Raw genomic sequence first — 56663 nt, forward strand, 5'->3', positions numbered from 1 at the left:
AGGGGATCGTCCTCACCTACGGCCAGGGCGCGGAGGAGCACGGCGGACGCGCGAACCAGCTCATGGCGTCGGTGACCGAGGCGCAAGCCGCGGTCGATACTGCCAACGCAGATCTGGCCGATGCCCAGACCGCACTGACCACGTGGGAGGGCAGCGACGACTACGAAGCGTGGAGCTCCGGGGAAGACACGACAATTCCGACTCGGACTCTTCACGCCAAGGACGAGCGCTTCCGCGATGCCGTCGAGACGGCTCAGACCGCGAGCACCACCGCCGCATCCGACCTCGAAGACGCGTGGAACGCCTGGGAGCGCGCATACGAGTCCTGGGATGACGCGTACGCCAGAGCTGTCGCGGCCCTCGCGAGCGTAGACGAGACCTACGTCTCCGCCGCCGATGCCACGACCCTCGCATCCCTCGCCGACGCGGACTCGCCAGCCGAGGTCGCGGCGATCTGGGACACGCTGACGGATAAGCAGAAGGAGCACTACATCGAGAGGTATCCGGGGTTCGTCGGGAACCTCGAGGGAGTGCCGTACGAGTACCGGATCGCCGCGAACGTGAAGACGCTCATGGATGCGGATGCCGTGGAGTGGGGCGATCCGCGCGACACGGAGATCGATGTGCTGCGGGAGGAACTGCGCCGAGGTGGCGTGCCCGTCTCCCTTAACCTCTTCGACAAGAACCAGGCAACGGCAGCGATGCTCTACGTCGACGGTTTCACCTATGACCCCGGCCGGATCGTCGACCCACTCACCGGCGTGACGAACATCACCGTCCTGCTCGGCGGAATGATGACCGAACTGAACCAACTAGGCGATTGGGGCGACACCGCGCAGAACCTCAACGATGCCGTCACCGGGATCACCGCCTCCATTGTGTGGTTCGGCTATGACACTCCCAACCTGGCGACCGTCGCGAGCACAGAGCAGGCTGTCGTCGGGGCGGAGACTCTGACCGGCTTCCTGCGCGGGCTCGATCAGGTCGCTCCTCGCGATGCCATCACCACAGTGATCGGCCATTCGTACGGCAGCACCACTGCCTTTCTCGCGGTCGGCAGCGCCGCCGACAATCTGGGCGTCGACAAACTGATCGCCATCGGTTCGGCGGGACTCACGGATCGCACTCTCGGCGATGATCCGAGCGCGCGCGTCGACTACACCGGAACGAACATCTACGCATCGACATCTCCCGAAGACGCCTGGGCTGAAATAGGACGGTGGGCTCCCGAGAACCCGTTCAGCTGGGGTACGCACCCCATCGATCCCGGCAGCCTCGACGGTGCCGTGTCGTTCGACAGCAACGGTGGCTACGGGCCGAACCAGGACGGAAGCACGCCGACAGAACAGCATCACGACGGCGATCCCTTGCTGCAGACTCCCGGGCACGGAACGCACGACGAGGGCGATTTCCCCATCGGCTCGACGGGCCACCCCGGCGGATACCTGCAAGACGGCTCGGAGTCGTTCGCGAACATCGTGCATATCCTGAAGACCGGCGACCCGCTGACGACACCGGGCGGATACGGAAGCGATGATTGGTGGCTTTGGTGATCCGAGATAGGCACGCACGCAAGCGAGCGCTCGCGGCGCTCGCTTTGGCATTGACAGGAGCGATGATCATGACCGGATGCGACAGCGCGGCCCCCGCGCCGACGGGAGATGCTCTGTATGCGGACGCGAAGCAAACGTATATGGACTATCGGGAGTTCGTGAACGGAGTTCAATCCGTCCTGTCCACTGGGCCCTGGGAGATCGGGCAGTTGGGCGTCTACGGGATGCAACCTGATCAGTGCGACAACGGTGCCGGCTACCGCTTCGACCTCAATCGCAGCCTGAATCTGGACCCCTCTACGCGTGAATCGAACGCCGACGCGGTCGAAGAGCATCTAAAGGATGCAGGTTTGTCCCCGAGCCGCCGCGTCCTCGGAGTTGGAGACGAGTCGCTGATCCAGGTCGCGGTGCGCGACCAGGGCGGCTTCTCCCAGCTCCTGATCGAGTTCGACGGCCAAGGCCGTGTCAGAGTCGCCGCCGACACTTCCTGCCGCCCCGGGGACGCCCATGAGCTCTCCGACATGCTGTTCGGTGACGAGGTCTTCCTCGCCGGATATCTTCCCACCGACGTGGAGTCCCCCACCGACCCGCTGTTCTTCGGCATCACACCGGGAGACCCCCAGTTCGTCCGCGAGACGCCCGCACCGTAGCGTCTCCCACCGACCCGCAGGTGCTCGACACCTCCGCGCAATAGGCTGTGCATATGGCACACCGCGACGACATCGAATGCTGGCTCACCGACATGGACGGCGTGCTCGTCCATGAGAACGACGCCATCCCCGGCGCGTCCGAGATGCTCGCCGGGTGGGAGCGCAACAGCATCCCCTACCTGGTGCTCACCAACAACTCGATCTTCACCGCGCGCGACCTCTCGGCCCGCCTGCGATCCAGCGGGCTGGTCGTGCCCGAGGAGCGCATCTGGACCTCGGCGCTCGCCACCGCCGACTTCCTCGCGCAGCAGTTGCCCGGCGGCTCCGCGTTCGTGATCGGCGAGGCCGGCATCCTCACCGCTCTGCACGAGGCCGGGTTCATCATGACCGAGACGAACCCGGACTTCGTGGTGGTCGGCGAGACGCGCAACTACTCGTTCGAGGCGATCACCAAGGCCATCCGCCACATCAACGCGGGCTCGCGCTTCATCGTGACGAACCCCGATGCCACCGGCCCCAGCGCCGAGGGCCCGATGCCGGCCACGGGCGCGATCGCCGCGCTCATCACCAAGGCCACCGGCAAGGAGCCCTATGTGGTCGGCAAGCCGAACCCGATGATGTTCCGTTCGGCGCTCAACAAGATCGGTGCGCACTCGAAGAAGACCGGCATGATCGGCGACCGTATGGACACCGACATCGTCGCCGGCATCGAGGCCGGTCTGCACACGATTCTGGTGCTCACCGGCATCAGCGACCAGACCGAGATCGAGAAGTACCCGTTCCGCCCCGACGAGATCGTGGACTCGGTCGCCGACCTGCTCCCCACCGTCACCGGCACGATTCCGACGCTCGACGAGGACTGACATGGGTGCACTCGACGAGGGCGAGCGGCTGACGGCAGCGGATGCCGCGGCCTGGCGCGCCTGGCTCGAGGAGCACCACGGGCGTACCCCCGGCGTCTGGCTGCTGAACGTACGCGGAGGCACGGTCGACGGGCTCGGTTACGAGGATGCCGTGCGCCAGGCACTCTGCTTCGGGTGGATCGACGGGCCGGTGCGGACGTTCGACGGCATCAACGCCCAGTGGTTCTCGCCTCGGCGGGCGAGCAGCGGCTGGGCGGCGACGAACAAGGTGCGGATCGCGGAGCTCGAGGCGGCAGGGTTGCTGGCGCCCGCCGGCATCCGCGCGCTCGACGTGGCCAAGGCCAACGGAGCGTGGGAGATGCTCGACGGCCCGGAGGCGGGGATCGAGCCGGACGAGTTCGCCGCAGCGCTCGATGCCTCCCCTGCCGCGCGCGCGAACTGGGACGCGTTCCCGAAGTCGGTCAAGAAGTTCGGCCTCACCCACATCGCGATGGCGAAGCGCCCCGAGACGCGCAGCGCCCGCATCGCCAAGATCGTCTCGGATGCCGCAGAGGGGAAGCGCCCATGAACCAGTCCGACGTGCTGTTCCTGGTGGTGTTCCTGATCCTGCTGAGCTCGCTCACGATCTTCATCGTGCAGTTCGTGCGCTCACGCCGCCGCGGTTCCGACGAGGGTGACGGCCGCGCCGGCTGGTGGGAAGGCCCCTGGGACGACGACCAGCGCCCTCCGCGCTGACCCCGGGCGCCGATCCAGCCGATCAGGACTGCAGGGTCAGGCTGCGCAGGACGGGTACGGGCTCCGGCAGCCGCAACGGACCGGTTCCCGGCGTGATCGTGCCGAGGATGCGCGGAGCGCTCGCGCCGGTTCCTCCCGGGATCACCGCGGGCACGCCGTGCATCGTGCACCAGCCGATCAGCGCGAACAGCACGGCTTCCTTGTTGTCTGCCGAGGCGCCGAGCTCATCCGCCAGCACCACCTCGACCTCGGGCAGCGCGGTGCGCAATCCCTCCATGATGAGCGGGTTGCGGCATCCGCCTCCTGAGACCGCGAGGTAGCCGATGCCCGCCGCCCGCACATCCCGCGCGACCGTCTGCACCGTGAGCTCGGTGAGCGTGCGCACGAGGTCGGGCGTCGAGATCTCGCGTCCGGACAGCAGCGCCCGCACGTAGTCGAGGTGGAAGTGCTCCTTGCCGGTGCTCTTCGGGGAGGGGAGCGTGTAGTACGGGTCCGCGAGCAGCGCGGTGAGCAGCGTCTCGTCGACAGCGCCGGTGCGGGCGATCGCGGCATCCTCGTCGTAGCCGAGGTCGTTCAGCCCCTCATCCACGACCACGGCGTCGACCAGGGCGTTGGCCGGGCCGACGTCGTAGGCCGAGATGCCGTCGCCGACGACCGTGATGTTCGCGATGCCGCCCAGGTTCAGCGCGGCCGAGGTGCCGGGGCGTCCGCGCAGCAGCAGTTCATCGAGGAACGACACCAGCGGGGCGCCGTGGCCTCCGACGGTGATGTCGCGGATGCGTACATCCGAGACCACCGGAGCGCCCACACGCTCGGCGATCCACGCGGGCTGCCCGATCTGCAGGGTGCCGAGAGCGTGTCCGGCATCGACCCAGTGATACACGGTCTGGCCATGCGTGCAGACGGCATCGACTCCCCCGACGGATGCCGCGGCGGTGGCGGCGACCTCGGCGAACGCCTGCCCGATCAGGGTGTCGAGCTCGCACACCTCCGCGAGGGTCGTCTGGGCAGGAGGGAGCGCGGCGACCAGTCGTGCGCGCAGTTCCGGGCCGTAGGGGATGCTGTCCTCGAGCAGCACGTCGCCATGGAGCGCACCGTCGGTCTCGTCGAATTCGACCACTGTGACGTCGATGCCGTCGTGTGAGGTGCCCGAGAGCAGGCCGAGTACGCGCATGCGCAGTCCTTCCGTCGTCTCACCCGAGCCTACGACGTATTTGTTAGGAGAGTGTACGGAATGGGACTCTCCTCTGCACCGCCCGACGAATCGAGCGAGTCTCCACAGCCTCCGGCGCCCGCGGTCTGCGCGGTCTGTCCCAGCCCCCACTTCGAGTAGTTTCGCTGGTGCCCGCCCCACACCCCTAACAGAATGGAGGCATGTTCGTGTCCGCAGAGATCCTGGCGATCGTGGTGAGTGCGGTCGGCATCGTGCTCACCCTCGGTACGACCATGCTCGCGGGCTTCGCCTGGTGCGTGCGGCGCATCGACGCCGTCGACCACAGGCTCGGCGCACGCATCGACGAACTCGATCACCGGCTGACCGCACGCATCGATGCCCTCGACCAGCGGCTCGGCGCACGCATCGACGAACTCGACCAGCGGCTCGGCGCACGCATCGACGAACTCGACCACCGACTGACCGCACGGGTCGATACCGTCATCGACGACACGACCGCACTCAAGATCGCCGTCGCACGGTGGGAGGGTCCGGTACGGCATCTCGTCCTGCCCGGCCACTGACAACGGACGGCGGACTCAGCGTCTGGACTCAGCGCCCGGACTCAGCGCCTGCACTCAGCGCCTGGATTCAGCGCCGGCACTCAGCGGATGACGAGCGCCGCGGCGCCGATCAGCGGCCCCTCGTCGCCGAGACCCGAGCGTACGACGCGGGCTCGCCGCGAGTACTCGTGTGCCGCACTCGCGGTGAGAGCCTGCTGCACCAGGTCGATGTAGTCCTCGGAGACGCGCGAGAATCCGCCGCCGATCGCGACCATGTCCAGGTCGACGAGCGTGGCGGCGTCCGCCAGCGCCTCGCCGACGGCCTTCGCGGAGCGCTCGATCGCGGCTCGAGCGATCGCGTCGCCGGCCGCTGCATCCCGCGCCAGGTCCTCGCCGGTCGCGCCGGTCCAGCCCTGCTGCTGCGCCCAGGCGGCGCTCGCCGGACCGGAGGCGATCTCCTCGAGCGTCAACCCGCCTTCGCGACGGACCTGGCCGAGGTGTCCGGCATTGCCCGTGGCACCGGGAATGTAAGCGCCGTTCGCGACGAAACCGCCGCCGACGCCCGTCGACACGACGATCGCGAGCGAAGAGCGGGCGTCTTTCGTCGCACCGAGCCAGGACTCGGCGAGTGCGAGAGCACCGCCGTCGTGACCGAAGACGGTCGGCAGCTCGCGACCGAGAAGCCCGGAGGCGGTCGTGCGCACGGCATCCGCGAGACCGTATCCACGGGCTGCGGGCATGTTCACGGGGAGGATCTGTCCGACGTTCCGGTCGATCGGTCCGGCACTGCCGATGCCGGCGCCGATGAGCTCGGCATCGGCGGGGAGACGGGCGAGTGCGTGGGCGATCACCGTCGCGATCGCCTCGTCGAGTGACGCGGGCGTCGCGTCCCGGCCCGTGGCCCTGCGGCTGCGGCTTCCTGGCACGAGGGTGCCGTCGTCGGCCACGAGCGCGGCCTCCAGCTTCGTGCCGCCCACATCGACGGCCAGTGCGTAGCGGTTCACTGCGGGTCGAGTCCGAGGTCGTCGAGGTCGAACGCGGCGCGCCATTCGAGCCCCTCGGCTTCGATCGCGGCCTGGGCCCCGGTCTTGCGGTCGACGATCACGGCGACGGCGACGACCTCGGCCCCTTCCCGGCGCAGGGCTTCGACGGCCTTGAGCGCGGACTGTCCGGTCGTGGAGGTGTCTTCCAGCACCACGACGCGCTTGCCCTTGACGTCGGCGCCCTCGATCTGGCGGCCGCGACCGTGGTCCTTCGGCTCCTTGCGCACGACGAACGCGTCGAGCGGGCGCTCGGTGGCGACCGAGGCGTGCAGCACCGAGTTCGCGATCGGGTCGGCGCCGAGCGTGAGTCCGCCGACCGCCACGACATCCAGGTCGCCGATCAGGTCGAGCATGATCCGGCCGATCGCCGGTGCGGCCCTGTGATCGAGGGTGAGCTTGCGCATGTCGACGTAGTACGTCGCCTTCTTGCCGCTGGAGAGGGTGAAGTCGCCGTGGAACACCGCCTCATCCGTGATGAGGTCGAGAAGTGTCTGGCGGTCTGCGTCGAGTGCGGTCACGGCATCCAGTGTAGAAGGCGCGGGCGTCGTGTTCCGCGGGAAGTCTGCGTGTCCGATGCCGCAACTAGGCTGGAGGCATGCGCTTGGCCACCTGGAACGTCAACTCCATCCGCACCCGCGTCACCCGCACCGTCGAATTCGCCGTGCGCGAAGACATCGACGTGCTGGCGATGCAGGAGATCAAGTGCAAACCCGAGCAGTTCCCCTACGGACCGTTCGAAGAGGCCGGGTACCACGTCGAGGTGCACGGGCTGAACCAGTGGAACGGCGTCGCGATCGCGAGCCGCCTGCCGATCACCGACGTGCGCACCGCGTTCGACGGGATGCCGGGTTTCGCCAAGGGCCACGAGGGTCCGGATGCTCCGCTCGAGGCCCGCGCGCTCGGGGTGATGGTCGAGGGCGTGCGGGTGTGGAGCCTGTACGTGCCGAACGGCCGCTCGCTCGACGACCCGCACTACGCCTACAAGCTGCACTGGCTCGAAGCTCTGAAGAACTCCACCGCGGCCGAGCTCGCCGCGAACCCCGACCTGCCGCTGGCGCTGGTCGGCGACTTCAACATCATCCCGTTCGACTCCGACAACAACGACCCCGACATCGTCGAGGGTGTCTCCACGCACGTCTCCCCCGCGGAGCGGCAGGCGTTCTTCGCGTTCCAGGACGCCGGAGTCACCGACGTCGTCCGCCCCCTGCTGCCAGAGGGCTTCACCTACTGGGACTACCAGCGCCTCAAGTTCCCGCGCAACGAGGGCATCCGCATCGACTTCATCCTCGGCTCCCGCACGCTGGCCGACGGGGTCAGCGGCGCATCCATCCACCGCGACGAGCGCAAGGGCGAGCAGCCCAGCGACCACGTGCCGGTGGTCGTCGAGTTCGATCTCGGCGGTGCCGACGAAGACGACGACGATCTGCCGATGATCTTCTCGTGACGCCCCGATCGATTTCAGCGCTGTGGCCATTCGGCTGATCGCGACGGACCTCGACGGCACGCTCCTCGACCCGTCGTCGGCCGTCACGCCGCGCACACGCGCCGCGCTCGATGCCTCCCGCAGTCGCGGCATCCACGTCGTGCCCGTCACAGCGCGTCAGCCGATCGGCCTGCGCGCGATCGCTGCCGACGCGGCGTTCGACGGGTGGGCGCTGTGCAGCAACGGCGCCTACGCGACCCACCTCACCGACGGCCGGATGCTGTTCGCCGAGGAGCTTCCGCCCGAGACCATCCGCACCCTCGCCGAGGCGCTGCGCGCCAGCATCCCTGGACTGCTGTTCGCGAGCGTGCGGGAAGGCGGCGAGACCTTCGTCGCCCAGCACGGCTACGCGGAGATCGCCGACCTCAGCGACCACAAGCGCGACCCCAAAACCATGGGCGGCGTGCCGCTGGAGCAGGTCCTGGCCGCTCCGAGCCTCAAGCTCGTGATCCGGCATCCGGAGCTCGCTCCCGCCGCGCTGTTCGACGCACTGCGCTCGCTGGGACTCACCGGCTTCGAGGCGACGCTGTCCGGTGCGCCGTTCGTCGAGGTGATGGCCGAGGGCGTGACGAAGGCCACCGGCCTCGCCCGCCTGTGCCTGCACCTCGGTATCGACCGCGCCGAGGTCGTGGCGTTCGGCGACGCCCTCAACGACGTCGAGATGCTGCGGTGGGCAGGACGCGGTGTGGCGATGGCGGATGCCGAGCCCCTCGTGCAGGATGCCGCCGACGAGACGACCGCGTCGAACGCCGACGACGGAGTGGCGCAGGTCATCGAGCGACTGCTCGGCTGACCTGTCCGGCTCGGCGAGCTATCCGAAGGTCAACGTCAGCGGGATGGGGCGCCTGCGTCGGTCTCCGTGAGCGTGCCCGTGATGACACAGGGCCCGAATCCGGTGCGCCGCTCAGCCGACGTGCTCCGGACCGTTCTCGACGGCCTCGGGGGTCATGTAGAGGAAGCCCAGCGAGTTGCCGTCCGGATCGTCGATGTCTCGCGAGTACATGAAGCCGTAGTCCTGCGCGGGCTTCGGCTCGGTGCCACCGGCGGCGAGGGCCTTGTCGACGATCTCATCGACATCCTCACGCGAGGTTCGACTGAACGAGACCGACACCTGGGCGACCTCGTGCGGGTCGGCGATGGGCTTGTCGGTGAATGTGGCGAAGAACTCGCGCTTCAGGATCATGAAGAAGATGTCATCCGACCACACCACGCACGCGGCGTTCTCATCGGTGAACAGCGGATTGATCTCGCATCCGATCGCGGTGTAGAACGCCTTGCTGCGGTCGAGATCGGTGGTGGGCAGGTTGACGAAGACCTGGGTCATGGTGACTCCTCTGTCGGTGCGGGGCCGTTCCCCGTCGGCTTCCGAAGTCGATGCTCGTCTCTCCGAGGGCGACGGTCAACCCTTGTCTGCGGGGGTTCGTCCGTCTCACGGGGGATGCCCCGGCATCCCCCTCCGCCCTACGGTGGGAGGATGCCGTTCACCCGCACGCCGACCGACCGCGACCGCCGCAACGACGTGCTGCTGGCGGCCGTGCTGTTCGTCGGAGCCGTCATCAGCGCCGCCCTGTCGTCGATCGCGCAGATCTACGGCGACGAGCAGGCGCCGCTGTGGACCGCGCTGATCTACGCCGTGGTCGTGACCACCCCCCTCGTGTACCGTCGCCGCTGGCCCGGCATCGTCGCCGCCGTGACCTCGACGGCCTACTTCGTCGCGGTGACCGTGAAGGTGCCGGAGCTCTACGTCGGCAACATCGCGATGTTCATCGGCCTGTACTCGGTCGGCGCCTGGATGAACGACCGCCGCCGCGCCATGATCGTGCGCACCGCGATCATCATCGGCATGTTCGCCTGGCTGCTGATCACCATGTACTACGAGGCCATCAATCAGGCCGAGGAGGCCGATGTCGTCGCCGGGGCGTTCTCGCCCTACATCGCGTTCATGATGCTCCAGATCCTGCTGAACGCGCTCTACTTCGGCGGGGCATACTACTTCGGCGAGCGCGCGTGGGCGTCGGCCGCCGAACGGACGGTGCTGGAACAGCGCACGATCGAGCTGGAGCGCGAGCGTGAGGTCACCGCCGCGCAGGCGGTCGCCCTGGACCGGGTGCGCATCGCGCGGGAGCTGCACGATGTGGTCGCCCACCACGTGTCTGTCATGGGGGTGCAGGCGGGGGCCGCGCGGCTGGTGATCGACCGGGATGCGGCCGAGTCGAAGCGCATCCTGACCGGGATCGAGTCCTCCGCGCGCGACGCGATCAGCGAACTGCGCCAGCTGCTGGAGACGCTGCGCACGCCCGGCGGCGACACCGCGGAGCCGGCATCCACCCTGACCCTCGACGACATCGCCGAGCTCACCGCGTCCTCCACGGAGGCCGGGCTGCCCACGGAGTACACGGTGATCGGCGAACCCGTGCCGGTGCCCTCGGTGGTGGCTGTGAACCTCTACCGGATCGCGCAGGAGTCGCTCACGAACGCCCGTCGTCACGCGGGCGTCGGAGCGACGGCGGATGTGCGGGTGCGCTATGACCACGACGGCGTCGAGGTCGAGATCGTCAACACCGGCCGCACGGTCGGTCAACTGCGCCCTGGCCTCGGGCAGCTCGGCATGCGCGAACGTGCGATCGCCTCCGGCGGCACGATCGAGGTATCGCCGCGGCCGCACGGCGGATTGCGGGTGCGGGCACGTGTACCGCTCTCCCCTGCGACCAAGGAGCTCGCATGACCACCACCCCCATCCGCGTGCTCATCGTCGATGACCACGCGATGCTCCGTGCGGGGTTCCGTACGATCCTCCAGACGCAGCCCGACATCACGGTGGTCGGCGAGGCGGCGACCGGCGCGGATGCGGTTGTTCAGGCATCCGCTCTGCACCCCGACGTCATCACGATGGACGTGCAGATGCCCGACATGGACGGCATCGAGGCGACCAGACTCATCGTGGCCGACCCCGAAGTGGCCGCCGCGATCGCGATCGTCACGACCTTCGACCGCGACGACTACCTGCACAGGGCGCTCGAGGCCGGAGCCAGCGGGTTCCTGCTCAAGAACGCCGACGCCGAGGACCTGATCGCCGCCGTGCGCGCTCTCGCCGCCGGCGACGGGATGCTCGCGCCGGAGGTCACGCGTCGCGTGCTCGCCCGGTTCGCCGCGACGCCGACCCCTCCCGTCACGGCATCGGTCTCGACGGCACCCGCACGACCCGCGACCGTGCTCGCCGAGCCGCTGACCGAGCGCGAGTCCGAGGTGCTGACGCTGCTCGCCGACGCCCGCAGCAACGCCGAGATCGCCGGAGCGCTGTACATCGGCGAGGCCACGGTGAAGACGCACGTGTCGCGCATCCTGCAGAAGCTCGGCGCGCGGGACCGCGTGCAGGCCGTCGTGCTGGCGCACCGCCTCGGGCTCGCCTAGAGCGACCGAGCGACGCGCACCGGGCGCTAGCCTCGGAGCATGCCAGACACCGCTGCGATCTCCCGCCCGAACGGGGTGTCCCGCCCGATCCTGGCCGGCGTCGTCACGGCGCTCGTGGGCTTCACGAGCTCCTTCGCCGTCGTGCTCACCGGGCTCCACGCCGTGGGCGCGACGCCCGCGCAGGCGGCCAGCGGGCTTCTCACCCTGAGCCTGACGATGGGCCTCGCGTGCATCGTGCTCGCCTGGCGATATCGGATGCCGATCACCGCAGCGTGGTCGACTCCCGGCGCCGCACTGCTCGCCGCGACCGGCGCGGTGGAGGGCGGGTGGCCGGCCGCGGTGGGCGCCTTCCTCGTGGCCTCCGCACTCATCCTGCTGACCGCGCTCTGGCCGGCGCTGGGCGCGCTGATCGCCCGCATCCCGCCGTCGATCGCCCAGGCGATGCTCGCCGGTGTGCTGCTGCCGCTCTGCCTCGCACCGATCACCGGCCTCGTGGCGAACCCCTGGGGCGTCGTGCCCGTCGTGGTGACCTGGCTGATCTTCGCCCGGTTCGCGCCGCGGTGGGCGGTTCCACTGGCCTTCGTCACGGCGGCCGTGGTCGTCGCGGTCACGCTCGTGCAGGCGGGGGCGCCCGTCGATCCCGCGCTGCTGCTGCCGCGATTCGAGCTCACGGCTCCGAGGTTCACGGTCGGCGCGCTGGTCGGCCTGGCGCTGCCGCTGTTCATCGTGACGATGGCCTCGCAGAACGTCCCCGGCGTCGCGATCATGCGCAGCTTCGGGTACGAGGTGCCCTGGCGCCCGGCGATGCTGGTCACCGGACTCGGCACCGCGCTCGGCGCACCGGCCGGCGGGCACGCGATCAACCTCGCCGCGATCAGCGCGGCCCTCGCCGCAGCGCCGGATGCCGACCCCGACCCGCGACGACGCTGGGTCGCCGGAGTCTCCACGGGTGCGTCGTACCTGGTGCTCGGCGGGTTCTCGGCCGCGTTCGCCGCCCTCGTCCTCCTCGCGCCCGAGGCCGTGATCCCCGCGGTCGCCGGTCTCGCCCTGTTCGCCGCGTTCGGGTCATCGGTGCAGCAGGCGATCGACGACCCCGGCGAACGGCTCCCCGCCGTGGTGACCTTCCTGGTCGCGGCATCCGGCGTCGCGGTGCTCGGCGTCAGCGCCGCGTTCTGGGCGCTCATCGCCGGCCTTCTGGTGCGCACGGTGCTGCACACCCGGCGCTGACGCCGGAGTCCTCTGCTCCGGCATCCGCCGGCATCCGCCGAGCGGACGGCTTCGCATCGACTGCACGACATCCGCGCGTGGATACGCCGTGCATTCGGCAGCATCCCGTGCACTCGGCGGCAGCATCCGCCGAGCGGATGACAGCAGAGGGGTCCGCCGCAGGGGGGATGCCGGGGGCAGGGGCAACTCCCTAGCGTGGGGGTATGACCACTGGACCCCTGGAACTGACGGGCATCACCAAGAGCTACGGCTCTCGGCGCGTGCTCGACGACGTCTCCTTCACCGTGACCCCTGGACGACTCACCGGCTTCGTCGGCGGCAACGGCGCCGGCAAGACCACGACCATGCGGATCGTGCTCGGGCTGCTGTCCGCCGACGGCGGGACCGTCGACCTGAACGGCGCGCCGCTGACCACGGCCGACCGTCGCCGCTTCGGCTACATGCCGGAGGAGCGCGGCCTCTACCCCAAGATGAAGGTGCTTGAGCAGATCGTCTACCTGGCACGGCTGCACGGCTTCGACAAGCCCGAGGCCACGGCGCGGGCGACCGAGCTGCTCACCGAGCTGGGCCTGGGTGAGCGCCTGAACGACACGATCGAGTCCCTCTCACTGGGCAACCAGCAGCGGGCGCAGATCGCGGCCGCCCTGGTGCACAACCCCGAGGTGCTCATCCTGGACGAGCCGTTCTCCGGCCTCGACCCCCTCGCGGTCGATGTGGTCGCCGGGGTGCTGCAGTCCAGCGCCGCGAAGGGTGCGGCCATCCTGTTCTCCTCGCACCAGCTCGACGTGGTCGAGCGCCTGTGCGATGACCTGGTGATCCTCGCCGGGGGCACGATCCGGGCATCCGGCTCGCGCGACGCGCTGCGCTCCGAGCACGCGGGCAACCGCTACGAGTTGATCTCGGCGGGCGACGCCGGCTGGCTGCGCACCGAACCAGGCATCACGGTCGTCGACTTCGAGGGCGGCTATGCGCTGTTCGACGCCGACGGCCCCGACACCGCGCAGCGCGTGCTGCGATCCGCCGTCGAACGGGGCGATGTCGCGAGCTTCTCCCCCAAGCATCCCTCTCTCGCCCAGATCTTCAAGGAGGTCATCCAGTGAGCACTCCGGCTCCCGTCCGCAACTCCAACGGCATCTGGCTCGTCGCCGAGCGCGAGATCGGGTCGAAGCTGCGCAGCAAGGCGTTCCTCATCTCGACCGGCATCCTGCTGCTGATCGCCCTGGTCGGCATCCTGCTCTCGGGATTCGCCAGCAAGGGGGCGGCGGCAGAGAAGATGCCGGTGGCGGCGACATCGCAGACCGAAGCCGCCGTCTCGGCACTGCCGAACGTCACCGTGACCGCGGCGGCCGATGAGGCGGCAGCCGAGGAGCTCGTGCGCTCCGAGAAGGTCGACGCGGCGGTGATTCGCGGCGACGGGCCCTCGGGCTACACGATCATCGCACTGAAGGACGCCCCCGGCTCGCTCGTCTCCGGGCTGTCGCAGTCACCCGACATCGTGATCCTCGACCCCGCGACCACCAACCCGCTGCTGCGCTACTTCATCGCGATCGGCTTCGGCCTCGTGTTCATGATGGCCGCGGCGACCTTCGGCGGCACGATCGCGCAGAGCGTCGTCGAGGAGAAGCAGACCCGCGTCGTGGAGGTGCTGCTGTCGGCGATCCCGGCCCGCACCCTGCTCGCCGGCAAGGTGATCGGCAACACGGTGCTCGCGATGGGACAGATCCTCGCGCTCGCAGCGATCGCCACGGTGGGGCTGATCATCACGGGTCAGAACGAGATCCTCGCCACCCTCGGGGCGCCGATCATCTGGTTCGCGGTCTTCTTCCTCTTCGGGTTCATCCTGCTGGCGTCGATGTTCGCGGCAGCGGCATCCATGGTCTCTCGCCAGGAGGACATCGGTTCCACGACCACCCCGATCACGATGCTGATCATGGCGCCGTACATCCTGGTGATCGTCTTCAACGACAACCCGCTGGTGCTGACGATCATGTCGTACGTGCCGTTCTCGGCACCGGTCGGCATGCCGATGCGCCTGTTCGTCGGCGAGGCGCAGTGGTGGGAGCCGCTGCTGAGCCTCGTGATCCTCCTGGCGAGCTGCGTGGCCGCGATCGTGATCGGCGCGAAGATCTACGAGAACTCGCTCCTGCGCATGGGGACGCGCGTGAAGCTGAAGGAGGCACTGCGCGGCTGACGCGCACGCCAGACACGAAACCCCCTGTCGCGATCTGCGGCAGGGGGTTTCGTCGTCATCGGACCGCGGTCAGATCACGCCGTCCGTCAGCCCGGTCGGGTTGCCGAAGCGGTGGTTCGTGATCGACACGGCCTGCTCGTGCAGGAACGGCAGCATCTCGACGCGTCCGGCGCCGGTCACGGCGTGCGACCAGACGGCCACGTCGGGGCTTCCGCCCAGCGCGGTGAACAGCGCCGAAGCGTCGCCGCCGACCAGACGCACCCGCTGCCAGCTGCTCTTGCCCTTCGACACCGCCTTGGCGAAGTGCTTCACCCAGGCGGCATCCTTCTCGTGCGTCACGGACACGCCCTGCGCACGCAGCGCCTTCTCGATACCGCTCGGCAGGCTCGCGGCCGAGACCGTGAACGGGCTGCCGCTGCGCAGAGCCGCAGCGAGCACGCGCACGCTCTCCACCAGCGGCGCGTCCTCCGACAGGCGCACGTCGACGGCGACAGGACGGTAGCGGAAGAGATTGCGCTCGACCCCCAGACCCGACTTGTCGGACACCGCGCCGAACTCGGAGGTCCAGGCGTGCTCATCGGATGCGGCGGCCCGTCGCAGCCAGTCGCTCTGCGCACCGTCGAGCTCGCCGGCGGCCGCACGCAGCAGCCCCTCGATCGCGGGCGCCATCGCTGCGCCCGGCACCGCGGCCGGCAGCTCGGAGGCCGCCCACTCGCCGAGGCCGAACAGGTAGTTCGGGCCACCGGCCTTCGCGCCGGCACCGACGGCCGAGCGCTTCCAGCCGCCGAACGGCTGACGCTGCACGATCGCTCCGGTGATGCCGCGGTTCACGTACAGGTTGCCCGCTTCGACGCGGTCGAGCCAGGTGGCGACCTCGGTGGAGTCGAGCGAGTGCAGGCCGGCCGTGAGGCCATAGTCCACCGCGTTCTGCAGGCGGATGGCCTCGTCGAGGTCCTTGGCGTGCATGATGCCGAGCACCGGGCCGAAGAACTCCGTCATGTGGAAGTACGAGCCCTCGGCGACGCCGGTCTTGACACCGGGGGTCCACTGCTTCCCCTCGGCGTCGAGCTTGCGCGGCTTCACGAGCCACTTCTCGCCCGTGCCGAGCTCGGTGAGGGCGGCGAGCAGCTTGCCGTCGGCCGGCTCGATGATCGGCCCCATTTGCGTGCTCGGGTCGTCGGGCAGACCGACGCGCATCGAGGCGACCGCATCGACGAGCTGACGCTCGAACCGCTTCGAGTCGGCGACCGAGCCGACGAGGATCGCCAGCGACGCCGCGGAGCACTTCTGCCCCGCGTGGCCGAAGGCGCTGCGGGCGACGTCGGCGGCGGCGAGGTCGAGGTCGGCCGACGGCGTCACGATGATCGCGTTCTTGCCGCTGGTCTCGGCGAGCAGCGGCAGGTCGGACCGGAACGAGCGGAACAGCTGCGCGGTCTCGTAGGCGCCGGTGAGGATCACGCGGTCCACCTCCGGGCTCGCGACCAGGCGGGTGCCCAGATCTCGCGAGGCGAGGTCGACCAGGGCGAGCAGATCGCGCGGCACGCCGGCGGCCCACAGCGCCTCGATCATGACGGCGCCGCAGCGCTGCGTGAGCTTGGCGGGCTTGATGATCACCCCGGAGCCCGAAGCGAGTCCGGCCAGCACACCGCCGGCGGGGATCGCGACCGGGAAGTTCCACGGCGGGGTCACGACCGTGACCTTCGAGGGGAGGAACTCGGCGCCGGAGATGGTCTCGAGGTCCTTCGCGCGCTCGGCGTAGTAGTGGGCGAAGTCGATCGCCTCACTGACCTCGGGGTCGGCCTCGGCAAGGGTCTTGCCCGCCTCGTGCGCCATGATCTCGAGCAGCTGGCCGCGGCGTGCGGCCAGCTCGTCGCCCGCGCGGTGCAGCACGGCGGCACGCTCGGCGGCCGGAAGAGCAGCCCACTTCTCGGCGGCGGCGGTGGCGGCGGCGAAGATGCCGTCGAGCTGCTCGGCCGTCTCGACGCGTGCGGCGGCGATCGCATCGACACCGAGGGTCGTGTGCACCGAGCGCTGCAGGATCGCGCGGCCCCAGGCGCGGTTGGCGCCGAGTGCGGGGTCGGTGTCGGGCTGGTTGTGGAACGCAGTCGTCGGGGTGGCGGCATCCGCCTCCGTCTGCCGGTTCTGCACGCGGTTCGACGTCGGCACCGAGCGGTCGGCTTCGAGCCCGGCGAGCGACCGCTCGAAGCGCTCCCGTTCGCGCGTGAGCAGCGTCGGGTTCGAGGCCAGCTCGAAGACGGCAGACATGAAGTTCTCCGGGCTGGCGTTCTCCTCCAGCCGGCGCACGAGGTAGGCGATCGCCACGTCGAACTCCGCCGGGTTCACGACCGGCGTGTACAGCAGCAGGCGTCCGACGTCCTTGCGCACGGCCTCGGCCTGACCCGTCGCCATGCCCAGCAGCATCTCGTACTCGACGAGCTCGCCGCCGTCGACACCGCGCGCCTGCGAGAGCAGCCACGTGTAGGCGATGTCGAAGAGGTTGTGCCCGGCGACGCCGATGCGCACGGCATCCAGGCGCTCCGGCGTCAGCGCCCAGTCGAGCACGCGCTTGTAGTTGGTGTCGGAGTCCTGCTTGGTGGAGTAGGTCGCGAGCGGCCAGCCGTGCACGGCGGCGTCGACATGCTCCATCGCCAGGTTCGCACCCTTGACGACGCGGACCTTGATCGGCGCTCCGCCCTTCGCCCGCCGCGCGGTCGCCCACTCCTGCAGGTGCTGCATCGCGCCGAGGGCGTCGGGAAGGTAGGCCTGCAGCACGATGCCGGCTTCGAGGTTCTCGAGTCCCGGCTGGTCGAGGATGCTGGTGAACGCCGCGATCGTCAGGTCGAGGTCGCGGAACTCCTCCATGTCGAGGTTGATGAACTTCGCCTTGCCGGCAGCCTCGGAACGTGCCGCGAGCTCGTACAGCGGCGTGAGGCGGGTCACGACGTCGGCGACGGCCTCGTCGAACGACCACATCGACAGCTGGCTGACCACGCTGGACACCTTGATCGAGACGTAGTCGACGTCGTCGCGGGCCAGGAAGTCGCGGGTGCCCTGCAGACGGCGGCCGGCCTCGCGCTCACCGAGCACCGCCTCGCCGAGCAGGTTGAGGTTCAGACGGTTGCCGCTCCCCCGCAGCTTCGCGATCGCCGGGCCGAGCTTGGCGGGCGTCGCGTCGAGCACCAGGTGGCCGACCATCGCCCGCAGCACGCGGCGGGAGATCGGCACCACGACGCCGGGGAGCTTCGGGGCCATGAAGCCGCCGGTCCTGATCGCGGCGCGCAGGTACCAGGGCAGCAGAGTGGGGGTGATCTCCGAGATCTCGGAGAGCTTGCGACCCGCGACGCTCAGGTCCTCCGGGCGCATGACACCGTCGACGAAGCCGACCGTGAAGTCGAGTCCGTTCGGGTCCTTCAGCACCTCGGCGAGACGCTGGGCGGCCGGCTCGACGGGGTGGGTCTCGCTCTCGGCGAGCCAGCGCTGCACGACGGCGGCGACGTCCGAGGTGCGGGGAGTGGTGTCGACGGCAGTCATCGGCGGGAAACCTCCAGGTCGGGAGCGCACACCTCGGGATCGTGTGCGGCTGGATCATTGTCATCCGCGGCGGTAGGCTCCGTCTATCAACCGATTCGAGTTGATTCTGTTCACTCAGGCTGAACGAACTTCCCCGCCGCGAGAGGATCCGCCGTGCTCGACGTCAACCGCCTGCGGATGCTCGTGGAACTCAGTCGCCGCGGCACGCTGTCGGCCGTCGCCGACGCCCTCTCGTACAGCAAGGCCTCGGTCTCGCAGCAGCTGAGCGCACTGGAGCGCGACGTGGGCGTGCCGCTGCTGCGCCGGGTCGGCCGGGGTGTGCAGTTCACCCCGCAGGGCAACGTGCTGGTGGCCGAGGCGATCGGCATCCTGGATCAGCTCGAGCACGCCCAGGTCGCGGTGGCGGAGTCGCTGACCGAGGTGACCGGCACCGTGCGGATCGCGGTGTTCCAGTCCGCCGCGCACTCGCTGCTCCCCCGGGCGCTCGAGTCGCTCAAGACCGACCATCCGGCGCTGCGCGTCGAGGTGACCGAGTGCGACCCCGAGACCGGGCTGGTCGGTGTCTCCAGCCGCGACTTCGATCTGATCCTCGCCGAGCAGTACCCCGGCGTCACGCGGCCGATCCACGCCGACCTCGACCGGGTCGCGCTCGCCCACGACGCGATCGCCCTGGCCCGACGCCCGGGCACTCCCGACACCGCGGATGCCGTCGCCGCGCTCTGGTCGACGCGCGAGCAGCCCTGGGTGCTCGAACCTGCCGGCACCGCATCGCGGGCCTGGGCGGAACAGCTGTGCCGCACGGCCGGGTTCGAGCCGGACGTGCGCTTCGAGGTCGCCGACCTCACCGCCCACGTGCGCCTCATCCGCGCCGGGCTCGCCACCGGACTCCTGCCTGAGCTCGTCTGGGCCGGGGAGACCCCGACCGTGGCGCTCACCCCTCTGCCGGCGCAGCCGCGGCGCGAGATCTTCTCCTCCGCGCGGCGGGTGTCAGCCGCAGCCCCGTCGATCCGCGCGGTGCGCCGGGCCCTGGCATCCGCCGCCTCGCACAACCTGCTCGAATGACCTGCTCCGCGCCACACAGGCCAGGAGATCGTCATCTTCCGTCATCGGGGAACACGGCGGGAATATGCATGCACGTGCATCCGTTGAGTCCCCTGTAGCCGGACGAAGGAGTCCGATCCACTCCTTCTGAAAGGGCATCACCGTGAGCACTCCCGTCATCGATCGCACCGCACCGACCGAGCACCCCGTCCTCGACGTCCTCGCCGGACGCTGGAGCCCCCGCGCCTACGACGCGCAGAACTCGATCGACGAGGGCAAGCTCGCCACCGCTCTCGAAGCGGCCCGCTGGAGCCCCTCCGCGAACAACTCGCAGCCGTGGCGCTTCATCGTCGCCCGTCGCGGAACCGCCCTGCACGCGCAGGTCGTCGACGCGCTGGTCGGCTTCAACCAGGCCTGGGCCGCGAACGCCGCCGTGCTCGTCGTCGCGATCGCCGAGACCGAGACCGCCGACGGCACCCCGATCACGCACGCCTTCTACGACCTCGGTCAGGCCGTCGCGCACTTCTCGGTGCAGGCACACCACGACGGTCTCCTCGTGCACCAGATGAGCGGTTTCGACCCCGAGGTCGTGCGCGAGTTCGCCGACCTGGAGGAGCGCTTCGTTCCCGCCACCGTCTTCGCGGTCGGCGAGTTCGGTGACGTCGAGGCCCTGCCCGAGGTGCTGCAGGAGCGCGAGGTCGCCCCGCGCGTGCGCCGCCCGATCGCCGAGACGGTGATCCTCAGCGCCTGAGCTTCTCACACACACGAAGAGCGCCGCTCCGGGTTTCCGGGGCGGCGCTCTCGTGTTGCTGCGGAGTGCGACTCTCAGTCGTCGAGCAGTTCGGCCTCGATCACGTCATCGTCGAGGTCGGGCTCGGGAGTGGCGCTGGTGAGCACCAGGCCGGAGCCGTCTGCGGCCATGTCGACCCGCACCGTGTCGCCGTCGCGCACACCGCCCGAGAGCAGCGCGGTCGCCAGCTTGTTCTGCACCTCGGACTGGATCAGTCGCCGCAGCGGACGCGCACCGAACATCGGGTCGTAGCCGCGCTCGGCGAGCCACGATCGCGCGTCGGGGGTGACCGCGAGGGTGAGTCGGCGGTCGCGCAGCCGCGTGTGCAGCTGGTCGACCGACAGCTCGACGATCTGCGCAAGGTCGTCTTCACTGAGCGCCTGGAACATCACGATGTCATCGAGACGGTTCAGGAACTCCGGACGGAACGCCTGGCGCACGAGCGTCATGACCTGATCGCGCTTCTCCTCCGGCGCGAGCACCGGGTCGATCAGGATCGGCGATCCGAGGTTCGACGTCAGGATCAGGATCACGTTGGAGAAGTCGACCGTGCGGCCCTGCCCGTCGGTGAGACGGCCGTCGTCGAGCACCTGCAGCAGCACGTCGAACACCTCGGGGTGCGCCTTCTCGACCTCGTCGAGCAGGATCACGCTGTACGGGCGACGCCGCACGGCTTCGGTCAGCTGACCGCCCTGCTCGTAGCCGATGTATCCAGGAGGAGCACCGACGAGCCGCGAGACCGAGTGCTTCTCTCCGTACTCCGACATGTCGATGCGCACCATGGCGTGCTCGTCGTCGAAGAGGAACTCCGCGAGTGCCTTGGCCAGCTCGGTCTTGCCCACACCGGTGGGGCCGAGGAACAGGAACGAACCGGTCGGCCGGCCGGGGTCGCTGATGCCCGCACGCGAGCGGCGCACCGCGTCAGACACCGCCTTGACGGCATCCTTCTGTCCGATCAGCCGCTTGCCCAGCTCAGCCTCGAGGTGCAGCAGCTTCTCGGACTCACCCTGCAGCAGGCGGCCGACAGGGATGCCGGTCCACGCCGCGATGACGCCGGCGATGTCTTCATCCGTGACCTGCTCGTTGACCATGCGACCCTCGTCGGGCTCGGACTGCTCCGACCGCTCAGCCTCGACCAGCTCGCGCTCCAGCGAGGGGATGTCGGCGTACAGCAGCCGCGAGGCGCGTTCGAGGTTGCCCTCGCGCTGAGCCCGCTCGGCGTCGCTGCGCGCGGCGTCGAGTCGCGTCTTCAGGTCGCCGACACGGTTCAGCGATGCGCGTTCGCGCTCCCAGCGGGCCTGCAGCTCACCGAGCTTGGCCTCCTCGGTCGCGAGGTCGGCCCGGAGGGTGGCGAGGCGCTCCTTCGAGGCCGCGTCCTTCTCCTTCTTGAGCGCGAGCTCCTCGAGCTTGAGGCGATCGACGTGGCGCCGCAGCTCGTCGATCTCGACCGGCGCCGAGTCGATCTCCATGCGCAGCCGCGATGCCGCCTCGTCGATCAGGTCGATGGCCTTGTCCGGCAGCTGCCGCGCGGGCAGATAGCGGTTCGACAGGGATGCGGCGGCCACGAGCGCGCCGTCGGAGATCGCGACCTTGTGGTGCGCCTCGTAGCGCTCCTTGAGTCCGCGCAGGATCGCGATCGTGTCCTCGACCGTGGGCTCGCCCACGTACACCTGCTGGAAGCGGCGCTCCAGGGCGGCATCCTTCTCGATGAACTCGCGGTACTCGTTGAGCGTGGTCGCGCCGATCAGGCGCAGCTCGCCGCGGGCCAGCATCGGCTTGAGCATGTTGGATGCCGCGACCGAGCCCTCCCCGCCGCCGGCGCCCATCAGCACGTGCAGCTCGTCGATGAAGGTGATGATCTGGCCCTCGGACTCGGTGATCTCCTTGAGGACCTGCTTCAGTCGCTCCTCGAACTGCCCGCGGTACATCGCGCCGGCGACGAGCGCCGAGATGTCGAGCGTGATCAGCTCCTTGTCCTTGAGGGACTCGGCCACGTCACCCGCGACGATGCGCTGGGCGAGGCCCTCGACGACCGCGGTCTTTCCGACGCCGGGCTCGCCGATCAGCACCGGGTTGTTCTTGGTGCGCCGGGTGAGCACCTGGCTCACGCGACGGATCTCGCTGTCGCGCCCGATCACGGGGTCGAGCTTGCCCTGGCGTGCACGGTCGGTGAGGTTGATACCGAACTGCTCGAGGGCGGACTGCTGATCTTGGTTCTGCGAACTGTTCTGCGGGGTGGTCATCTGTCCCTCCTGAGGAGACTCCTTCTTGCCGGATCCGTCCGCGCCTCTCAGACCGAACGGTAAAAGTTGAGTTCTATTGACTCAAGTTTACCAGGCGACCACTCCCGCGGCAATGCCCTCCGGATCAGCGCGCGGAGAGAACCGCATCCCAGATCGCGCTTGCGACCTGGCGTTTTGTTCCCGACGACGTCGCCACCACCGTGCCGTCCGCCCCGATGACCTCGACGGCGTTCTCCGCCCGCTCGAAGCCGTGCTCGGCGTCGGCGAGGTTCACCGCGAGCAGGTCGACCCCTTTGCGCTCGCGTTTGCGCCGTGCGCGCTCCCGGCGCTGCTCGGCGTCATGCAGGGTCTCCGCCGCGAACGCCACGATGGTCTGCCCGGACGGCGCTCGCCCCTCGGCGCGCGCAGCCGCGAGAGCGGCGACAACGTCCTCGTTCTCGACGAGGTCGATGCGCGTGAGCACCCCCTCGTCCTTCGTGAGCTTGTGGTCGGCGGCCTCGGCCGGCCGGTAGTCCGCGACGGCGGCGGCCATGATCAGGACGTCGGCCGTGGCGGCGGCATCCTTCATCGCTGCGGAGAGCTCGGCGGCGGTCCCGACGTCCTGCACGCGGATCGAGGGATGCAGCGCGGCAGCACGGACGGCGTGCTCGACATGAGCGGCGACCAGCACGACCTCCGCGCCGCGTGCGGCGGCCTCCGCGGCGAGCGCGGCTCCCTGGCGCCCGCTGGAGCGGTTGCCGAGGAACCGGACCGGGTCGATCGGCTCCCTGGTTCCGCCGGCCGAGATGGCGACGCGAAGGCCGGCGAGGTCCTGCGGGGCGACGACAGCCAGCGCGGCGGCGATGATCTCCTCCGGCTCCGACATCCGTCCGGGTCCGGAGTCTCCTCCGGCGAGCTCGCCCTCGGCGGGACCGACGATGTGCACGCCGCGCGCACGGAGCGTCGCGATGTTCGCCTGGGTGGCCGGATGCTGCCACATCTCGGTGTGCATGGCGGGGGCGATCACGACCGGGGCCAGTGTGGCGAGCAGCGTCGTGCCGAGCAGGTCGCTCGCGAGCCCCGCCGTCATCGAGGCGATCGTGTTCGCGGTCGCCGGGGCGACGATCACCAGCTCCGCCGCCTGCCCGAGCGCGACGTGACGCACCTTCGCGACGTCGTCATGCACGCTCGTGGTGACCGGATGCCGACTGATCGCCTCCCACGTGGGGAGTCCGACGAATCGCAACGCGTCCTCCGTCGGCACCACGGTCACATCGTGACCGGCCTTCGTGAGCAGGCGCACCAGGTGCACGGACTTGTAGGCGGCGATACCACCGGTGACTCCGACGACGATGTTCACATTCCGATTCTGCCGCAGCGGGGCCGCGCCGGGGCCGGCGCCTGTGCGCGCTTCTAGACTGAGACGCGTGTGCACAGTCGTGATCGATGTCGAGGATGCGCGATCCGCCCGACTGCTCGCCGTCCGCGACGAGGACCCGCAGCGCGAGTGGGACGGACTCGGCCCGTGGTGGCCGGAGCGGTACCCCGGCGTCACCGGCATCCGCGACCGGCGCGCGGGCGGCGCCTGGCTCGCCGTGAACGCCGCAGAGCGCCGGCTGGCCGTGCTGCTCAACCGCGCCGACGTGGGAGGCCTGACCGAGGACCGCGCCGTCTCCCGCGGATCGCTCGCCCTCGAGTCGGTCGTGGGACGCTCGCCCGAGGGGCCGCTGCCGATGCACGGCTTCAACCTGCTCGAGGTGCGACCGGAGGGTGCCAGGGTGCTGTCGTGGGACGGCATGACACTGCGCGAGACGCCGATCGACGCGGGCACCCACATGATCGCGCACGACGATCTGGATGACGATGCGACGCCGCGCATCCACGCCTGGCTGCCCCACTTCCGTGCGCTCGGCCCCGCTGCCGCGAGCGCCGCGTGGGCGGAGGAATGGATCGCGCTGCTGGCCGAGACCACCGCCCTCTCCCCCGAGGACGACAGGGCGATCATCCGCGACAACCGTCCGCACGGCTACCCCACCCAGTCGCTGCTTTACTGCGTGGCATCCGTCACCGCGACGGGCGTCGAGGTGCACGACCGCGCGCTGCCCTCACCCGCGCACTGGAGTGCGGACACCGGCACGACTGCGTAGTCATCCTCGCGTTCCCGTCCGTCTACGATGGAAGTTCCGGACGGAAGAGGGAGACCATGCCGCCCAGATCTCGCGGAGTGACGAGCATCGACGTCGCCAAGGCCGCAGGCGTGTCGCAGACGACCGTGTCTCGCATCGTCAACGGCCACGAGGGGGTCTCCGAGCGGGTCCGCACCAAGGTCGAGAACGCCATCCAGCAGCTGGGGTATCGTCCGAACCTCAGCGCGCGCAGCCTGGTCACCAGCCGCACCCACACGATCGGCGTCGTGCTCGGCGACCCGCGCAACAGCTACTACGCGGAACTGCTGCACACGATCAGCGACGAGCTCACCCGCGCCGGATACCGCGCGCTCATCCTCAGCGGACGCGCCGACACCACGGAGGACCTGGCCAGGACGCTCTGGGAGACGAACGTCGATGCGGTCATCCTGACGACCACCCTGCTGCCGGCGGATGACGAGGGGCGCATCGTCTCGCTGGGCGTCCCCTCGGTCACGATGGGTCCGGGCACCGCACCGGAGACCGCGACGATCTCGCCGGACAACCTCGAAGGCGGCCGGATCGCCGGGCGCCATCTGGTCTCGCTCGGACACCGACGCATCGGGGTGATCGCCGGCCCGCTGGGCGCGACCTCGGTGCGCGACCGCCACGACGGCTTCCTGCAGGAGCTGGCCGCCGCCGATGTCGCCTTCGACGACGATCTGCTCGAGGTCGCGGACCTCGACTACACCCGCGCCTTCGAGGCGGCCACCCGCCTGCTGCAGCGCGCCGACCCGCCCACCGCGCTCTTCTGCCACAACGACCTCGTCGCCTTCGGCGCGCTGAACGCCGCGAAGGCGCTGGGCGTCGCGGTGCCGGAGGACGTGTCGATCCTGGGCTTCGATGACGTGGCGATGTCGTCGTGGGAGGCGTTCGACCTCACGACGGTGCGCCAGCCCATCCTCGAGATGGCACGGGGAGCGGTCGAGATGACGCTGGCCCTGCTCGATGAGCCGGAGCAGGAGCGGGCACACCTGGTGCTGCCGTGCACCCTGGTCGAGCGCTCGACGACCCGCGCGCTCTGAATCAGGCGGCTGACTCCTCCGCGCACGAGAAGCGCGCGCGGTAGGCCGTGGGCGTGAGGCCGAGCACGCGACCGAAGTTCTGTCGCAGCACGGCCGCCGAGCCGAAGCCGCACTCGTCGGCGATCTGCTCCAGCGCCATGTCGGTGCGCTCCAGCAGCCGCTGGGCGTGGATGATGCGCTGGCGTGCGAGCCACGCGGCCGGGGTCGCGCCGTACTCCGCCTTGAACCGACGCGCGAAGGTGCGCGGCGACATCAGCGCCCTGGCGGCGAGCTGATCGACGCCGAGGTCATCGCGCAGATGCGCCACCGCCCAGTCGGCCACAGTCGCGAGCGAACCGCTCGGCACCACCGGGATGGGGCGATCGATGAACTGCGCCTGGCCGCCGTCGCGTTGCGGAGGAACGACCATGCGCCGGGCGATGCGGTTGGTGATCTCGGCGCCCAGCTCCTGCCGGAGCAGGTGGAGGCAGGCGTCGATGCCGGCGGCGGTGCCGGCGCTGGTGATGATCTTGTCGTCCTGCACGAACAGCACGTCCGCGTCGATGTCGATCTGCGGGTACATCTGCGCCATGACGTCGGAGTACATCCAGTGCGTGGTCGCCCGGCGTCCGTCGAGCACCCCCGCGGCGGCCAGGATGAACGACCCGCTGCACACGCTCATGACCCACGCGCCGCGGGCCACGGCATCACGGGCGACGTCGAGCAGCAGCGGGTCGATGCGGTCCCAGTAGGCGCGCGGGAGCGGGCAGAACACGACCAGGTCGGCCTCAGCGGCGAAGGAGAGGTCGTGCTCCACATTCACTGAGAAGCCCATCTTGGACTCGACGACGCCGGGGTGTGGCGCCACGATGCGGAAGTCGAAGTTCGGCACCCCGTCATCCGAACGGTCGAGCCCGAAGGCCTCGCAGGCCACTCCGAACTCGAACGGGGCGAACCCGTCCTGGATGATGCAGGCGACCGTCTTCATGCGCGCTCCCGTGGTTGGCAGTTTTCACACGAAGGCAGTCATTTCTGCCACTCGTGGCCGATCGACATCGATCGTAGCGTTTCTGCCATGATACTCCTCATCGCACTCGCCGCCCTCGCGATCTGGGCCGTCATCACCACCGTCGTGGAGGTTCGTCGTGACGGCTACCGAGCCACCCCCACGGACTGGAGCAGGGTCGCCGACCATGGTCCCTCGGTGTAGCGTCTGGGCACGCTGCCGGCAGTGCTGGCCGTGGCCTTCGGCGTCGGCGCGATCGTCGCCTCATCCGTCGCCGCCTTCACCGTCATCAAGATCGTGGGCGCGGCCTACCTCGTGTGGCTCGGCGTCCAGGCGATCCGTCACCGCCACGATCACCGGTCCGCGACGGCACAGGTTCCGGCCTCCGCCGGCACGCTCCTGCGTCAGGGCTTCATCGTCGGCGTCACGAATCCCAAGACCATCGCGTTCTTCGTCGCGGTCCTCCCCCAGTTCGTCGCCCCGTCGGCGGGTCCGGTCTGGGCGCAGCTCCTGCTGCTCGGCGTGATCTTCCCCGCCCTCGCGATGGTCTGCGACAGCGCGTGGGCTCTCGCCGCCGGCACGGCCCGCACCTGGTTCGCGCGATCGCCGCGGCGCATGTCGACGTTGTCCGGCACCGGAGGGGTCATGATGATCGGACTCGGAGGCACATTGGCGTTCACCGGCACGAAGAGCTGACAGCCGCCGTCCGCTCCGCGGCGAGACTACGCTCGACCTCATGAGCGAGCCGCAGCACCCCCCTGTTCCGCCATCCGTGCAGCCGCTCCCGGCTCAGCCCCAGTACCCCGCGTCCGGGCAGCTGCCGGCGGCCGCCCGCTACCCGACAGCTCCGCAGTACCCGACCTCGACTCCGCGCCCCGCCTCTCCGCAGTACCCGACCTCTCCGCAGTACCCGGCCGCGGCTCAGCACCCTGCTGCCCCTGCCGCCTCCGCACCGCGCACGAGCAACGCGCTCGGCCGCGTCGCGCTGATCGTCGCACTGCTCTCCGCGGGGATGCGACTGCTGACCTCGCTGCTCTATCCGCTCGTCTATCCGGGCGCCGACTGGACGATCGCCGTCTTCACCGCGGGGTCCACCGGAATCGCCCTCCTCGGGTACATCACGGCGCTCGTGCTCGGCGTGATCGCCGCTCGTCGCCCAGGGCCGCACCTCTGGGCAGGCATCGCGATCGGACTCTCCGCGGCGTACCTCATCACGCTCGCGATCGAGTGGGCCTCGTCGATGCTCTACCGCTTCCTGTAGAGCCCCGGCACGACGCTCAGCGCGCCACGCGTCTCGAAGCCGATCGACGATCTCGAGTTCGACATCTGCCCCCCCCTGAGATGGGGGGCAGACCGGCTCCGTACGTCGCCAGTACGTTGAAAGCTCACAACACCAACGGAGAGTAAGTCATGTACGCCACGCTTTTCAGCTGGTCCGGACTGATCATCACGCTGCTCGCTGTCCTCGCCATCCTCGCGATCATCTTCTTCATCGTGCGAGCGATCGTTCGCTTCATCCAGCGGCGACGACAGCGGCGCTCAGACGCCACGCTTCCCGGGGACCTCTGAGCCGAGGCGATCCCACCGCGGGGAACGAATGCGGGAGTGTCAGCGCGAAGCCGCGAGCGCCCGCTCGTAGACCTCGACCATCGCCGCGGTGCGCGACGACTGACGGAAGCCCTCGACCACCGCGGGCACCGGCGTCGGCGCGGTTCCTGCGGCGATGTCGGTCGCGGCCTCGCGCAGCGTGTGCGCGAGGGCTGCGATCCGCTGCGCCTCCTGCTCACGCGACCCCGGCGCGGCGGACGACTCCGCCACCGCCCACAGACCGCCGCCGAGCTCGGCGGCGATATCGGGGTCGCAGATGACGGATGGGGTGCCGAGGGTCGCCGCCTCGAACGGTGTCATGCCCTGCGTCTCGAAACCGATCGAGGTCTGCACGAGCGCATCGGCGGCGGCGATGCGCGCCAGCGTCTGCGGGTAGGTGAGCCGTCCAGAGAACCGCACGTGCGCGTGGTCGGCGACGATCTTCTCCGCCGCGGCACGCTGCGCTCCGCCGCCGATGATCTCCAGGTCGGCATCCACCCCCGACGCCACGAACGCCTCGAGGAACGGGAGCAGCCGCTTCTCCGGACTCATCCGCCCGAGCCACACGAAGCGCGGACGACCGGGCTCGCGCTCGGCCGGAGCCGCCGCGAGCGTGGCATCGCGCACCTCATCGTCGATGCCGTTCCAGATGACGTCGACGGACGTGAACACACCGTGCTCCTCGAGCCGACGCGCGAAGTGGGTCGAGGGTGCCGTGACCGCCGAAGCGCCCGCCGCGAGGCCGCGCAGGAACGCCCAGCCATCGGCGCCCCGGACCGGAGCGCCGATGCCGCGCAGGGCCGCGCGCCGCCAGGTGTTGAGCACCGCGAGCACCGGCTTGTGCAGCGGTGTGACCGCCGCGATACCGACGTCGACACGGTTGTGCATCGTTTGCACGACGGGGATGCCGTGACGCGCGGCATACCGGTGGCCGATATAGGCGCCCCAGAAGTCCGCCTGCACGTGCACGATGTCGACCGGCGGACGGTGCGTCATCGCCCGGTCGAGGAAGCGGTCGGTCGCGCGGCCCGGCCAGCTCATCGAGTACTCGCGGTCGGTCGTGATCGGCACCGACGGCAGGTCGATGTTCCCGGCCGGTCGCTCCGACGGCGCGGCCGCACGAGGCCCGTGCATCTTCGGCGCCACGACGGTCACGGTGTGGCCGGCACGCTCGAGGAACTCCCGCTGCAGCCGCATCGACACCTGCGCCCCGCCGAGCGAGTCGAGGTGCTGATCGCCGAAGAAGACGATGTGCATCGTCACTCAGGCAGGGGCTCGTCGCGGTACAGCGCCTCGAAGGTGTCGAGCGTGCGGTTGATGTCGTGGATCGCCACGCCGTCGAGGGAGGCCTGCTGCATCCGCTCGAACTCCGCAGGCTCTGCCGTCAGCACATCCGTCAGCCGGGCGGCGAGCGCATCCGCGTCACCCGGAGGGAACAGGTAGCCGTTCTCGCCGTCGTGCACGAGGTGCGGGAGGGCGACCGCATCCGCCGCCACGATCGGCAGCGCCGAGGCCATGGCCTCCATGGTCGCGATCGACTGCAGCTCGGCGATCGAGGCGATCACGAACAGGCTTGCCCGCGACAGCAGCGCACGCAGCTCCGCGTCGGTGGTGCGTCCGTGGAAGGTCACGCGATCGGCGAGTCCGAGCTTCGCTGCGAGCGACTCCAGCTGCTTGCGCTGGTCGCCGCCCCCGACGATGTCGAACGTGGTGCCGAGCGCCGGGTCGAGCTTGGTCATCGCCTGCAGGATGACCTCGACCTGCTTCTCGGCCGTGAGTCGACCCACGAAGATGATGCGGTTCTGCTCGCGCGCCCCGAGCACTGGCGTGTACTGCGACGCATCGATGCCGCAGCTGACCGGGATCACTCCGGAGACATCGATCGAGCTCTCGAGGAAGTCCGCCGCGCGCCGCGTGGGAGTGGTGATCGCGCGGGTGAGGTCGAAGGTGCGCTTGGCGTCTCCCCAGGCCCACTTCAGGATCTGATCGTCGATGAACTTCGGGAACGTGCTGTGGTCGAGGATGTTCTCGGCCATCACGTGGTTGGTCGCGATCACCGGGATGCCGCGCTCGTGCGCGATGTACGCCAGGCCGCGACCGATCACGATGTGCGACTGGATGTGCACGATGTCGGGCTTGACCTGGTCGAGGATCTTGCGGGCGTAGTGCTTGCTGCGCCACGGCCACACGAAGCGCAGCCAGTCGTGCGGCGCCCAGCGCACCGACGGCAGGCGGTGCAGCGTCATCGGCTCACCCTCGATCACCTCGGTGCGCGGCTGAGCGCGGCGGTAGGCCTGGTTGGGTGCGACGACATGCACGTCATGGCCGCGCTGCACGAGACCGGCGGCGAGGCGCTCGGCGAAGCGGGCGGCGCCGTTGATGTCGGGCGCGAAGGTGTCGCAGCCGATCAGGATGCGCAACGGTCGCTTCCCGGTCGCGGGAGCACTCGGATCGGAAGAGGAAGAAGACATGCTGCCTTACGGTACGGCGGCCAAGGAAGGCCCTGGTCGGGGCGTTCGCCACTCTACCCGAGGGGTCTGCGCGCGCGGCCCAGGCGTACCGGCATCCTCCAGGCTCACCCTCTAGCGTGGAGGCATGCGACTGACTGCCGACGCCGATCCCGCTCTGTGGATTCCCGTGACGGACTCGCTCGGGTGGCGAGGACGCCGCCACCGCAAGGCGGCGATCCGGATGCTGTTGGGCCAGGCCAACTCGGCCCTCGGCGCGACCGAGCGCCCCGGTTCGCGCTTCGGCGCCTGGGCGATGAGCCAGGCCGCGCCTTTCATGATGCGCCAGGCCGACGGGCGCGTGCTGGTGTGGACCTGGAAGGAGGAGCCGGAGCTCATCGTGGCCATGGCGACGGCGCAGCAGCTCACCCCCGATGTGCGCATCGCCCGCGCGTCGATGCCGATGGACTACGACGACACCGTCTCGTTCCCCACGCGCCTCGGCGTGGGCGAGAAGCTGGTCGTGCCGGTGCCGGAGTCGCCCACGGCGCCACCGTTCGCGACCTACACGTGGGACACCGGCACGCACCTGATCACCGTGACCGCGGTATGCAGCGACCGTGAGCGGTTCGGCACGGTGATCGGGGCGCTCGACGACCTGGCACGCAGCATCCGCATCGCCGACGACCTCACCGGCGGCGAGTCTCCCGACGTGCTGCGGCTTCCGCCCGCCTGAGCTGTTGCCAGAGTAGGCGATCGCTCGAGCGTAGGCAGATCCTCCCGGAATCGGCCTACCTCCGCGTATTCACCTACCTCCGCGGACTCCCTCAGCGCACCCGCACCCGCCCACCTGCCACAATGACCCCATGACCTCCGAGTGGGCCGCACCGGCCTCGTACCGCGACCTCCTCGACCGCGGCATCGCCGCGCGCAAACGCACGCCCCGGCGCACCTTGGCTGAGCTTGCCGGCAGCGCCCGCGATCCTCTCGGCATCCTCGCCGCGCAGAACCGCGATCGCATCCCCGAGCTGGTCCCGCTGCGGGCGGAGCGGATGGCGGTCAGCCCTTTCACCTTCTACCGGGGAACAGCGGCGCTGATGGCCGCAGATCTCGCCGATGCTCCACACAGCGGCATCCTCGTCGCCTCCTGCGGAGACGCGCATGTGTCGAACTTCGGCTTCTACGCCTCGGCAGAGCGCAGCCTGATGTTCGACCTGAACGACTTCGACGAGGCGGCCTGGGCGCCCTGGGAGTGGGACGTCAAGCGGCTGGTCGCCAGCATCGTCGTCGGCGGACAGGCGTCCGGTCGAACCGATGACGTGATCGACGAGGCCGTGCGCGGAACGGTCGCCACGTACGCACGGGGGATCCGGCGTGCCACCGAACTGAGTCCGACCGCGCGGTACTTCACCCACTTCAGCGTCGATTCGGCCAGAGGTCTGCTCGACAAGGCGTCGCAGAAGGTGATCCGCAGCGCGGTCAAGCAGGCCGAGCGTCGCACCGGCGAGCGCGCGGTGCGACGGCTCACCGAGGTGGATGCCGCGGGCCGCCGTCGTTTCCTGCCGCAGGCTCCCACCACGACCCCGGTCGGCACGGAGGTGCACGAGCTGGTGCATGACCTGGTCGCGCAGTACCGCCGTACCGCGAGCGCCGATGTCGCACTGCTCTTCGAGCACTTCTCCGTGAGCGACATCGCCCGGCGTGTGGTCGGCGTCGGCAGCGTGGGAACCCGCTGCTACCTCGTGCTGTTCCAGGACGGCGAAGGCCACACCCTGCTGATGCAGCCGAAGCAGGCCTCCCGCAGCGTGCTCGAGGAGTACGGCCGCATCGCGCAGCCTCCGGCGCTGCAGCACATGATCGAGGCCTCCGGCGAAGGCGCCCGCGTGGTCTCGATGCAGCGCATCCTGCAGGCGCTCTCGGATCCGTTCCTCGGGCACCTGCGCGGTCCGAACGCCGACTTCTACGTGCGGCAGTTCCATGACATGAAGGGGAGCATCGACGTCGAGGAGCTCGACGACGGGCCGTTCATCACGTATGCCCAGGCGTGCGCGGCAACGATCGCCCGTGCGCACAGCCAGTCCGTGACGGCATCCGAGGTGGCCGGCTACATCGGCAGCGGACGCGTGGTCGGGCAGGCCCTGCTCGACTGGGCGCGCGCCTACGCCGAAGTCTCGCTCGCCGACTATCGGGCCTTCCTGGCGGCATCCGCCGAGCCGTGATCCGCCCGAACTAAATCGGTATAGTTGCCGCATGGACGCTCCGCTGCGCTTCGGCGCCAACTACACGCCTCGCTCGCAGTGGATGCACGCCTGGATGGCGCTCGACCTCGACGAGGTGCGTCGCGACTTCGAGGCCCTCGCCGCGCTGGGCCTCGACCACGTGCGCATCTTCCCGCTGTGGACGGTGCTGCAGCCGAACCGCACCCTGATTCGCAATGAAGCGGTCGACGATGTGCGCGCCGTGGTCGACGTCGCCGCCGAGTTCGGACTCGATGCCAGCGTCGACGTGATCCAGGGGCACCTGTCGAGCTTCGACTTCATCCCCTCATGGCTGTTCACCTGGCACGACAAGAACATGTTCACGCACCCGGATGCGCTCAGCGGTCAGGCCGAGCTGGTCACCCGCCTCGGCGAGCGCCTGGGCGATGCCTCCAACTTCCTCGGCTTCACGCTGGGCAACGAGACCAACCAGTTCTCGGCACAGACCCACCCCTCCCCCTGGCCGGTCACCGAGGCCGAAGCGGCGAACTGGATCACGACCCTGCTCGATGCGGCCCACGCCTCCGCCCCCGCCCAGCAGCACGTGCACAGCGAGTACGACGCGGCCTGGTACATGGACGGACACGGCTTCACGCCCGCGCTGGCCTCCCGTCTGGGCGACATCACGACCGTGCACTCCTGGATCTTCAACGGCACCGCGCAGCGCTACGGCGGCCGCTCGGTCGCCTCCGACCGCCACGCCGAGTACATGATCGAGCTCGCGCGCGCATTCTCCACCGACCCGCACAAGCCCATCTGGCTGCAGGAGGTCGGCGCCCCGTCGAACTGCCTGACGCCCGCGCAGACGCCCGACTTCCTCGAGGCCACGCTGCGCTCGGTCGTGCGCACCGAGAACCTGTGGGGCGTCACGTGGTGGTGCTCGCACGACGTCAGCCGCAGCCTCGCCGACTTCCCGGAGCTGGAGTACACGCTCGGCCTGGTCGACCAGAACGGCGAGGCGAAGCCGATCGGCCGCCGCTTCGCCGAGCTGATCCCCGAGCTGCGCGAACGCCGGCCCGCGCCCGCGCGCCCGCTCGGCATCGTGGTCGAGGTCGACGATGCCGAGACCCCGATCAGCCGCGGGGCGATGAGCCCCGGTGGCGCGATCTTCCAGGCCTGGGTCGACGCGTGCGAGGCAGGAGCGGACCCGGCCTTCGTGACCTCGCGGGATGCCGCGAACTCCGATGTGCTCGCCGCGCGCGGCATCACCGAGCTGGTGCGGCCGGCCGTCGAGCCCTGGAGCTACGCCTCGCAGAACACGGTCGTCGAGCACCGCGCGGTCTAGCTGTCTAGCGCGGTGAGGGCGCCGCAGTGCTGTCGCGCACCGTGAGCTGCGGCACGGCGGCGGCGCGGTCGGGCAGCACCTCGGGCGAGTCGATCTGCGCGAGCAGGAACGCGGCGGCATCCGCTCCGAGCCTGAAGGTGTCGCGCGTGGCGCAGGTGATCGACGGATGCACGAGCGCCGCCACGACCGAGTCGTCGAACGACGACAGCGACAGGTGCAGCGGCACCGGCACTCCGCACTCCTGCGCCGTGCGCAGCCCGGCGATCGCCATCACGTCGTTGTCGAACACGACAGCCGTCGGCGGCTCCGCGGCGTCGAGCAGTCGGTGGAGCGCCGCGGATGCCGCGGCCGGCGATGAGTCGGTCGGGATGACCTCGCCGGTGACCCCGCGATCCGCGAGCGCCGTGAGCTCCTCAGCGCGCAGACGGGTGTGCTGGAACTCCCCCGGCCCCGCCACGTAGGCGATGGAGCGGTGCCCGAGCCCCGCGAGATGGCCGAACACGGTGCGCGCGACCTGGCGGTCGTCGATCCAGAGGGCGGCCGGGTCGCTCGCGCGCGAGGCGACGCTGCCGATCACGACCGCGGGAAGTCCGAGTTCGTGCAGCGTCGGCAGCCGCGGATCGTCGTCACGCGGGTCGATCACGATCACGCCGTCGACCTGGCGCGCACTGCGCCAGCGGCGATACGTCGCCACCTCGTCCTCGACCGAGGAGACCAGCACGGTCTGCAGCGCGATGCGCTGCGCGGCGAGCGCCGACTGGATGCCGGCGATCAGATCCGTGAAGAACGCCTCGGCTCCGAGCGTGCGGGCCGGGCGGTTGACCGCGAAGCCGATCACCCCCGCCCGCGCTCCGGTGAGCGCGCGAGCGGTGGAGCTGGGCAGCCAGTCGTGCTCCTCGGCGATCGCGAGGATGCGCTGCCGCGTCTGCTCGCTCACCCCGGGGCGGCCGTTCAACGCGAACGACACCGCCCCGGGTGAGACGCCGGCCAGGCGCGCGATATCCGTGATCGTCACACGCTTCACCGGGGGCATCCCCTCACTGTAGGCCCGAGATCAAACTCGCCACGGCAGGGGATCCCGCGGGCGTAGGCCGATCTGCACAGGATCGCCCTACGCCCGGGTATTCGCCTACCGCCGAAACGGGCAGGCAGCCTCAGACGGCGACGTCTCCCACCAGGTTGACCTTGATCCCCATGCCTGCGAACATCGCGGCCTTGGCGATCAGGGCCTTGTCGGCGGTCTCGGCGTCGGGCGCGTAGACCGTCTGAGCGTGGTTGGCCTTGTGGCGGGCCATGAACTGGTCGCGCGAGATGCCGTGCAGCACCACGTGGGCGATCGGCCATTCCGGGTTCGTCGCGTCCTTGCGGCGCTGGGTCTCCTCCGCGGGCAGCTCGACCGCAGAGGCGCGGAAGATGTCGGCCTGCAGGATGCCGTCGGCGATGAAGACGCGCGACAGCACGAGCTCGCCGGGCTTCGAGACGCCGTTGATCGTGGCGCCGCCGGCCGGGAAGAACACGTGGCCCTGACGCCAGCCCTCTGCGTTCTGCCATCCGCCCAGGTGCGAGGCCGGAACCGAACCGGAGATCTCGTAGACCCACACGAACTGTCCGTCGTAGTCCTCACCCCAGCGCACGTCGTGCAGGGTGTTGTCGGGCACCAGACCCATGGCACGCCACACGCGGTCGGTCACGAGCGCGTCGACCGCGACACCCTCATCGGCCTCGTTGAAGTGCGGGAACGCGCGGCCCTCGTGCAGCACGCGGGAACCGTCGCGCGAGGTCACCGGAGGACGCTCGGTGGAGTTCAGGATGCCCTCGGCCAGGTCGGATGCCGGCACCAGGTCCTTCAGCCCCTGCTGGTACTGGATGCCGACAGCGTCGAGGCCGAAGTCGTCGGCGATGCGGAGAGCGGCGATGTACATCTTCAACTGCCACTGCACCTGCTCGCGCGTCAGCTCGGTGGCGGCGTCCTCGCCGTAGACGAAGGTCATGCCCGCGTCGATCAGCCAGTCGTAGGCGGCGTCCGCCTCTTCCTCGCGGACGTTCAGCATCTCGGCGTACAGAGCCGACTGCGACAGACGCTCCTTGTAGATGCCGGTCTTGTTGAGCAGCTCGTCGTCGAAGATCGCGTTGTACATGCCCATGCAGCCCTCGTCGAAGACGCCGATGATGGCCTTCTCCGCGAGGAGCTCGGCGGCGAGTGCCTCCCCCAGCTGCTTCTCGGGACTGTCGGGGAGCTCGGGCAGGGCGCGCACGTGCGAGGCGTCGTGCGTGATGGCGCCGGTCTCGGTCCACTCCTTGATGCCGGCACGGAACCACTCGTCGGTGAAGTCGACCGACCAGATCGTCGCGTAGGGCTTGTCCATCTTGGTGAGCCCGGCGTTCAGACCGAGCAGACCCACGAGCCCGGGCCAGTCGCCCGCGAAGTTCGCGACCGTGAGGATCGGCCCCTGGTGCGTGCGCAGACCGGCGAGCACGTGGTGCGAGTACTGCCAGACGGCCTCTGCCACGATGAGCGGCGCGTCGACGGGGATGTTCTTGAAGACCTCGAGGCCCATGCGCTGGCTCGAGATGAAGCCGTGGCCGGTGGCGGGGTCGACGTCGTTGGCGCGGATGACGGTCCAGCCGAGGTCGTTGAAGACGCCGGTGACGCCCGCCTCGAGCTCGACCTGCACCGGCCAGCCGCCGGTGTTGGCGGCCTCGCGCAGGTCGCCGGAGGCGATCAGGTAGGCGGTCTTCGGGGCGGATGCCGGACGGGATGCCGGGGTCGGCAGTGTGTAGGTCATGATTCCTCCGTTGATGACGTCGTGGGGTGGGTGTGGGCCGCCGAGCCACCGGAGTGGGTCGCTGAGCCTGTCGAAGCACGCTGGTCGGCGGCGAGCTCATGGGCGATGTCCGCGGTCGCCGAGTACAGGCGCACGTACCGGTCGAACAGGGTGTCGTAGGTCGGGCGCAGCGCGGCATCCGGCGTGATGATCTGGGCGACCGGGTTCCAGTCGGCGATGAGCGGGGCCTCGGCGTCGGCGTCCTCTCCCGCTGCAGCGACCGCGGTGGCGGCGAGGAACGCGGCGCCGTAGCTCGCACCGATGGTCGTGGCCGGCACCTCCTGCACCAGACCGGTCACATCGGAGACGATCTGGAGCCACAGCTGCCCCTGGGTCCCCCCGCCGACCGCGACGATGCGGCGGATGTCGGCCCCGGCCGCGCGCATGGTCTCGACGTTGTGCCGCACGCCCAGCGCCGTCGCCTCGAGCGCGGCCCGATACAGGTCGCCGCGGCCGTGCGCGAGCGTCAGCCCTGCGATGACGCCACGGGCGTCCGGGTCCTGGATCGGGGTGCGCTCACCGGCGAAGTACGGCAGCATCAGCAGTCCGCGCGCTCCGGGTCCCGAGGCCTCGGCCTCGGCGAGCAGCTGCGGATAGTCGGCATCCGTCAGGTCCTTGAGCCAGGCGGTCAGGGCGCCGGAGGTCGAGAGCCCTCCGGCGAGGTTGCGGGTGCCGGGGAACGCGCCGGCCGTGGTCCACATGGAGGGGGTGCGCAGGGTCTCCGCGCCGGTCGCCACGCTGTTCGTGAAGATCATGAACATGGTCGTGCCGTACATGAGCATGAGGTCGCCGGGCTCGTGCGCGCCCACACTGACCGCCTCGGTCCACGCGTCGATCGTGCCGGTGATGACCGGGGTTCCGGCGGCGAGGCCGGTGAGCGCCGCCGCGTCGTCGGTGACGGAGCCGGCGATGTCGCCCGCCCAGGCGAGCTGCGGCGGTGCGATGCGCGCGGCGTACTGCGACCAGAACGGCGCGTGCCACTGCTCGTTCTCGATGTCGTAGAACGGAGAGACCTGGCTCGCCGACTGGTGGTCGAGCACATAGGCGCCGGTGAGCTTGCGCGCGAGCCAGGATGCGGGCATGAACAGTCGGCGCGCGCGGACCCAGGCGTCCGGCTCCTCGTCGGCGACCCAGGCGATCTTCGGCCCGCCGGCCTGTGAGGTCAGCGTCGAGCCGCCCACGCGGATGATCTCTTCCGCGCTGAGCTCGGCGGTCATCCGCTCGATCTGCGCGCCGGCGCGGGTGTCGACGCCGTAGAGGATCGCGGGGCGCACGGGCTCGTCGTCCTCATCCACGAGCAGGATGCAGGGGCCCATGCCGCTCACGCCGACCGCGATCACCTCGGCGTCCGGGTGCGCGCTCAGGAGTTCACGGGTGATCGAGACGAACTCATCCCACCAGATCGCGGCATCCATCTCGACCCATCCGGTGCGGGGGCGCGAGACATCATGCGCGCGGGTGGTCGAGGCGAGGATCGCGCCGTCGGCGGCGACCAGCACACCCTTGGTGCTCGACGTGCCGACATCCACTCCCAGAGTGCATCGCATGGCGTCCTCCTCGATCGCGCTGGCCCTCCGAAAGCGTATCTGAAATCGATTTCATGTCGCAAGTGCGGATGCGACACTTCGGAGATCAGCGGAATCTCGGAGCGATTCAGTCAGCGAGGTCCGAGATGATGCAGATCTCCGAGGTCATGCGAGACGAACCACTCAGGCGCGCACCGCACGGGCGTGCTGCACCTCGCCGCGCAGCACCACGGTGCGTGCGGGCTGGGCATCGCCGCCGATGCGCTCGAGCAGCATGCGCGCCGCCGTGACGCCCATGTGCCGGGCAGGAAGGCGCACCATCGTGACCGCGGTCGGCGACAGCGTGGTGAACGGCAGCGAGCCGACCACGGCCACCCCGATCTGCGGCGGCGTGAGCCCCCGCTCGGTGAGCACCTGGATCGCCCCGACGCCGATGAGGTTGTTGCCGGCGACGACGGCATCCGGCGGCTCGGGGAGGTCCAGCAGCTCCTCCATCGCCGCGCGGGCCCCGTCGACGCGGAAGGTCGCGAAGCGCTGCAGCGCGCCGAGTTCGGCGGGCGAGGCGGCGGGCAGCTCGGCAGCGGCGAGTGCGGACCGCCACCCGGCCGCACGGTCGGCGGCGGTGTCGATGTCCTCAGGTCCGCCGATATAGGCGATGCGCCGGTACCCGGCCTCGATCAGCGACTCGGTCGCCGCGACGCCCGCCGCCCTGTTCGCGATCACGACGCCGTCGATGTCATAGCGGGTGGCCCGGTCGACCGCGACGACGGGACGCCCGGTCGAGAGGATGGCATCGAGACTCGTCGCCTCGGATGCCGTCGCGATGATCACGCCCGACATGTGCTCGGCGATCGCGATCTGCAGGTACGTCGCCTCTTTCTCGGTCTGCGAGTCGGAGTTGCACAGCACGACCGAGTACCCGGCCTCCGAAGCGACATCCTCGACTCCGCGCGCCATCTCGGTGAAGTACGGGTTCTCGATGTCGGGGATGACCAGGGCGATGACCTCCGAGCTCTGCGTACGCAGGGAGCGCGCTGTGCGGTTCGGGGTGAAGTTCAGCTCGGCAGCGGCCTTGCGCACCGCGGCGACCTTCTCCGCCGAGACACTGGTGCCGTTGAACACCCGCGAAACCGTCGCCGGCGAGACGCCCGCGCGTTCCGCGACATCGTAGATCGTCGTCATGGGCACTCACTGTAACCGATTTCAGTGCGACCGAGGAGGTCTTATCACGCAGGAGCGGACATCGGATCTGACATGCTGGAGACATGGAATCGGAGTCGCACGCAACGGAGGGCGACGCCCGTAAGCGACTGACGAAGGCGCAGAGCTCCGCGACGTCCTCGGCTCTCCGGATCACGCAGGCGCTGGGCGGCATCATCGCGCTGACCGGCCCGCAGCCGCCGGCGAATCAGCCGCTGTGGCGACGCGTCGACGTGTTCGCGCGGGCGGATCTCGGCGAGGTCATCCGCCCGGGAGCGCAGAAGGACATCGCCGACTCCCTCCGCCTTCTCGTGTCCCTGCACAACCGGCTCACCGATACGCGATGGACGCTCCCGACGGCTCACGATTCCGCGGGACGCAGCATCCTCACCGGTCACGGCCGCGGAGTGACCACCACCACATCGACCACGACGGCGACCACGATCGAGTCGGTCGAGCTCCTCGCCGACGTCTTCCGCACGGTCGCCGACTCCCTCGAATCCCTCGACACCCGGCTGACCGCACAGACCGTGTTCACTGCGCCGCTGCCGATCTCGATGCGCGCGTACGTCCGAGAGATCCAGGCCGCCACCGCCCGCGTCTCCACGCAGCCGGATGAGGCCTGGACGTGGGAGTCGCACCTCGACGCCGACTGACGGCACGCGCACCGACCTCAGGTCAGGCGACTCGGGCATCCTCCTCGGCCGTGACGGCGATGTGCTCCTGCAGCCGGGCGAACACCGCATCCAGGCGTGCGCGCCCGTCGTCATCCAGGGCGGGCAACGGGGCGCGGCAGTCGCCCAGCGGCACCGAGAGGCGCCCGCCGAGATACTTGGCCGCACCGAAGACCCCGACCTCGACCATGCCCTCGACCGTGTCGTTGATGCGCACCTGCACCGCGCGCGACCCCTCGAGGTCTCCCCGCGCGAAGCGACGGCGCAGCGAGAGGAACAGCTCGATCTGCAGGCTCACGGTGGTGCCGATCGCCCCGCGGGCCCCGATGGACAACGCCGGCAGGTAGAACTCGTCGAACCCGTTCACGAGCGTGAGGTGCGGGTAGCGGCGGATGATGCGCTCGGCTCCGTAGAGGTTGCGCGAGGTGTGCTTGACGCCGACCACCTGCGACAGCGCGAGCAGTTCGTCGAAGCCGCCCTCGGAGATGTCGCGTCCGGTGAACTGAGGGATGTTGTAGAGCACGAAGGGCAGGTCGACGGCATCGATCACGGAGCGGAAGTGCCGCACCACATCGGAGGTCGAGTAGCCGTAGTACAGCGGCGGGATCATGGAGATCGCCGCGACTCCTGCATCCTTCGCGGCGGCGGCGATGCGAATCGCCTCACCGGTCGACATGGCGCCGACGTGCGACACCACGGGCACCCGCCCCGCAGCCGCGGTCACCGCGGTCTCGGCGACGGCGATGCGCTCGTCCTCGGAGAGCAGCACGCCCTCCCCCGACGACCCGCACACGTACAGGCCCTCGACCCCGCGGCGGATGTCGCTGTCGAGCATCGCGCTCAGCGCCGTGTGATCGATGCTCTCGTCGGCGCGCATAGGGGTGACGGCCGCCGTGAAGAGGCGGTCGCCCAGCACGTCGGTCACCATGCGGTCCACCCTCCGTCGACGACCACGTTGGACCCGGTCATGTACGCCGAGGCGTCGGAGGCGAGGAACACCAGGGCGCCGTTGTATTCGTCGGCCTCGGCCATGCGGCCGATCGGCATGCGCTCGATGTAGTTCGCCTGGAACTTCGCATCCTGCGTGTCACGGCGCACACCGGAGGGAGTGAGCGTGTTGACGCGGATGCCCGCACGCCCCCAGTACGTGGCGCAGTAACGCGTGAGGTTGTACAGCCCCGACTTGGCGGCCGAGTAGGCGACCGGCTTGATGAACGGGATGCCGGTGTCCTCGGCCTTGTAGGCGTAGATGTCCTGCACCGGCGAGACCATGCCGTAGATCGAGCCCACGTTCACGATCGACCCTCCGACGCCGGCATCCCGCATCCGCCGCCCTGCGGCCTGCGTCACGAGGAAGGTGCCGACGAGGTTGGTGTCGACGACCTCGCGGAACACCTCCACCGGGAACTCCTCGAACGGTCCCGACACCTCGGGCGGGGCGCTGGGCTGCGTGTCGAGTCCGGCGTTGTTGACGACCACGGTCGGCACGCCCCAGGTCGCGAGCACCCGGTCGAAGCCGGCATCCACGCTCGCCTGGTCAGTGATGTCCATCGCGACCGCCAGCAGCCGGCCGTCGGGGTCGTCGAGTCCGAGGCGGCCGGCCGGGTCGGCCACCTCGCTGCGGGAGGTGACGGCGACGCGGGCACCGCGTTCGTGCAGCGAGCGCACGAACTCCGCGCCGATCTGGCCGAAGCCGCCGGTGACGACCACCACCTTGTCTCGCACGGAGAACAGCGGATCGAGTACTTCAGACATAGAGGAGAACTCCAGATTGCAGGGCGTTCAGCCCTTGACGGATCCTGCGGTGAGGCCGGAGACGATGCCCCGCTGTGCCCACAGGAAGAAGATGATGGCCGGGAGCGCGAACAGCAGCGCGCAGAACATGACCACGTTCATCGGCGTGTAGAACTGGCCGAGGAACGACGACAGCCCCACGGATGCCGGCCACAGGTCGGACGACGAGATGAACGTGTTCGCGAACATGAACTCGTTCCAGCCGTCGAAGAACGCGATGACCGCGGCGGCCGCGATGCTCGGCATGATGAGCGGCAGCACGATCGTGGTCAGGATGCGCAGACGCGAGCATCCGTCGATGCGCGCCGACTCCTCGATCTCGTAGGGGATCTTGTCGATGCCGCTCTTGATGATGAACATGGCGACCGGCATCACGAACGCGGTGTCGGCGAGCACGAGGCCCCAGTGGCTGTTCAGCAGTCCCGCCCCGGCGAAGATCGCGTACAGCGGCACGATGATGAGCGCCTCCGGCAGCATCTGCGTGCTGAAGAAGATGAACCCGGCGACGCCGCGTCCGTGGAACCGGTAGCGGCTGAGCGCGTAGGCGGCCATCGTCGCGAGCACCAGGCTGAGGATCGTGGTGCCGGCCGCGATCACGAACGAGTTGCCGAGCCAGCGGAAGATCGGGATGTCCGAGAGGAAGCCGCCCCACTGGCCGATGTTCTGGAACTCGGGGATCAGCGGCTGGCTGCCTCCGTACAGCGACGACTCGGTGCCGAGCGAGGTGCCCAGCATCCAGTACACCGGGAAGCCGGCGAACACCACGAGCAGCGTGATGAGCACGGCCTTGCCGAGGCTGCCGAACTTGGCGGCGACGCCACGACGACGCGGCAGATCGGTGGGGATGCGCATGGTGGTCATCGCTGGCTCTCCTGACGTTCCTGGATCTGCTCGACGATGAAGTAGACGACCGTCACCAGCAGTGACAGCACGAGCCCGAGGGCGCCGATCGCCGCGGCTCGGCCCAGGTTCTGGTCCTGGAAGGCGGTGCGGTAGACGTTCACGACCAGCGTGTTCGTCACATCGAGCGGACCGCCACCGGTGATGAGGAAGATGATCTCGAAGCGCCGGATCGACCAGATCGTCATGAGCAGGGTGATCACGCGCAGCGTGGGCATGAGGTGCGGCAGGGTGACGGCGAGGAACGACTGGAACCGCGTGGCCCCATCGACCCAGGTCGCCTCGCGCAGCTCCTGCGGCACGCTCTGCAGCGCGCTCAGCATGACGAGCATCACGAGCGGGGTGAGCTTCCAGACCGTGGCGAGCGTCACGGCGAACAGCCCGTATTGCGGATCGACCAGCCACCCGTGCTGGCCCATGCCGAGCGCGGCGGTGGTGCGGTTGAGGATGCCCTGCTCGTTGTTGTAGATCCAGACGAAGATCAGTGCCGCGGCCACCGTCGGCACCGCCCACGGGATCGTGGCGATCGCGCGGATGATGCCGCGGCCCTTGAAGGCGGTGTTCAGCAGCAGGGCGACCGCGGTGCCGATGCCCACCGAGAAGACGACCGTGAACAGCGTGTACAGCAGGGTCGTGACGACCGAGGTCCAGAACTTGTCGCTGGAGAGCAGGTACTCGTAGTTCTCGACGCCGACCGGCTTGCCGCCCGCGGGGTTCACGAGCTTGGTCGCGGTGAACGACAGCATCAGGCCACGGATCAAGGGGAAGACCGTGAAGACCGCGAGGTACACGATCGCGGGGAAGAGGAAGAGGTAGGCGCCGTTGCGCTCGATGAAGCGCCCGACGGCTCCGCTGCCTCGCGGCCGCTTCGACGGCGCAGCGCGAGGCGCCGACCGAGGCGCCTCGAGTGTGCGGGTGACCATGCTGAGGTCCTTTCAGGAGTGGGGGCGAGGGGCGGGACGGGGGTTCCCGCCCCTCGGATGCGCAGTCGGGTCTGCGCTGCTCAGCCGAGTTCGGCTTCGAGGGACTTCTGCACCTCGGCGAGCGTGCTCTTCACGTCGCCGCCGTTGACGCGCAGGTCCTCGACCGCGGTCAGCACCTCGCGCCAGATCGGCTTGCTCTCGGTCTCGAACCCCTCGACGAGCGTGGACTTCGAGGTCTTCGCGGCCTCGAGGAACTGCGTGGCCCACGGGTTCTTGGCGAGGAACTCGGCGTCGGGCTCGACGTCGGTCGCCATGGCGGAGGCGCCGAGACCGGCGCGGATCGCCGTCTGGCCTTCTTCGCCCAGTACCCAACGGACGAAGTCCTTCGCGGCCTCGACGTTGTCGCTGTTCGCGTTGACGGCGATGATGAGCTGCGAGTTCGATCCGGCGTTCGCGAGCGGGAGCGGGGCTGCGCCCATGTTCTCGCCGTTGACGACGTTGTCGGGGTTGCTGGTGATGGTGGTCGCGACGCCCGAGTTCTCGAACAGCATCCCGACCTGACCCTGGCCGAACTTGGCACGGAAGGTCGAGGCGTCGTCGCCGATCGGTGCGACACCGGATTCGAAGGTCTCGAGGAACGCCTCGACGGCCTCGACATTCTCGGCCTTGTCGATCGTCAGCTTCTTGCCGTCGCTGAGCTCGCCGCCGAATCCGTAGATCCAGTTGGCCATCTCGAGCGTCCAGCCATCGATCTCGGCGGTCTGGTGACGACCCGCGAATCCGGCGATGCCGAGCTCGCTCTTGATGGTCTCGGCCGTGGTGAGGAACTCCTCGAACGTGGTCGGGACCTCGAGGTCGAGCTGCGCGAAGATGTCCTTGTTGTAGATGACCGTGTTGTAGGTCGGGCGCTCCCAGTTGAAGCCGTACTGGCCGTCCTGGAAGAAGCCGGCCTCGTTGGTGTTGTTGAGGCTGTCGCCGAGCTCGTCGGCGATGTCGTCGAGCGGCTCCAGCACGCCGGCGTCGACGAGCGACGCGAACTGGCTGTCCTGCAGGACCATGACGTCGGGACCGCCGCCCGCGCCGAGTTCGGTACTGAGCTTGTCGGCGTAGTTGGCGAACGGGATCTCGACCTTGGTCAGCTCGATGTCGTCGTTCGGGCCGGTGTAGCCCTTGACGGCATCCCAGATGATCGGACCCTTGCCGTCTTCCAGGAACTGCCAGTTGGAGAACGTGAGCTCTCCCCCGGCCTCTGCGCCGTCACCCGCGCCACCGGATGCGGAACATCCAGCGAGGGCGAGGGCGGCGACGGCGGCGATACCGGTCATCCGCAGTGCACGAGCACGGCGAGACGGGTGTGCGTGGTTCAACTTCACTGTTCACTCCTTTGGGCAGCAAGTTCTTTGCGACGATGCAGTCGATTTCGCGGTCGGGTTCGTGAAATCGATTTCGCTACCGTAACCCGCCTGTTTGAGCGGTGTCAAGCAAAAATGGTTACGTAACTATTCTGATATCTGAAACCTATCGCATGCCGAGCAACGCTGCGGCGGGTGCCCGGCTCGTCCGGGTTCGGAGTTCTGCGGAATCACGGATGCCGCGGGCGCGAGGCATCCGAGATCCTGCAGATCTCCGCAGCCTCGCTACGATGTGCTGGTGCTCGCATCGCCCGGGATCCTCTGGCTGACTCTCCGGCTTCCACCGTCTGAGAAGGATCGGGCCGATGAGCTCGCTGCTCTTCTCGCGTCACTCCGCGTTCCTGCCGCCGTGCGTCACAGCACCATGAACGACACGGGCACGTTCGCACTCATCCCCAGCGACGGCGACACCACGATCCTCACGGTTCCGGACGAGTACGCGCCAGCCGTCACCTGGCGGGGGATCCCCCTCGACGATGTCTGCTCCGTGCTGAGGCAGCGGTTCGGGCCCGAGATCAACCTCGACGGAGAACTGCTCCTTCCCGATGCGGACCATGCGCACCCGGACTCGGATACCGAGACGAGCCCGACAGCCTCCATCGACGCCATCGCCTGGACCATCCGGAAGGAGCCGGAGTTCATCGCGATGCTGGGCGCGCGATGCGGCATGAGCTTCGACTCGGTCGACGCGGGTGATCTGGGGCGTGCGCTGCGACCGCACCTCGACACGGATCGTGGCACCGCTCTCGACAGCGGGCTCTGGGCGATGACCGACGGGATAGCACTGTGGCGCCGAGGCTCGGAATGCGCCGCGGTGTTCATGGGCCGGCGTCGGCCGAACATCGCGTCATGGCACAGCCCGTGGGTTCGGTCGGATCCGAGCAAGCCGGGGCAGACCGTCGATGGCGCCCTGGTGCGCACATGGCTCGACGAGGTCATCCCTCCCGACGGTGAAGTCAACGCGTGGATCGCGCACTTCGAACTCGACTCCACGGATGCGGGCCGCCTGCGCGCGCTGTTCCGCCGTGAAGCGGACGACGGAATCCTCGACGAACTGTTCGACATCCTCTCCCTCGACACGGCCTGCCTGGATCTGGTCCGCGATGTTCCCGATCTCGACCTCGAGGTGATCGAGGCGCGCGACGCCCGCGAGCAGTTCCACGACGGGATGCGCGCGGAGATCGATGCCGTCGGCTCACGCCCGGCCGGCTTCCGCCACCGGCATCCGCGCGTGTGGCTCACGATCTCACTCGTCGCGATCCTCATCCTCGCCGGATTCTCGATCACCGGCCTCGCCGGCGGCAGGATGACCGCTCTCCTGCCCGGAATCGTCGCCCTCGTCTGGACGGCGAGCCTGTTCGTCGACCGCGCTGCCGCACAGGCGAAGGCTCTCGTCACCGACGACGACCTCCCGGACGGTCTCGCCGACTGAACCCGCGGGTGGTTCGGAGTTCTGCGGAATCACGGATGCCGAGGGCGGAAGGAATCCGAGATTCCGCAGATCTCCGACGCATCGCGGGCGGGCCCCTCCCGAGTACGCTGAGGGGATGCCAGAGTGGTCGCAGACGGTCCCCGCCGCAGTGCGGCGCGAGCAGATCGTGTCGATCATCGAACGCCAGGGCTTCGCCCGCGTGCAGGAGCTCAGCCGGGCACTCAGCGTCTCCGAGGTCACGGTGCGCAGCGACCTCGATCTGCTCGCCGAGGAGAACATCATCCAGCGCGTGCACGGCGGCGCGATGTCGGGCATCAAGTCGACGGCGCACTCCCCCGACTACGAACGCGCACTCACCCGGGCGGTCACCGAGAAGCGGCGGATCGGCAACGCGGCCGCGGCGCTCGTCGAGAGCGAGATGGCGATCCTGCTCGACGCCGGCACCACGACCCTCGCCCTCGCCCGCGCGCTGCGCGCCAGGGAGGATCTGCGGGGCGTGGTCGTCTTCACCAACTCGCTCACGATCGCTCTCGAGCTGGGTGTGGCGGAGCCGCACCACATCACCGTCGTGGTCACCGGCGGAACCGTGAGCTACAAGCAGCGCTCGCTGATCGACCCGCTGGGCGACATGTTCCTCGGCTCGGTGCACAGCGACCTGTGCTTCATCGGATGCAACGGGGTCTCGGTCACCGGTTTCACGAACTCGAGCCTCCCCGAGGTCACGATGAAGCGTCGCTACCTGGACTCCGCGGCCCGCCGCATCGTGGTCGCCGACAGCTCCAAGATCGGCAAGAGCCAGATGATCCAGGTCGCGCCGCTCGACCGCATCGACACGCTCGTGACGGGCGTCGAAGCGCCTCCGGGCGAGCTGGAGGCGCTTCGAGAGGCCGGTTTGACGATCGAGCTCGCCTGAGCCGGATCATCGCCGTCACGGCCCCGACCTGATCGGGATCAGGCCCGTCCGGATGATCCAAACTCGCGCATCCGCTGCGCGACCATGGCACGGAAGCCTCCGATCGCCGGGCGCAGCTGCTCGCTCGGCTCGACCACGGCGGGATTCTCCTGCAGGAAGCGTCGCAGCTCCGCGCTCCAGGCGAGGTGGGAGTCGGTGCCCTGGTTGATCTTGCGGATGCCGGCGGCGACGCCCTGCGACTTCTGCGCCGGGGAGATCCCGTAGGAGGGGCGCACCTCCCCGCCGTGCGCGTTGATGACCGAGACGGCATCAGCCGGTACCGAGGAGGAGCCGTGCAGCACGAGGAACGTGTCGGGCAGGCGGCTCTTGATCTCCGCGATGAGCTCGAGCCGCAGACGCTGGCCACCCGCGGCATCCGTGAACTTGACCGAGCCGTGGCTGGTGCCGACGGCCACGGCGAGCGCATCCACCCCGGTCTGCGCCACGAACTCGACCGCCTGATCGGGGTCCGCGAAGACGATCTCCTCGACGATGCCGCTGACCCCCGCCTCCGCGCCGCCGATCGTGCCGAGCTCGCCTTCGACGCTCACCCCGGCCGGCGCTGCGGTGTCGACGACTCGTCGGGTCGCCGCCACGTTCTCGTCGAACGAGGCCGGCTCGTCCGTGTCGGTCGATCGGGACGCATCGATCATGACGCTCGTGAACCCGTGGTCGATCGCGCGCACGCAGTCGTCGTAGGTGCGGCCGTGGTCGAGGTGCAGCACGGCCGGCACCTCGGAGTACTCCTCGACCAGGCCGCGGAGCCGCGTCCACCAGCGTGACTCGTCGTCATAGGCCGACATGCCGGCGATCGACTGCACGATCACGGGCGAGCGTTCGGCCTCTGCGGCATCGAGCACCGCGATGGCCTGATCGATGCTCGACACGTTGAAGGCGCCGACGGCGTACTCGCCCGCTTCGGCCTCGGCGAGCGCGGCCCGCAGCGTCTGAAGGGTCATCCCGAGCCTCAGAGCGACTCGGTGATGCCGAGGGTGTCGTAGTCGAGCACGATCGGGGTGTCGGTGAGAGCGCGGGCGTAGGCCTGCACCTTCGCGGCGGACTCCACGGCCACGCTCGTCTTGAAGGCGTCGCGCAGGTTCGGCCCCACGGTGAGCAGACCGTGGTTGGCCCAGACGACCGCATTCAGGTCGCCCATCGCGTCGCACATGTGCTCTCCGAACTCGGTGTTGTTGCTGAGCTCGAACGGCATGATGGGCACGTCGCCCTTGGTGTAGATCACCATGTTGACCAGGGTGCCCAGGATCGGGGAGCCGACGACGCCCCAGACGTTGGAGTAGATGGGCTCGGAGTGCACGATCGCATTGACGTCGGGGCGGCGCTTGTAGACCGCCATGTGCACGGTGACCTCGCTCGACGGGCCGAGGCGCCCCTCGATCAGTTCGCTGTCGCCGTTGACCAGGACGATGTCCTCCGGCGTCATCTTGTCGTACTCGAGATCGGTGGGCGTGATGAGGAAGCGGTCCTCGACTCCGGGCACGCGGATGCTGATGTTGCCCTGCGTGTTGAAGTTGAGGCCGTATTCCATCGAGCGCAGGCAGTAGTCCAGGATCTCCCTCTTCGCGGCGGCGATGTCGAAGTCGACCTGCAGCGTGGTCTCGGTCATGTCATGTTCTCCTTCTGATGGGGCTGGGGTTCGTGTGGCTGAGGTCGTGCGGTCAGATGCGGGGCGAGGGATCGGGTCGCCTCGTACAGCGCGATGTAAGCGGCACGCTGATCCGCGTACCACTCGGCGAAGGTGTCGTCGACACCCGCTGCGAGTCCGTCGGGCTCGAGCCGCAACGGCGTCGGGTCTGCGCCGATGCCGCGGAGTGCGAGCATCGCGGCGCCTCGGGCCGAGGCATCCCGCCCGACCGGACTGAGCGCCGCTCCCGCAGCCGCAGCGCGGGCGGCGAGCGCATCCGCGTTCTCCGCTCCTGCCCCGGTGACCGAGAGGTCGGACACCTCGACTCCGTGCGCGCGCAGGGCAGCGATGATCTTGTGGAACTCGAATCCGGCCGCCTCGACGACCGCGCGGGCGATTTCCGGCACTGTGGTGTCGAGGGTCAGTCCGTGGATCGTGCCGCGTGCGGAGGGGTCGTTGTCGAGCGTGCCCGAACCGGCGAGGTACGGCAGCACGAGCAGCGCGGGAGGCGTGTCGGCGAGCGCTCCGAACACGTCCGCGACCTTGCGGTTCAGCAGACCGGCGAGCCATTCGAGCGCCCACCCGCCCGCCGCAGTGCCGGCGAGGGTCACCCACACCTCGTCGTCGAGGCGATAGCTCGCGAAGCCGGTGGCCCCGAGCCCTTGGGGGCGCACGCGCGAACCGACGGTGAGGCAGTCGCTCGACCCGAGCGCGATCACCGAGCGCACCCCGGGCTCTCCCCCAGCACCGAGGAACGCGGCGGCCTGGTCGTGCGTGCCCGCCACCAGCGGGGTGTCTGCTGCGACGCCGAGAGCATCCGCGGCCTCCGCGCGCACCTGGCCGATGACGCTGCCGGACGCGACCGGGATCGGCAGGCTCTCGGCCCGCACCCATGGCGCCGAGGCTGCGGCGGCACTCAGGATCTCCGCGCTCCACTCCCCCCTGTCGACATCGAGGATGCCGGTGCGCGCCGCCTGACCCAGGTCGATCGCGGCGATGCCGCTCCACCGTTCGGCCAGCAGGTCGCCGACGCAGCGGTAGCCGGCGGCATCCGCCCAGGCGGGGTCTCCGGCCATGATCTTGAACAGCGAGAACATGCCGTGCAGAGGCTGACCGGTGATCGCGGTGAAGCGGCCCTCTCCCAGGATCTCGCCGACCGCGGCGGCGGCCGCGGTTCCGCGGGTGTCCATGCTCACGGCGACCCGCGCCACGGGCGCGCCGGCCTCGTCGATCGGGACAACAGCTTCGCCGAGAACGCTGAAGCCGATCGCCTGCACCGGATCGCCGGCGACGGTGGCCTGGTGCGCGGCACGGCGGACCACGTCTTCCGCCGCCGTGATGATCTCCCCGGCCTCCAGCTCCACGCGGCCGGTGCCGTCGCGCAGCAGCGTGAGCGCCGCGGAGGCGGAACCGCGCACGTCCCCGCTGGTCGAGTAGGCCACGGCACGCACGCCGCTGGTGCCGAGGTCGAGTCCGATGACGCTCACTTGATCGCCCCCGACAGTCCGTTCACCAGGTACTTCTGGATGAAGAGGAACAGCAGCACCACCGGGATCGAGATCAGCACCAGGATCGCGAAGAGAGCACCCGGCTGCGAGAGGTACATGCCCCGATACGCGAGCGGCACGAGCGTGAGCGGCTTGAGGGCGTTGTCGCCCAGCGTCACCAGCGGCAGCAGGAAGTCGTTCCAGCTCATCATGGTCTGCCACACCGCGACCACCGCGAGGGCGGGCTTGCCCAGCGGCAGGTAGATGCGCCAGAAGATCTGCCACGCGCTCGCCCCGTCGAGTCGTGCGGCCTCGTAGGTCTCGAGCGGGATCGCGAGGTAGGACGTACGGATGATGATCACGGCGAACGGCAGTCCGAGCGCGGTGTAGACCAGCACCAGACCGAGGAGGTTGTTGTAGAGCTGCATCGACTGCAGAATCCGGAAGGTCGCGACCACGATGCTCGACATCGGCAGGATGAGCGCGAGGATCAGGATGCCGAAGATCAGCGCCTTCAACGGCACGCGCAGCCGGGCCAGCGCGAACGCGGTCATCGATCCGAGCAGGCACACCAGGAGCACGGAGGGCACGGTGATCAGGAGGCTGTTGAGCAGATGCAGCAGGATCGGGTTCTGTGCCCAGATCGTGAGGTAGTTCTTGATGCTGAACTCCTCGGGGAAGATCCCGAAGAACTGGGTGCCCGGGTTGTTCGGCGGCATCATCGACAGCCCGATCACCATGACGATGGGCACCAGCCAGAGCACCGAGAGCGGGATGAGCACGACGTGGAGCCAGCCCACGCGGCGCCCAGGGGCACCATGCCGGGAGCGGGTCTTCGCCGCCTCCTTCGGGACGATGAGGTTGCGGGTCTCGTTCATCGCGGTCATTTCTCGTCTCCTGTGATGAATCCGGCGCCGAACACCCGCACCATCGAGAGGGAGCTCACGACGGCGATCACGAGCAGCACCACACTGATCGCCGAGGCGTAGCCCACGTTCTGCAGCTGGAAGGCCTCAAGGAACGCGAAGGTCGGCAGCATCTCGGATGCATGGTTGGGACCGCCCTGGGTGAGCACGTAGACGAGCTCGAAGGTCTTGAGTGAGCCGATGATCCCGAGCAGCACGAGCGAGAGCGTCGTGGTCTTCAGCAGCGGGAAGGTGATCCGCACCATGGTCTGGAAGCCGTTCGCCCCGTCGATGCGCGCTGCCTCCATCAGGCTGGGATCGATCAGCTGCAGCCCCGCGAGGTAGAAGAGCATCGAGAACCCGGTCCACATCCACACGTTCACGAAGATCACGGCGAAGATCGCGGTCTGCGGATCGGCGAGGTAGTTGCCGCCGAGGAATTCGAGGCCGGTGGCCTTGCCGATGGCGGTGAGCACGCCGTTGAACGGGTCGAGGATCCGCTGCCAGACGATGCCGACGACCACCGGCGAGAGGATCGCGGGGATGAAGAAGATCGCCCGGTAGATCGTGCTGCCCCGCAGCCCCTGGTTGAGGGCGACAGCCAGAAGGAAGCCGATGACCCCCTGCGGGATGATCGTCAGGACGATCCAGAAGGCCGAGTTGCGGAGGGTGATGAGGAACGTCGGATCCTGGAACAGCTCCAGGTAGTTGTCGATCCCGACGGGGGTGCCGACGTTCACGCCGTCCCATTGCAAGGTGCTCGCCTGCACGTTGTAGAAGATGGGGTAGACGACGAATACGCCGAAAAGGATGAGGGTCGGGGCCAGGAAGGCCAGTCCCACCAGCCTTTCTCTCGTCAGGGTCTTCATGCGCGCTCCTCTCAGGCGGGGTTCGGGGATGGCGCCCCGAACCCCGCACGAATCCGGTTGTTACAGAGTGTCCTGGACAGCCTGTACGGATTCCGCTGCTTCCTGCGGAGTGGCGTCACCGGTCGCGATCGCGGCCAGAGCGTCGGCGACCGCCTGGTCGAGCTTGGGCGACTCGAAGTAGCGCGACCACTTCACCTGGGGCAGCCACTCGTCGACGAAGAGGTTCCAGATCTGCTCCTGCTTCTCGCTCGTGAACTTCTCGGGAGCGAGGCCGGTGACGGCGGGCACGTCGTTCATCGTGTTGACGAGCTTCTGCGCGGCCGAGCCGGCGATGAAGTCCGTGAGCACCTTGCACGCGAGCTCGGGGTTGGCGGTGTTCTTCGAGATGCCGAGGCTCACGTCGATGCCGCCGACGAACTGCGACTCGGCAGCCCCTCCGGGGATGGTCGGGAACAGGAACGGCTCGTAGCCGGCCATGCCCTCCGAGAGCGGCGGGATGTCGGACTTGGTCGGGTCCGACTGCTGGATCCACCAGGCGCCGAGCGGGATCATGGCGGCGTTGCCCGCCTCGAACTGGTTCACGGCGGAGGGGTAGGCGTCGAGACCGATCGCGCCGTCCTGGGCGATGCCGTCGGAGAAGAGCTTGCCCCAGTATTCGAATGCCTTCACGATCGCGGGATCCGTCCAGTCCGTGGTGCCGTCCTCCGCCTCGTACACGGTGCCGGGAGAGACGTTGTTGGCGATCTGCAGGAAGACCACGTTGCGCAGCCAGGAGTCCTTGGCGGGGAGCAGGAAGGGCGCGGCGTCGCCCCCGCTGAGGTCCTTCGTGGTCTGGACGAGTTCATCCCACGTCTTCGGAACACTCAGGCCCGCGGCATCGAAGATCTCGGAGTTGGCCCACAGGTTGACGGTCTGGGTGAGGATCGGCAGCGAGTAGAAGTTGTCGTCGCCCTCGGGGTTGCCCATCCGGGCCTGCTCGATGCCGATCGGGTAGAACTTGCTCTGCCAGTCATCGCCCCAGGTCTCGGCAGCGCAGTCCTGCAGCGGCATCAGGTTCTCGCGGTACTGCTGCGTGAGCGCTCCGGGCTGCAGGCCGAGCACGTCGGGCATGGTGTTCGAGCTCGCGCGGCTCTGCAGGTCGACGAGGTACTCCGGGTAGTTGAAGATCGTCGCGTCGATCTTCGCGCCCTCGTTCTCGGCTTCGAAGGCGTCGATCATCTGGCGCGTGGTCTGTTCGATCGGGCTCCACGAACGGAACGTGATCGCGTCCCCCGACGCATTGCCCGATTCCACCGGTGCTGCGCCGCCGGCGCAGGCGGTGACCCCCAGCGCAGTGATGACCGTGGCCACCCCTGCCAGGCTCCTCTTGAGCTTCATCTGCAATCCCCTTACTTCGCTGTAAAAGTCCGCGGCGGATGCCGGCTGCGCTCAGTTTAGGTTTATTTGCGTATTGAGAGCGAGGATTACGGGGCAGCTCGCTGAAAGTCTTGCTCCTTTTGTGTTTTCATATGCTTCGGCTTGCGTAAACGAAAGACAGAGGCCTCCGGCGGGCCGAAATGTCGCGACCTCGCGGTTTCCCTTCCGCAACACCCCGGAAACGACGGATGCCGCGGGGTGTCCCCCACGGCATCCGAAGTTGTGCCCGCCGACCCGGGCCAGCCCGCTCAGCGGTGTGCGGCCACGACCTCGGCGACGGCGGTGCGCTCGGCATCCGTCGGATCCGCGATCGCCATGCGGCAGTAGGTGTCGACCACGTCGAGCACGCGGTACGCCTCCTTCATGCGTGCCATGTCGCCGCCGATCAGCGACACCACGGCGTCGACCGCGACCTGCGCGTGAGCGATCGCGGCGGCATCCCCCGTGCGTCCGGCATCCGCGAGGGCACGGAAGGGCTTGGGCGTGACCGACGAGACCCCCGAGATCACACCCTGCGCACCCGCGGCGACGGCGGCGATCAGGTCGCGGTCGGCGCCGGTGTAGAGCTCGAAGTCCTCCGGCACCACGGCGCGGTAGGCGGCGATCTCGTCGAGTGAGAGCTCGCTCACCTTGGCGCCGACGATGCCGGGCAGCGCGGCCAGGCGCACGAGCAGTTCCGGAGACACCGGGTTGCCACTGCGGGCGGGGTAGATGTAGACGTACATCCGCCCGTCGCCGACGGCCTCCGACAGCGCGCGGTAGTACTCGAAGATCGAGTCGTCCGTGGACTTGAGGTAGTACGGGGTGAGGGCGGCGAACTCGGTCGCCCCCAGCTCGCGGGCGATGCGCGTGAGCCGCACGGCCTCGAAGGTGCTGGGCTGACCGACGTGCACGATCACGCGCATCCGATCCGCCAGCTCCTCGAGCGCCGCCTCGACCAGCGCCGCGAACTCGACCGCGTCGACCGCCGGGAACTCGCCCGTCGTCCCGAGGATGAAGGCGCCCTCGTTGCCCGACTGCCCGACGAAGCGGAAGATCGCCCGCGAGCCCTCGAGGTCGAGGCTCCCATCGCGGTGGAACGCGGTGGGGACGGCGGTCAGGATGTCGTAGCGGGTCACTTCTCGTTCTCCTTGGAGTTCTTGCGCGCCTTGCGGGTCGCACGGGCAGATGTGTCGACGCTGCGGACCGTCGAGGTCAGCAGGTCGGGGTTCGCGGCGAGCTCGTCGTGGGCCTTCTCGATCTGCACGATGCTCTCGTCGGGCAGGATCGAGTCCTCGAGCGAGGCACGCTGGTCACGGGGCTTGCGGGCGGCGCGGATCGCGGGCATCACGATCGACAGCACCGCGAGGGCCAGCAGCACGAGGGCGATCGGGCTCACGACCTCGAAGAACCCACGCGTCGGCAGGATCGCGAGCGTGCGGGCGAGGTTCTCCTCGGCGAGCGGGCCGAGGAGCAGACCCAGCACCACGGGACCGGCCGGCACCTGCATCCGCTTGAGCAGCACGCCGATCACACCGAAGACCAGCATCGTGACCACGGTCGAGAGGCTGTTCGAGGTGGCGTAGGTGCCGATGATGCAGAAGATCAGGATGCCGCTCCACAGGTACGGCTGCGGCACGTCGAGCAGCTTCACCATGCCCTTCATGCGCACCAGGCTCAGCGCGAGCGACAGGATCGTGGCGACCAGCATGATGCCGACGATCGAGACGACGAGGTCGGGGCGGTTCGTGAACAGCGTCGGGCCGGGGGTGATGCCCCAGATGATCATCGATCCGATCATGACCGCCATGACCGAGTCGCCGGGGATGCCGAGCGCCATGGTCGTGGTGAGCGATCCGCCGAGCGTGGCACTGGAGGCGGTGTCGGAGGCGGCGACGCCCTCGATCGATCCCTTGCCGAACATCTCGGGGTGCTTCGACACCTTGCGGGCACGCTCCCACCCGATGAGTCCGGCGATGTCGCCGCCGGCTGCGGGGATGAGCCCGACGCCGAGGCCGACCGCGCCGCCGACCGCCGTGGCGCGGCCGCTCTGCTTCAGCTCGGACCGGTTCGGCCACCAGCGGCCGAGGCTCGAGATGGGACGCACGTTCGACGTGCGGTACGTGAGCAGCTGGTCGAACAGCTCGGCGATGCCGAAGAGACCGATGATCACGGCGATGAAGTTCACGCCCTCGACCAGTTCGAGCACGCCGAAGGTGAAGCGCTGATCCGCGGTCGCGGCGTACGTGCCGACCGTGCCGAGCATGAGGCCGAAGAGTCCGGCCAGGATGCCCTTGAGCATCGACTTCGACGAGATGCCGATCATGATCGAGATTCCGAACACGACCAGCGCGAACAGCTCGGGCGACTTGAAGTAGTCGCGGGCGAAGCTGGCGATCGGCACGGCGGCGACCGAGAACAGCACGAGCGAGGCGAGGATGCCGACGGCCGAGACGATCGCGGAGATCGTCAGCGCGAGGCCGGCCCTCCCCTGCTTG

At 69.1% G+C, this 56663-nt stretch carries 54 protein-coding genes (2 of these 54 only partly in view); 27 read left to right on the forward strand and 27 right to left on the reverse strand.

Annotated elements, in window-relative coordinates:
- From KZC51_RS17800 to KZC51_RS01025, 5 genes are all read left to right on the forward strand, one after another.
- A protein-coding gene (locus tag KZC51_RS17800; protein ID WP_247628161.1) for an alpha/beta hydrolase crosses the window boundary here: on the forward strand, nt 1-1553 show its 3' portion. Its footprint begins 238 nt before the window's first position; the window shows 1553 of its 1791 coding nt (coding positions 239-1791); its start codon lies beyond the left edge, outside the window; it ends in the stop codon at nt 1551-1553.
- Between the two features lie 68 nt (nt 1554-1621).
- Nucleotides 1622-2203, forward strand: a complete 582-nt coding sequence (locus KZC51_RS01010) for a hypothetical protein (RefSeq protein ID WP_247628162.1) — start codon at nt 1622-1624, stop codon at nt 2201-2203.
- Nucleotides 2204-2256: 53 nt separating this feature from the next.
- Nucleotides 2257-3066 carry an HAD-IIA family hydrolase gene (locus KZC51_RS01015; protein WP_247628163.1) on the forward strand — a complete coding sequence of 270 codons (810 nt, stop codon included), beginning with the start codon at nt 2257-2259 and terminating at the stop codon, nt 3064-3066.
- Nucleotide 3067: 1 nt separating this feature from the next.
- Nucleotides 3068-3634 carry a YdeI/OmpD-associated family protein gene (locus KZC51_RS01020; protein WP_247628164.1) on the forward strand — a complete coding sequence of 189 codons (567 nt, stop codon included), beginning with the start codon at nt 3068-3070 and terminating at the stop codon, nt 3632-3634.
- Complete coding sequence (locus KZC51_RS01025; protein ID WP_247628165.1) at nt 3631-3801, forward strand: hypothetical protein; 171 nt, start codon at nt 3631-3633, stop codon at nt 3799-3801. Before KZC51_RS01020 ends, KZC51_RS01025 begins: the two co-directional genes overlap by 4 nt.
- 22 nt (nt 3802-3823) lie before the next feature.
- On the opposite strand, the gene KZC51_RS01030 is transcribed toward KZC51_RS01025, so the two are convergent.
- Nucleotides 3824-4975: an anhydro-N-acetylmuramic acid kinase gene (locus tag KZC51_RS01030; protein WP_247628166.1), complete on the reverse strand. Its 1152-nt coding sequence runs from the start codon at nt 4973-4975 to the stop codon at nt 3824-3826.
- Between the two features lie 200 nt (nt 4976-5175).
- Here KZC51_RS01030 and KZC51_RS01035 point away from each other — a divergent pair, with 200 nt between their 5' ends.
- Entirely contained in the window at nt 5176-5538 is a 363-nt protein-coding gene (locus KZC51_RS01035; RefSeq protein WP_247628167.1) for an apolipoprotein A1/A4/E family protein, read from the forward strand.
- 80 nt (nt 5539-5618) lie between these two features.
- Here the strand turns inward: KZC51_RS01035 and KZC51_RS01040 are convergent, their stop codons facing one another.
- A complete protein-coding gene (locus KZC51_RS01040) occupies nt 5619-6521 on the reverse strand; it encodes an ROK family protein (RefSeq protein WP_247628168.1) in 903 nt (300 codons plus the stop codon).
- On the reverse strand, nt 6518-7078 hold the full coding sequence (gene pyrE / locus KZC51_RS01045) for an orotate phosphoribosyltransferase (RefSeq protein WP_247628169.1): 561 nt from the start codon (nt 7076-7078) through the stop codon (nt 6518-6520). Before pyrE ends, KZC51_RS01040 begins: the two co-directional genes overlap by 4 nt.
- Nucleotides 7079-7155: 77 nt before the next feature.
- Here pyrE and KZC51_RS01050 point away from each other — a divergent pair, with 77 nt between their 5' ends.
- Nucleotides 7156-8004, forward strand: coding sequence for an exodeoxyribonuclease III (locus KZC51_RS01050; protein WP_247628170.1), 849 nt, complete (start codon nt 7156-7158; stop codon nt 8002-8004).
- A gap of 22 nt (nt 8005-8026) precedes the next feature.
- Nucleotides 8027-8836, forward strand: a complete 810-nt coding sequence (locus KZC51_RS01055) for a Cof-type HAD-IIB family hydrolase (RefSeq protein WP_247628171.1) — start codon at nt 8027-8029, stop codon at nt 8834-8836.
- A 111-nt stretch (nt 8837-8947) separates the two neighbouring features.
- On the opposite strand, the gene KZC51_RS01060 is transcribed toward KZC51_RS01055, so the two are convergent.
- Nucleotides 8948-9367 (reverse strand): VOC family protein, encoded by a 420-nt coding sequence (locus KZC51_RS01060; protein WP_247628172.1) that lies wholly within the window; start codon nt 9365-9367, stop codon nt 8948-8950.
- 150 nt (nt 9368-9517) lie between these two features.
- Here KZC51_RS01060 and KZC51_RS01065 point away from each other — a divergent pair, with 150 nt between their 5' ends.
- From KZC51_RS01065 to KZC51_RS01085, 5 genes are all read left to right on the forward strand, one after another.
- Nucleotides 9518-10768, forward strand: a complete 1251-nt coding sequence (locus tag KZC51_RS01065; protein WP_247628173.1) for a sensor histidine kinase — start codon at nt 9518-9520, stop codon at nt 10766-10768.
- On the forward strand, nt 10765-11454 hold the full coding sequence (locus KZC51_RS01070; protein ID WP_247628174.1) for a response regulator: 690 nt from the start codon (nt 10765-10767) through the stop codon (nt 11452-11454). Before KZC51_RS01065 ends, KZC51_RS01070 begins: the two co-directional genes overlap by 4 nt.
- 39 nt (nt 11455-11493) lie before the next feature.
- The gene (locus KZC51_RS01075) at nt 11494-12681 is read left to right on the forward strand and encodes a benzoate/H(+) symporter BenE family transporter (RefSeq protein WP_247628175.1); all 1188 of its coding nucleotides are present in this window, start codon (nt 11494-11496) and stop codon (nt 12679-12681) included.
- Nucleotides 12682-12884: 203 nt separating this feature from the next.
- Nucleotides 12885-13781, forward strand: coding sequence for an ABC transporter ATP-binding protein (locus tag KZC51_RS01080; protein ID WP_247628176.1), 897 nt, complete (start codon nt 12885-12887; stop codon nt 13779-13781).
- On the forward strand, nt 13778-14872 hold the full coding sequence (locus tag KZC51_RS01085) for an ABC transporter permease (protein ID WP_247628177.1): 1095 nt from the start codon (nt 13778-13780) through the stop codon (nt 14870-14872). Before KZC51_RS01080 ends, KZC51_RS01085 begins: the two co-directional genes overlap by 4 nt.
- A 69-nt stretch (nt 14873-14941) precedes the next feature.
- Here the strand turns inward: KZC51_RS01085 and KZC51_RS01090 are convergent, their stop codons facing one another.
- Nucleotides 14942-18403 carry a proline dehydrogenase family protein gene (locus KZC51_RS01090; protein WP_247628178.1) on the reverse strand — a complete coding sequence of 1154 codons (3462 nt, stop codon included), beginning with the start codon at nt 18401-18403 and terminating at the stop codon, nt 14942-14944.
- A 153-nt stretch (nt 18404-18556) separates the two neighbouring features.
- On the opposite strand from KZC51_RS01090, the gene KZC51_RS01095 reads away from it, so the two are divergent.
- Both KZC51_RS01095 and KZC51_RS01100 read left to right on the forward strand, forming a co-directional pair.
- Nucleotides 18557-19465: a LysR substrate-binding domain-containing protein gene (locus KZC51_RS01095; RefSeq protein WP_247628179.1), complete on the forward strand. Its 909-nt coding sequence runs from the start codon at nt 18557-18559 to the stop codon at nt 19463-19465.
- A 142-nt stretch (nt 19466-19607) separates the two neighbouring features.
- Nucleotides 19608-20195: a nitroreductase family protein gene (locus KZC51_RS01100; protein ID WP_247628180.1), complete on the forward strand. Its 588-nt coding sequence runs from the start codon at nt 19608-19610 to the stop codon at nt 20193-20195.
- Between the two features lie 74 nt (nt 20196-20269).
- Here the strand turns inward: KZC51_RS01100 and KZC51_RS01105 are convergent, their stop codons facing one another.
- Nucleotides 20270-22477 (reverse strand): ATP-dependent Clp protease ATP-binding subunit, encoded by a 2208-nt coding sequence (locus KZC51_RS01105; protein ID WP_247628181.1) that lies wholly within the window; start codon nt 22475-22477, stop codon nt 20270-20272.
- A gap of 124 nt (nt 22478-22601) precedes the next feature.
- Nucleotides 22602-23834 carry a bifunctional phosphopantothenoylcysteine decarboxylase/phosphopantothenate--cysteine ligase CoaBC gene (coaBC, locus tag KZC51_RS01110; protein WP_281731785.1) on the reverse strand — a complete coding sequence of 411 codons (1233 nt, stop codon included), beginning with the start codon at nt 23832-23834 and terminating at the stop codon, nt 22602-22604.
- Nucleotides 23835-23883: 49 nt separating this feature from the next.
- Between coaBC and KZC51_RS01115 the strand changes: the two genes are divergently transcribed.
- Both KZC51_RS01115 and KZC51_RS01120 read left to right on the forward strand, forming a co-directional pair.
- Nucleotides 23884-24603, forward strand: a complete 720-nt coding sequence (locus KZC51_RS01115; RefSeq protein ID WP_247628183.1) for an NRDE family protein — start codon at nt 23884-23886, stop codon at nt 24601-24603.
- 56 nt (nt 24604-24659) lie between these two features.
- The gene (locus tag KZC51_RS01120; protein WP_247628184.1) at nt 24660-25667 is read left to right on the forward strand and encodes a LacI family DNA-binding transcriptional regulator; all 1008 of its coding nucleotides are present in this window, start codon (nt 24660-24662) and stop codon (nt 25665-25667) included.
- A 1-nt stretch (nt 25668) separates the two neighbouring features.
- On the opposite strand, the gene KZC51_RS01125 is transcribed toward KZC51_RS01120, so the two are convergent.
- Nucleotides 25669-26634: a GlxA family transcriptional regulator gene (locus KZC51_RS01125; RefSeq protein ID WP_247628185.1), complete on the reverse strand. Its 966-nt coding sequence runs from the start codon at nt 26632-26634 to the stop codon at nt 25669-25671.
- 87 nt (nt 26635-26721) lie between these two features.
- On the opposite strand from KZC51_RS01125, the gene KZC51_RS17580 reads away from it, so the two are divergent.
- The 4 genes from KZC51_RS17580 to KZC51_RS01140 all read left to right on the forward strand — a co-directional run bounded on the left by KZC51_RS17580 (nt 26722) and on the right by KZC51_RS01140 (nt 28221).
- Nucleotides 26722-26856 (forward strand): hypothetical protein, encoded by a 135-nt coding sequence (locus KZC51_RS17580; RefSeq protein ID WP_281731691.1) that lies wholly within the window; start codon nt 26722-26724, stop codon nt 26854-26856.
- Nucleotides 26857-26877: 21 nt separating this feature from the next.
- Nucleotides 26878-27348 (forward strand): LysE family translocator, encoded by a 471-nt coding sequence (locus KZC51_RS01130; RefSeq protein WP_372491741.1) that lies wholly within the window; start codon nt 26878-26880, stop codon nt 27346-27348.
- 40 nt (nt 27349-27388) lie between these two features.
- Nucleotides 27389-27913, forward strand: a complete 525-nt coding sequence (locus KZC51_RS01135; RefSeq protein ID WP_247628186.1) for a hypothetical protein — start codon at nt 27389-27391, stop codon at nt 27911-27913.
- A gap of 149 nt (nt 27914-28062) precedes the next feature.
- Entirely contained in the window at nt 28063-28221 is a 159-nt protein-coding gene (locus KZC51_RS01140) for a hypothetical protein (protein ID WP_247628187.1), read from the forward strand.
- A gap of 39 nt (nt 28222-28260) precedes the next feature.
- On the opposite strand, the gene KZC51_RS01145 is transcribed toward KZC51_RS01140, so the two are convergent.
- Together KZC51_RS01145 and KZC51_RS01150 are read right to left on the reverse strand one after the other, a co-directional pair.
- Complete coding sequence (locus tag KZC51_RS01145; RefSeq protein ID WP_247630565.1) at nt 28261-29496, reverse strand: glycosyltransferase; 1236 nt, start codon at nt 29494-29496, stop codon at nt 28261-28263.
- A gap of 2 nt (nt 29497-29498) precedes the next feature.
- A complete protein-coding gene (locus tag KZC51_RS01150) occupies nt 29499-30710 on the reverse strand; it encodes a glycosyltransferase (protein ID WP_247628188.1) in 1212 nt (403 codons plus the stop codon).
- Nucleotides 30711-30834: 124 nt separating this feature from the next.
- Here KZC51_RS01150 and KZC51_RS01155 point away from each other — a divergent pair, with 124 nt between their 5' ends.
- From KZC51_RS01155 to KZC51_RS01165, 3 genes are all read left to right on the forward strand, one after another.
- Nucleotides 30835-31422 (forward strand): hypothetical protein, encoded by a 588-nt coding sequence (locus tag KZC51_RS01155; RefSeq protein ID WP_247628189.1) that lies wholly within the window; start codon nt 30835-30837, stop codon nt 31420-31422.
- 130 nt (nt 31423-31552) lie between these two features.
- The gene (locus KZC51_RS01160) at nt 31553-32905 is read left to right on the forward strand and encodes a DUF2252 domain-containing protein (RefSeq protein WP_247628190.1); all 1353 of its coding nucleotides are present in this window, start codon (nt 31553-31555) and stop codon (nt 32903-32905) included.
- 31 nt (nt 32906-32936) lie between these two features.
- Complete coding sequence (locus KZC51_RS01165) at nt 32937-34229, forward strand: glycoside hydrolase 5 family protein (RefSeq protein ID WP_247628191.1); 1293 nt, start codon at nt 32937-32939, stop codon at nt 34227-34229.
- Between the two features lie 4 nt (nt 34230-34233).
- Here KZC51_RS01165 and KZC51_RS01170 read toward each other — a convergent pair whose 3' ends face one another.
- The 4 genes from KZC51_RS01170 to KZC51_RS01185 form a co-directional block, all read right to left on the reverse strand.
- Complete coding sequence (locus KZC51_RS01170) at nt 34234-35262, reverse strand: LacI family DNA-binding transcriptional regulator (protein WP_247628192.1); 1029 nt, start codon at nt 35260-35262, stop codon at nt 34234-34236.
- Nucleotides 35263-35383: 121 nt separating this feature from the next.
- The gene (locus tag KZC51_RS01175; protein WP_247628193.1) at nt 35384-37015 is read right to left on the reverse strand and encodes a fucose isomerase; all 1632 of its coding nucleotides are present in this window, start codon (nt 37013-37015) and stop codon (nt 35384-35386) included.
- Nucleotides 37012-38601 carry an FGGY-family carbohydrate kinase gene (locus tag KZC51_RS01180; RefSeq protein WP_247628194.1) on the reverse strand — a complete coding sequence of 530 codons (1590 nt, stop codon included), beginning with the start codon at nt 38599-38601 and terminating at the stop codon, nt 37012-37014. Before KZC51_RS01180 ends, KZC51_RS01175 begins: the two co-directional genes overlap by 4 nt.
- A gap of 162 nt (nt 38602-38763) precedes the next feature.
- Nucleotides 38764-39762 (reverse strand): LacI family DNA-binding transcriptional regulator, encoded by a 999-nt coding sequence (locus KZC51_RS01185; protein ID WP_247628195.1) that lies wholly within the window; start codon nt 39760-39762, stop codon nt 38764-38766.
- An 83-nt stretch (nt 39763-39845) separates the two neighbouring features.
- On the opposite strand from KZC51_RS01185, the gene KZC51_RS01190 reads away from it, so the two are divergent.
- Nucleotides 39846-40436 (forward strand): hypothetical protein, encoded by a 591-nt coding sequence (locus KZC51_RS01190; protein WP_247628196.1) that lies wholly within the window; start codon nt 39846-39848, stop codon nt 40434-40436.
- Between the two features lie 22 nt (nt 40437-40458).
- Here the strand turns inward: KZC51_RS01190 and KZC51_RS01195 are convergent, their stop codons facing one another.
- The 5 genes from KZC51_RS01195 to KZC51_RS01215 all read right to left on the reverse strand — a co-directional run bounded on the left by KZC51_RS01195 (nt 40459) and on the right by KZC51_RS01215 (nt 45444).
- A complete protein-coding gene (locus tag KZC51_RS01195) occupies nt 40459-41382 on the reverse strand; it encodes a dihydrodipicolinate synthase family protein (protein WP_247628197.1) in 924 nt (307 codons plus the stop codon).
- Nucleotides 41376-42209 (reverse strand): SDR family oxidoreductase, encoded by an 834-nt coding sequence (locus tag KZC51_RS01200; RefSeq protein WP_247628198.1) that lies wholly within the window; start codon nt 42207-42209, stop codon nt 41376-41378. Before KZC51_RS01200 ends, KZC51_RS01195 begins: the two co-directional genes overlap by 7 nt.
- A gap of 27 nt (nt 42210-42236) precedes the next feature.
- Nucleotides 42237-43109, reverse strand: coding sequence for a carbohydrate ABC transporter permease (locus tag KZC51_RS01205; protein ID WP_247628199.1), 873 nt, complete (start codon nt 43107-43109; stop codon nt 42237-42239).
- Entirely contained in the window at nt 43106-44071 is a 966-nt protein-coding gene (locus KZC51_RS01210; protein ID WP_247628200.1) for a carbohydrate ABC transporter permease, read from the reverse strand. Before KZC51_RS01210 ends, KZC51_RS01205 begins: the two co-directional genes overlap by 4 nt.
- Before the next feature lie 80 nt (nt 44072-44151).
- A complete protein-coding gene (locus tag KZC51_RS01215; RefSeq protein ID WP_247628201.1) occupies nt 44152-45444 on the reverse strand; it encodes an ABC transporter substrate-binding protein in 1293 nt (430 codons plus the stop codon).
- A 277-nt stretch (nt 45445-45721) separates the two neighbouring features.
- On the opposite strand from KZC51_RS01215, the gene KZC51_RS01220 reads away from it, so the two are divergent.
- Nucleotides 45722-46915 (forward strand): hypothetical protein, encoded by a 1194-nt coding sequence (locus tag KZC51_RS01220; RefSeq protein WP_247628202.1) that lies wholly within the window; start codon nt 45722-45724, stop codon nt 46913-46915.
- 115 nt (nt 46916-47030) lie between these two features.
- On the forward strand, nt 47031-47828 hold the full coding sequence (locus tag KZC51_RS01225) for a DeoR/GlpR family DNA-binding transcription regulator (RefSeq protein WP_247628203.1): 798 nt from the start codon (nt 47031-47033) through the stop codon (nt 47826-47828).
- A gap of 38 nt (nt 47829-47866) precedes the next feature.
- Here KZC51_RS01225 and KZC51_RS01230 read toward each other — a convergent pair whose 3' ends face one another.
- From KZC51_RS01230 to KZC51_RS01265, 8 genes are all read right to left on the reverse strand, one after another.
- Nucleotides 47867-48826, reverse strand: a complete 960-nt coding sequence (locus KZC51_RS01230; RefSeq protein WP_247628204.1) for a ketose-bisphosphate aldolase — start codon at nt 48824-48826, stop codon at nt 47867-47869.
- An 8-nt stretch (nt 48827-48834) separates the two neighbouring features.
- Nucleotides 48835-49491, reverse strand: a complete 657-nt coding sequence (locus KZC51_RS01235) for a class II aldolase/adducin family protein (RefSeq protein ID WP_141873302.1) — start codon at nt 49489-49491, stop codon at nt 48835-48837.
- Nucleotides 49488-50996 (reverse strand): FGGY-family carbohydrate kinase, encoded by a 1509-nt coding sequence (locus KZC51_RS01240; protein WP_247628205.1) that lies wholly within the window; start codon nt 50994-50996, stop codon nt 49488-49490. Before KZC51_RS01240 ends, KZC51_RS01235 begins: the two co-directional genes overlap by 4 nt.
- Nucleotides 50993-51883 carry a carbohydrate ABC transporter permease gene (locus KZC51_RS01245; protein ID WP_247628206.1) on the reverse strand — a complete coding sequence of 297 codons (891 nt, stop codon included), beginning with the start codon at nt 51881-51883 and terminating at the stop codon, nt 50993-50995. The genes KZC51_RS01240 and KZC51_RS01245 overlap by 4 nt, the downstream gene beginning before the upstream one ends.
- Nucleotides 51880-52770, reverse strand: a complete 891-nt coding sequence (locus tag KZC51_RS01250) for a carbohydrate ABC transporter permease (protein WP_247628207.1) — start codon at nt 52768-52770, stop codon at nt 51880-51882. The genes KZC51_RS01245 and KZC51_RS01250 overlap by 4 nt, the downstream gene beginning before the upstream one ends.
- A 60-nt stretch (nt 52771-52830) precedes the next feature.
- The gene (locus KZC51_RS01255) at nt 52831-54147 is read right to left on the reverse strand and encodes an ABC transporter substrate-binding protein (RefSeq protein ID WP_247628208.1); all 1317 of its coding nucleotides are present in this window, start codon (nt 54145-54147) and stop codon (nt 52831-52833) included.
- 287 nt (nt 54148-54434) lie between these two features.
- Nucleotides 54435-55304 (reverse strand): dihydrodipicolinate synthase family protein, encoded by an 870-nt coding sequence (locus KZC51_RS01260; RefSeq protein WP_247628209.1) that lies wholly within the window; start codon nt 55302-55304, stop codon nt 54435-54437.
- Nucleotides 55301-56663, reverse strand: partial view of a tripartite tricarboxylate transporter permease gene (locus KZC51_RS01265; protein WP_247628210.1) — the 3' portion only. It continues 293 nt past the right edge of the window; only the last 1363 of its 1656 coding nucleotides appear in the window; its start codon lies beyond the right edge, outside the window; its stop codon occupies nt 55301-55303. Before KZC51_RS01265 ends, KZC51_RS01260 begins: the two co-directional genes overlap by 4 nt.

The sequence above is a fragment of the Microbacterium croceum genome (genome assembly GCF_023091245.1).
GTDB lineage: Bacteria > Actinomycetota > Actinomycetes > Actinomycetales > Microbacteriaceae > Microbacterium > Microbacterium croceum.

Coding starts and splice junctions, on each gene's coding strand:
- KZC51_RS01140 (WP_247628187.1), top strand. CDS start 28,063: ATGTACGCCACGCTTTTCAGCTGGTCCGGACTGATCATCACGCTGCTC.
- KZC51_RS01020 (WP_247628164.1), top strand. CDS start 3,068: ATGGGTGCACTCGACGAGGGCGAGCGGCTGACGGCAGCGGATGCCGCG.
- KZC51_RS01165 (WP_247628191.1), top strand. CDS start 32,937: ATGGACGCTCCGCTGCGCTTCGGCGCCAACTACACGCCTCGCTCGCAG.
- KZC51_RS01230 (WP_247628204.1), bottom strand. CDS start 48,826: ATGACCCTTCAGACGCTGCGGGCCGCGCTCGCCGAGGCCGAAGCGGGC.
- KZC51_RS01025 (WP_247628165.1), top strand. CDS start 3,631: ATGAACCAGTCCGACGTGCTGTTCCTGGTGGTGTTCCTGATCCTGCTG.
- KZC51_RS01120 (WP_247628184.1), top strand. CDS start 24,660: ATGCCGCCCAGATCTCGCGGAGTGACGAGCATCGACGTCGCCAAGGCC.
- KZC51_RS01155 (WP_247628189.1), top strand. CDS start 30,835: ATGCGACTGACTGCCGACGCCGATCCCGCTCTGTGGATTCCCGTGACG.
- KZC51_RS01075 (WP_247628175.1), top strand. CDS start 11,494: ATGCCAGACACCGCTGCGATCTCCCGCCCGAACGGGGTGTCCCGCCCG.
- KZC51_RS01160 (WP_247628190.1), top strand. CDS start 31,553: ATGACCTCCGAGTGGGCCGCACCGGCCTCGTACCGCGACCTCCTCGAC.
- KZC51_RS01065 (WP_247628173.1), top strand. CDS start 9,518: ATGCCGTTCACCCGCACGCCGACCGACCGCGACCGCCGCAACGACGTG.
- KZC51_RS01245 (WP_247628206.1), bottom strand. CDS start 51,883: ATGACCGCGATGAACGAGACCCGCAACCTCATCGTCCCGAAGGAGGCG.
- KZC51_RS01070 (WP_247628174.1), top strand. CDS start 10,765: ATGACCACCACCCCCATCCGCGTGCTCATCGTCGATGACCACGCGATG.
- KZC51_RS01195 (WP_247628197.1), bottom strand. CDS start 41,382: ATGGTGACCGACGTGCTGGGCGACCGCCTCTTCACGGCGGCCGTCACC.
- KZC51_RS01225 (WP_247628203.1), top strand. CDS start 47,031: ATGCCAGAGTGGTCGCAGACGGTCCCCGCCGCAGTGCGGCGCGAGCAG.
- KZC51_RS01250 (WP_247628207.1), bottom strand. CDS start 52,770: ATGAAGACCCTGACGAGAGAAAGGCTGGTGGGACTGGCCTTCCTGGCC.
- KZC51_RS01080 (WP_247628176.1), top strand. CDS start 12,885: ATGACCACTGGACCCCTGGAACTGACGGGCATCACCAAGAGCTACGGC.
- KZC51_RS01175 (WP_247628193.1), bottom strand. CDS start 37,015: ATGACCTACACACTGCCGACCCCGGCATCCCGTCCGGCATCCGCCCCG.
- KZC51_RS01150 (WP_247628188.1), bottom strand. CDS start 30,710: ATGTCTTCTTCCTCTTCCGATCCGAGTGCTCCCGCGACCGGGAAGCGA.
- KZC51_RS01050 (WP_247628170.1), top strand. CDS start 7,156: ATGCGCTTGGCCACCTGGAACGTCAACTCCATCCGCACCCGCGTCACC.
- KZC51_RS01060 (WP_247628172.1), bottom strand. CDS start 9,367: ATGACCCAGGTCTTCGTCAACCTGCCCACCACCGATCTCGACCGCAGC.
- KZC51_RS01145 (WP_247630565.1), bottom strand. CDS start 29,496: ATGCACATCGTCTTCTTCGGCGATCAGCACCTCGACTCGCTCGGCGGG.
- KZC51_RS01135 (WP_247628186.1), top strand. CDS start 27,389: ATGAGCGAGCCGCAGCACCCCCCTGTTCCGCCATCCGTGCAGCCGCTC.
- KZC51_RS01205 (WP_247628199.1), bottom strand. CDS start 43,109: ATGACCACCATGCGCATCCCCACCGATCTGCCGCGTCGTCGTGGCGTC.
- KZC51_RS01190 (WP_247628196.1), top strand. CDS start 39,846: ATGGAATCGGAGTCGCACGCAACGGAGGGCGACGCCCGTAAGCGACTG.
- KZC51_RS01015 (WP_247628163.1), top strand. CDS start 2,257: ATGGCACACCGCGACGACATCGAATGCTGGCTCACCGACATGGACGGC.
- KZC51_RS01105 (WP_247628181.1), bottom strand. CDS start 22,477: ATGACCACCCCGCAGAACAGTTCGCAGAACCAAGATCAGCAGTCCGCC.
- KZC51_RS01090 (WP_247628178.1), bottom strand. CDS start 18,403: ATGACTGCCGTCGACACCACTCCCCGCACCTCGGACGTCGCCGCCGTC.
- KZC51_RS17580 (WP_281731691.1), top strand. CDS start 26,722: ATGATACTCCTCATCGCACTCGCCGCCCTCGCGATCTGGGCCGTCATC.
- KZC51_RS01030 (WP_247628166.1), bottom strand. CDS start 4,975: ATGCGCGTACTCGGCCTGCTCTCGGGCACCTCACACGACGGCATCGAC.
- KZC51_RS01010 (WP_247628162.1), top strand. CDS start 1,622: ATGACCGGATGCGACAGCGCGGCCCCCGCGCCGACGGGAGATGCTCTG.
- KZC51_RS01210 (WP_247628200.1), bottom strand. CDS start 44,071: ATGGTCACCCGCACACTCGAGGCGCCTCGGTCGGCGCCTCGCGCTGCG.
- KZC51_RS01185 (WP_247628195.1), bottom strand. CDS start 39,762: ATGACGACGATCTACGATGTCGCGGAACGCGCGGGCGTCTCGCCGGCG.
- KZC51_RS01170 (WP_247628192.1), bottom strand. CDS start 35,262: ATGCCCCCGGTGAAGCGTGTGACGATCACGGATATCGCGCGCCTGGCC.
- KZC51_RS01200 (WP_247628198.1), bottom strand. CDS start 42,209: ATGTCTGAAGTACTCGATCCGCTGTTCTCCGTGCGAGACAAGGTGGTG.
- KZC51_RS01125 (WP_247628185.1), bottom strand. CDS start 26,634: ATGAAGACGGTCGCCTGCATCATCCAGGACGGGTTCGCCCCGTTCGAG.
- KZC51_RS01255 (WP_247628208.1), bottom strand. CDS start 54,147: ATGAAGCTCAAGAGGAGCCTGGCAGGGGTGGCCACGGTCATCACTGCG.
- KZC51_RS01235 (WP_141873302.1), bottom strand. CDS start 49,491: ATGACCGAGACCACGCTGCAGGTCGACTTCGACATCGCCGCCGCGAAG.
- KZC51_RS01180 (WP_247628194.1), bottom strand. CDS start 38,601: ATGCGATGCACTCTGGGAGTGGATGTCGGCACGTCGAGCACCAAGGGT.
- KZC51_RS01035 (WP_247628167.1), top strand. CDS start 5,176: ATGTTCGTGTCCGCAGAGATCCTGGCGATCGTGGTGAGTGCGGTCGGC.